General features: G+C 34.2%; 40 protein-coding genes and 1 pseudogene. 11 read left to right on the forward strand and 30 right to left on the reverse strand.

The window, feature by feature from the left end:
• Positions 1-42 precede the first annotated feature (42 nt).
• The 8 genes from SVZ03_02380 to SVZ03_02415 all read right to left on the reverse strand — a co-directional run bounded on the left by SVZ03_02380 (position 43) and on the right by SVZ03_02415 (position 8,355).
• Positions 43-807, reverse strand: a complete 765-nt coding sequence (locus SVZ03_02380; GenBank protein ID MDY6933055.1) for a tetratricopeptide repeat protein — start codon at positions 805-807, stop codon at positions 43-45.
• Positions 804-2,567, reverse strand: coding sequence for a BatD family protein (locus SVZ03_02385; GenBank protein ID MDY6933056.1), 1,764 nt, complete (start codon positions 2,565-2,567; stop codon positions 804-806). The genes SVZ03_02380 and SVZ03_02385 overlap by 4 nt, the downstream gene beginning before the upstream one ends.
• Before the next feature lie 209 nt (positions 2,568-2,776).
• A complete protein-coding gene (locus tag SVZ03_02390) occupies positions 2,777-3,589 on the reverse strand; it encodes a tetratricopeptide repeat protein (protein MDY6933057.1) in 813 nt (270 codons plus the stop codon).
• Entirely contained in the window at positions 3,564-4,568 is a 1,005-nt protein-coding gene (locus SVZ03_02395; protein MDY6933058.1) for a VWA domain-containing protein, read from the reverse strand. The genes SVZ03_02390 and SVZ03_02395 overlap by 26 nt, the downstream gene beginning before the upstream one ends.
• Positions 4,565-5,560 carry a VWA domain-containing protein gene (locus SVZ03_02400; GenBank protein ID MDY6933059.1) on the reverse strand — a complete coding sequence of 332 codons (996 nt, stop codon included), beginning with the start codon at positions 5,558-5,560 and terminating at the stop codon, positions 4,565-4,567. The genes SVZ03_02395 and SVZ03_02400 overlap by 4 nt, the downstream gene beginning before the upstream one ends.
• Positions 5,557-6,501: a hypothetical protein gene (locus tag SVZ03_02405; GenBank protein ID MDY6933060.1), complete on the reverse strand. Its 945-nt coding sequence runs from the start codon at positions 6,499-6,501 to the stop codon at positions 5,557-5,559. The genes SVZ03_02400 and SVZ03_02405 overlap by 4 nt, the downstream gene beginning before the upstream one ends.
• On the reverse strand, positions 6,498-7,373 hold the full coding sequence (locus SVZ03_02410) for a DUF58 domain-containing protein (GenBank protein ID MDY6933061.1): 876 nt from the start codon (positions 7,371-7,373) through the stop codon (positions 6,498-6,500). The genes SVZ03_02405 and SVZ03_02410 overlap by 4 nt, the downstream gene beginning before the upstream one ends.
• Position 7,374: 1 nt before the next feature.
• A complete protein-coding gene (locus SVZ03_02415) occupies positions 7,375-8,355 on the reverse strand; it encodes a MoxR family ATPase (protein MDY6933062.1) in 981 nt (326 codons plus the stop codon).
• 699 nt (positions 8,356-9,054) lie between these two features.
• On the opposite strand from SVZ03_02415, the gene SVZ03_02420 reads away from it, so the two are divergent.
• Both SVZ03_02420 and SVZ03_02425 read left to right on the forward strand, forming a co-directional pair.
• Complete coding sequence (locus SVZ03_02420) at positions 9,055-10,050, forward strand: radical SAM protein (protein MDY6933063.1); 996 nt, start codon at positions 9,055-9,057, stop codon at positions 10,048-10,050.
• A 156-nt stretch (positions 10,051-10,206) separates the two neighbouring features.
• A complete protein-coding gene (locus SVZ03_02425; GenBank protein MDY6933064.1) occupies positions 10,207-11,319 on the forward strand; it encodes a glycosyltransferase family 4 protein in 1,113 nt (370 codons plus the stop codon).
• A gap of 975 nt (positions 11,320-12,294) precedes the next feature.
• Here the strand turns inward: SVZ03_02425 and SVZ03_02430 are convergent.
• Together SVZ03_02430 and SVZ03_02435 are read right to left on the reverse strand one after the other, a co-directional pair.
• Positions 12,295-12,474 (reverse strand): hypothetical protein, encoded by a 180-nt coding sequence (locus SVZ03_02430; protein MDY6933065.1) that lies wholly within the window; start codon positions 12,472-12,474, stop codon positions 12,295-12,297.
• 51 nt (positions 12,475-12,525) lie between these two features.
• Positions 12,526-12,711, reverse strand: coding sequence for a hypothetical protein (locus SVZ03_02435; protein ID MDY6933066.1), 186 nt, complete (start codon positions 12,709-12,711; stop codon positions 12,526-12,528).
• A gap of 582 nt (positions 12,712-13,293) precedes the next feature.
• On the opposite strand from SVZ03_02435, the gene SVZ03_02440 reads away from it, so the two are divergent.
• Positions 13,294-15,363 carry a hypothetical protein gene (locus SVZ03_02440; protein ID MDY6933067.1) on the forward strand — a complete coding sequence of 690 codons (2,070 nt, stop codon included), beginning with the start codon at positions 13,294-13,296 and terminating at the stop codon, positions 15,361-15,363.
• Between the two features lie 185 nt (positions 15,364-15,548).
• On the opposite strand, the gene SVZ03_02445 is transcribed toward SVZ03_02440, so the two are convergent.
• The 12 genes from SVZ03_02445 to SVZ03_02500 form a co-directional block, all read right to left on the reverse strand.
• Entirely contained in the window at positions 15,549-16,760 is a 1,212-nt protein-coding gene (locus tag SVZ03_02445; protein ID MDY6933068.1) for a glycosyltransferase family 4 protein, read from the reverse strand.
• A 279-nt stretch (positions 16,761-17,039) separates the two neighbouring features.
• Complete coding sequence (locus tag SVZ03_02450; protein MDY6933069.1) at positions 17,040-18,299, reverse strand: polysaccharide pyruvyl transferase family protein; 1,260 nt, start codon at positions 18,297-18,299, stop codon at positions 17,040-17,042.
• A 143-nt stretch (positions 18,300-18,442) separates the two neighbouring features.
• Entirely contained in the window at positions 18,443-19,564 is a 1,122-nt protein-coding gene (locus SVZ03_02455; GenBank protein MDY6933070.1) for a glycosyltransferase, read from the reverse strand.
• A gap of 536 nt (positions 19,565-20,100) precedes the next feature.
• Positions 20,101-20,889, reverse strand: a complete 789-nt coding sequence (locus SVZ03_02460; protein MDY6933071.1) for a hypothetical protein — start codon at positions 20,887-20,889, stop codon at positions 20,101-20,103.
• Between the two features lie 442 nt (positions 20,890-21,331).
• Positions 21,332-22,408 carry an O-antigen ligase family protein gene (locus tag SVZ03_02465; GenBank protein MDY6933072.1) on the reverse strand — a complete coding sequence of 359 codons (1,077 nt, stop codon included), beginning with the start codon at positions 22,406-22,408 and terminating at the stop codon, positions 21,332-21,334.
• Between the two features lie 532 nt (positions 22,409-22,940).
• A complete protein-coding gene (locus tag SVZ03_02470; GenBank protein ID MDY6933073.1) occupies positions 22,941-24,335 on the reverse strand; it encodes a VCBS repeat-containing protein in 1,395 nt (464 codons plus the stop codon).
• Positions 24,336-24,411: 76 nt separating this feature from the next.
• A complete protein-coding gene (locus SVZ03_02475) occupies positions 24,412-25,896 on the reverse strand; it encodes a polysaccharide biosynthesis C-terminal domain-containing protein (GenBank protein MDY6933074.1) in 1,485 nt (494 codons plus the stop codon).
• A 7-nt stretch (positions 25,897-25,903) separates the two neighbouring features.
• Complete coding sequence (locus tag SVZ03_02480) at positions 25,904-27,289, reverse strand: phenylacetate--CoA ligase family protein (GenBank protein MDY6933075.1); 1,386 nt, start codon at positions 27,287-27,289, stop codon at positions 25,904-25,906.
• Between the two features lie 4 nt (positions 27,290-27,293).
• A complete protein-coding gene (locus tag SVZ03_02485) occupies positions 27,294-28,025 on the reverse strand; it encodes a hypothetical protein (protein ID MDY6933076.1) in 732 nt (243 codons plus the stop codon).
• A 31-nt stretch (positions 28,026-28,056) separates the two neighbouring features.
• Positions 28,057-30,006 (reverse strand): alginate lyase family protein, encoded by a 1,950-nt coding sequence (locus SVZ03_02490; GenBank protein ID MDY6933077.1) that lies wholly within the window; start codon positions 30,004-30,006, stop codon positions 28,057-28,059.
• A 401-nt stretch (positions 30,007-30,407) separates the two neighbouring features.
• Positions 30,408-30,542, reverse strand: coding sequence for a hypothetical protein (locus tag SVZ03_02495; protein ID MDY6933078.1), 135 nt, complete (start codon positions 30,540-30,542; stop codon positions 30,408-30,410).
• Positions 30,526-30,828, reverse strand: a complete 303-nt coding sequence (locus tag SVZ03_02500) for a DUF1670 domain-containing protein (protein ID MDY6933079.1) — start codon at positions 30,826-30,828, stop codon at positions 30,526-30,528. The genes SVZ03_02495 and SVZ03_02500 overlap by 17 nt, the downstream gene beginning before the upstream one ends.
• Before the next feature lie 413 nt (positions 30,829-31,241).
• On the opposite strand from SVZ03_02500, the gene SVZ03_02505 reads away from it, so the two are divergent.
• The 6 genes and pseudogenes from SVZ03_02505 to SVZ03_02530 all read left to right on the forward strand — a co-directional run bounded on the left by SVZ03_02505 (position 31,242) and on the right by SVZ03_02530 (position 38,535).
• Positions 31,242-32,588, forward strand: a complete 1,347-nt coding sequence (locus SVZ03_02505) for a hypothetical protein (GenBank protein MDY6933080.1) — start codon at positions 31,242-31,244, stop codon at positions 32,586-32,588.
• A 104-nt stretch (positions 32,589-32,692) separates the two neighbouring features.
• Positions 32,693-34,660: an Ig-like domain-containing protein gene (locus SVZ03_02510; GenBank protein ID MDY6933081.1), complete on the forward strand. Its 1,968-nt coding sequence runs from the start codon at positions 32,693-32,695 to the stop codon at positions 34,658-34,660.
• Between the two features lie 209 nt (positions 34,661-34,869).
• Positions 34,870-36,156: a hypothetical protein gene (locus SVZ03_02515; GenBank protein MDY6933082.1), complete on the forward strand. Its 1,287-nt coding sequence runs from the start codon at positions 34,870-34,872 to the stop codon at positions 36,154-36,156.
• 171 nt (positions 36,157-36,327) lie between these two features.
• Positions 36,328-36,624: a hypothetical protein gene (locus SVZ03_02520; protein MDY6933083.1), complete on the forward strand. Its 297-nt coding sequence runs from the start codon at positions 36,328-36,330 to the stop codon at positions 36,622-36,624.
• Between the two features lie 10 nt (positions 36,625-36,634).
• Positions 36,635-37,435, forward strand: a pseudogene (locus SVZ03_02525) (CapA family protein).
• 65 nt (positions 37,436-37,500) lie between these two features.
• Positions 37,501-38,535 carry an aminotransferase class I/II-fold pyridoxal phosphate-dependent enzyme gene (locus tag SVZ03_02530; protein ID MDY6933084.1) on the forward strand — a complete coding sequence of 345 codons (1,035 nt, stop codon included), beginning with the start codon at positions 37,501-37,503 and terminating at the stop codon, positions 38,533-38,535.
• Positions 38,536-38,559: 24 nt separating this feature from the next.
• On the opposite strand, the gene SVZ03_02535 is transcribed toward SVZ03_02530, so the two are convergent.
• Positions 38,560-40,062, reverse strand: coding sequence for a class I adenylate-forming enzyme family protein (locus SVZ03_02535; protein MDY6933085.1), 1,503 nt, complete (start codon positions 40,060-40,062; stop codon positions 38,560-38,562).
• A gap of 434 nt (positions 40,063-40,496) precedes the next feature.
• On the opposite strand from SVZ03_02535, the gene SVZ03_02540 reads away from it, so the two are divergent.
• Together SVZ03_02540 and eda are read left to right on the forward strand one after the other, a co-directional pair.
• Positions 40,497-40,871 carry a VOC family protein gene (locus SVZ03_02540; protein ID MDY6933086.1) on the forward strand — a complete coding sequence of 125 codons (375 nt, stop codon included), beginning with the start codon at positions 40,497-40,499 and terminating at the stop codon, positions 40,869-40,871.
• Positions 40,868-41,500, forward strand: a complete 633-nt coding sequence (gene eda / locus SVZ03_02545; protein ID MDY6933087.1) for a bifunctional 4-hydroxy-2-oxoglutarate aldolase/2-dehydro-3-deoxy-phosphogluconate aldolase — start codon at positions 40,868-40,870, stop codon at positions 41,498-41,500. The genes SVZ03_02540 and eda overlap by 4 nt, the downstream gene beginning before the upstream one ends.
• 64 nt (positions 41,501-41,564) lie before the next feature.
• On the opposite strand, the gene SVZ03_02550 is transcribed toward eda, so the two are convergent.
• From SVZ03_02550 to SVZ03_02580, 7 genes are all read right to left on the reverse strand, one after another.
• Positions 41,565-42,056: a hypothetical protein gene (locus SVZ03_02550; protein MDY6933088.1), complete on the reverse strand. Its 492-nt coding sequence runs from the start codon at positions 42,054-42,056 to the stop codon at positions 41,565-41,567.
• A 62-nt stretch (positions 42,057-42,118) separates the two neighbouring features.
• Entirely contained in the window at positions 42,119-42,631 is a 513-nt protein-coding gene (locus SVZ03_02555) for a hypothetical protein (protein ID MDY6933089.1), read from the reverse strand.
• Between the two features lie 3 nt (positions 42,632-42,634).
• On the reverse strand, positions 42,635-42,817 hold the full coding sequence (locus tag SVZ03_02560) for a hypothetical protein (GenBank protein MDY6933090.1): 183 nt from the start codon (positions 42,815-42,817) through the stop codon (positions 42,635-42,637).
• A gap of 223 nt (positions 42,818-43,040) precedes the next feature.
• Positions 43,041-44,240 carry a UDP-N-acetyl-D-mannosamine dehydrogenase gene (wecC, locus tag SVZ03_02565; protein ID MDY6933091.1) on the reverse strand — a complete coding sequence of 400 codons (1,200 nt, stop codon included), beginning with the start codon at positions 44,238-44,240 and terminating at the stop codon, positions 43,041-43,043.
• Positions 44,241-44,409: 169 nt separating this feature from the next.
• Positions 44,410-45,537 carry a UDP-N-acetylglucosamine 2-epimerase (non-hydrolyzing) gene (gene wecB / locus SVZ03_02570; protein MDY6933092.1) on the reverse strand — a complete coding sequence of 376 codons (1,128 nt, stop codon included), beginning with the start codon at positions 45,535-45,537 and terminating at the stop codon, positions 44,410-44,412.
• A 64-nt stretch (positions 45,538-45,601) separates the two neighbouring features.
• On the reverse strand, positions 45,602-46,897 hold the full coding sequence (locus SVZ03_02575) for a TldD/PmbA family protein (GenBank protein MDY6933093.1): 1,296 nt from the start codon (positions 46,895-46,897) through the stop codon (positions 45,602-45,604).
• Between the two features lie 3 nt (positions 46,898-46,900).
• On the reverse strand, positions 46,901-48,280 hold the full coding sequence (locus SVZ03_02580) for a TldD/PmbA family protein (GenBank protein MDY6933094.1): 1,380 nt from the start codon (positions 48,278-48,280) through the stop codon (positions 46,901-46,903).
• Between the last annotated feature and the right edge of the window lie 197 nt (positions 48,281-48,477).

Below are 48,477 nucleotides of genomic sequence, written 5' to 3' on the forward strand. Positions count from 1 at the left end.
TGATCAAGAAAAGAATACAGGATTAAACGATTATGTTATCAGCTAATTAAATCTGATTGATTCAACAAATTCTGTCTGAATCCATCCCCTTTTGTTATCCTGAAGACAGACAAGTTTCCATCCATCCTCATCCCTCTCAATATTAACGATCGTCCCAGAGTGAAGTTTAAAGAGAATCGTATCCCCAGCGTCAGGGCCTGATAACACATTAACCTCTTCACCAATAACAACAGCACGATTATCCGTCTGAATAACATAATACTTACATGCGAAGGAGGTTCCTGAAATAATCCAGGTGACAAGGGATATTATCATGAGATAGTAGATCCATTCTTGTTTATAAAACAAACGAAATATCAATATTGACCAGAATGCAATATTTATTATTACGAATATCCAGAATATCTCCTTAAGGGTTACAGAACGTAACCAGAAGAATGTGGAACTGAAAAAACCCACCCTCTTTTCAATCATATCCCTTGCCTGTTGACGGACATATCTGAGATTATAATCAAGATCTGCATCCCTTGGCATAAGGAGTCGAGCCCTTTCATAATTGAGAATAGCATAGCCTAACTGATTCATACGAAAATAGGCATTACCCAGATTATAATAGAGATGACCATTGGTATGTTTTAAATTTATGGCCTTAGAATATCTTTCAACTGCATCACTATAGTTGCCTTCTTTATATAACTGATTAGCATTAATGATTAGGTCTTCAATCTCGCCATTCCTCTCACCTGCTAAGGTCAGAGATAACGCAACAATGAATATATGAACAATTATAAATAATAATCTTCTCACCTGCTCTCCTTCTCAATTCTATGAATAAGACTGTTTATTTCATTCGCTAGGTCGCAGGCATTATCACCCTGACCTGTATAAATCTTAGTTTCAAGATTAAATAGGATATCTTCCATCTGCTTTGCTGTCTCCCCAGAACAGCCCATGTACAATAGAATTCGGGAAGCGTCCTGATAAGTAAGCAAACCGAGTTCCAACCCAAAGCGGTGGTTCATATAATCCCTTAAGGCATCTGAAATAGAATTAGCGCTAACATGCTTCTCCCTGCATGTTTTGATTATTATGTCAGCTGCCTTAGCGGCTCTGGATTGGGCTAATCTTTGGGGTGTCCTCTTGCTATTCTTTAACCCTATGATTAGAGCAACATAAATAAGTGCAGGAAAAATCAATAAGAGAAACAAATGCCATTCTATGTTTGTATAGCTAAATGTGGATGATAGGTCCTTTATTGAACTGTGTATAGGAAAGATATCCCTACCCAACTCCTCAATCACCTCTTTTCTCTTCGCTTGAGTATAATCTGGCGACTCCCCCTTCCCTCCTTGAATAACCTGGCCAGGCAACACATTTAATAAATGGAAAGATGTTGTTATTCGCCTGTAAGTGTCACTCGTGGTATCGAAAAAGCTTAATGAAAAAGGAGGAATTTTATATTCTCCCTCTTCTTCAGGCACAACAGCCCACTTCATTATCTTGGTGCCCTCAATACCTTGCTTTCCAGGCTTAGTCGTTAAAATTGGTTGATCTGCATATATCTTAGCCTCATCTATTTCAGGGTTATGCAAATCAGGGATACGATTTACATTCCCCCACCCACTCAGCGTAACAGTAAGAGTAGCTGATTCCCCTGCTTTAATCTTGGAAGGCTCTAATGTTGATTTTATTCTAAAGCTGCCAACTAGACCGCTAAAATCAACGGGTTTTTCTTTTACTGGTAGGGGAAAGATATTTAACTTTACAGACTCGCTTGACGTTTCAATCACACGGCTCTCAGAAAATGGGGAAAACGGATCACTTGAAAAGAAGTCATCGAAAATACTGCCAGGTCTTTTTGATCTCCGCCTTAGTTGGATCATCTCCATACTCATCTTTGCAGGATCAATCACATAACTCCCAGCCTTAACAGGAATTATAGAATACTTAACCTCTAAAACCTTATAACTCTTAGAATTATATTTTGCATTATACTCAACTGGTTTCCCGATCTGCTTAAAGGATATGTTTTCCACATCCGGAAGGGATAAAGAGACATTGGATACATTGACAAGATGATATAATTTTAATGTATATATCAACTGTTCTTCAATGTACCCCTTGTTTGACGAAACACTGGCAACAAGAAATACAGGTCGATTAGTCTCGCCCTTCTGATTAAGGTTTTTTTTTACGGTTAGTTTTTTAACATTACTACGATAAGTATTGCCCTTCACCTTTGTTATAGCTGGGCCGATCTCGAATGCGCCAACTCTCTTAGGTTGAATAAAATAAGTATAATCTATGCTTGAGCTGAAACTGCCATTGATGATCTCCATTCGGGTGGAGGTCCCGCCTTTCCTAACAATAAAGTTGTCCAGTCCATGAATTTTTGGGGTCTCTGCATCTCTAGTTCCTGAAACACTAACAACCACTCGTATGGAATCGCTTGGATTGGCTTCATATTGTTCAATCTTTAATTCTATTGAGATATCCGCAAATAGAATGCAAGGAACTAGAATCAATAATGCATGAATAATAACGAAAGCGTATCTCATCTTTACCATAATGCCTACATATAAAAATTCTATCTAATAATCAGGTCTTGAACTATAATCCATTGGATGAATTTTATCCTATTGGTGGAGTTAAAACCTCGTCATTATGTGAGGATCTCAGCATGATTTTTATGTAGCATAATTAAGAACAAAAGAATAATATCAATATCATTCTATAATTTTGCACATCAAAATAATATAAGCAGATAAGGCTCAATTTACCAGGATTTTCCTGATCTCACACCATTTTTCTTATCCTTTGGAACCTGAAATTCTAAAATCTTTGTCCGATCTTCATTTATATTATCGAGCAGAGCCTCGGCCTTCTTTCTGTCAAGCAATGCCGCAGCCTCAGGTTCAGTCAATTCATCCTGCTCGTCTTTTTTCATTGGATCAGCAGAGCTTAATTTGCCAGAAAGATCCTGTTTGTCTCCCTTCTCATCACCTTTATCCCTCCCCTGGTCGTTGCCCTTCTTCTCCTCTGGTTTATCACGTCCCTTATCTTCCCCCTTCTCCTGATCCTGATCCGATCCCTTTTTGTCTCCATCCTTCTGCTCATTATCCTCCTGCCCATCCTTATTCTGATCCCTATTTTTTTCTGCTTCTGAGAGTTTGCGCAACGAAAGTTCTAAGTTATATTTTGCTTCATTGCTATTAGGATTGTAGACAATAGCCATCTTATAAAACTCAATGGCTGAGGCGAAATCTCCCTGAACAAAGGCCGTGTTTCCGAGATTATAGGATGCTTTATAGCGCATATCATTATCCTGGGCCCTTCTCAAAACGCTGCTAAATGCCGAAAATGCCCCCTTATAATCTGAATTTTGAAAGGCTGCACAGCCTCTATTATAACGATAGCGGATATCCCTTGGATTGTCCATATCTGCTTTTTGGTAGGCCTTCTCCGCCTCTGAAAAACGTCTCTGCCTATAGAGTTCATCTGCATCCTCGGCTGTAAGAATAGAGGGATAAATGAGGGCAAAGAAGATAATTAACGATAATATTTTACAATTTTGGTATACGTCTAACATCTATAAAAGCCTCCATGAGCAAAAGGGCAAAGGCTGCAAATAGAAAAATGGGGAACCGCTCTTCATAGACCTTTATCTTCCCGCTCTTAAGTGTAACTGCATCGGTCTTATATTTTATACCATCAAAATAAAGGATGTCCAGATCAAGATCACCCGCAACAGCTCGAACATAATCTCCGCCCGTTGTTGTAGCAATCCTTTTCAAGCTCTCCTCGTCAAGCTTAGAGAGAATAAGCTTACCCTTCTTGTCCTTTTGAAATCCACCAGCGCCATCGCTTGATGGTATTGGGCCTCCTGAGGTATCGCCAATGCCAAAAACGAATATCTTCACCCCCTTGGCTTTAGCCTTTTCAGCCGCCCCTAATCCCTTACCCTCGTTGTCCTCGCCATCTGTTATGAGGAGTATCACCCTGTCGGTTTTGGCATTAATGTCAAATGAGGATATTGCCTCATCAATTGCTGCGCCTATATCAGTACCTGGAACTGGGATCAGACCGGGTTTAAGATCTGATAGAAACATCTGACAAGCCCCATAATCCAGCGTAAGCGGACACTGAATAAAGGCGGAACCGGAAAATGCCACAAGACCGATTCTATCACCCTGAACAACATTTATAAAATCCAATATCTCTCTCTTCGCTCGCTCAAGCCTACTTGGCTTGACATCCTCCACAAGCATACTAGGAGAGACATCCACCACTATCATTATGTCAACACCCTTCTGATTGACCTCCTGATAGTGACTTCCCCACCTAGGCCCAGACATAGCAACAATCATTAATCCCAGAGCAATAATGAGCAATAAATTCTTGAAAAAGTTTCTCCCCTTCCTCTCTTCACCGGTTAGATTAACTAATAGGTTGCTCTCAGCAAAGTGAGCAAGTGAATTCCTCTTCTTCCGTGACTCATATATCAAAGCAAGAAGTGCTAAGGGAAGAAGCGTGAGAAGACTAAGCGCCCATAAATGATCAAACTTCATGGTATCACCCTCAGGAAGGTTGCCTTTAGAAAGATCTCCAGCCCTATTATAATCAAGGCAGGGATTAAGAAATAGAGATAAAGTTCCTGAAAATGAAAAAACTCCTTAACGTCAATCTCTGTTTTTTCGGCCTTGTCTATTATGTCATATATCCCTGAGAGTTCTTCACTATCAGCCGCCCTGAAGTATTGTCCCCCACCTATACTGGCCACCTTTTGTAATGTCTTCTCATCCAGGTCTACACTCTGATTGACAAAACGGGTCCCCAAAAATGTTTCAACTTTAAATGGCGCCGGCCCCTTACCACCAACCCCTATTGAATAAATCTTTACTCCAAAGGCCCTCAGGGCATCAGCAGCCTGTTCAGGGCTAATCTCGCCGGCATTGTTTCTGCCATCTGTAAGAAGAATCAATATCTTTGACTTCGCCTTTAAATCCTTAAGTCTTTTGCCTCCAATGGCAATAGCTGAACCTAAAGCAGTGCTATCTCCTGCCATTCCAATCTCCATCCCTTCTACAAGATTCAGCAAGAGTCCCTTATCCATGGTCAAGGGAGACTGTGTAAAGGCCTCCTGCCCAAACACAACAAGACCTATTCTATCATGCTCCCTCTTTTTAATAAAATCGGTTACTACCTTTTTAACAGCAACAAGTCTTGTGACTCGCTCATCATTCAGTTTAAAATCATAAGCTCGCATGGAACCGGATGTATCCAGACACAACATGATGTCAACACCAGATGATCTAATATCCTTTGATACATTGTATAATTGGGGCCTGGCAAGTGCAAATACTAAAAGCACAAGACTTATCGTTCTCATGATAAGGGGCAATCTGCCAATAATATGACTATATTCTCCGGTAAGCTTAATAAGTCTCTTGGTAAGAGAATAGCTTAATGTAGAATTACCCTTCCAATATTTTAATACAGACCATAATGCTACGATGAGAAGAAGAAGTAGAAAGAGAGGGTAAGCGAGGGTAAACATCATTTTGCTAATCCTGCATTTTCATTATCATGCTGTGCTACAGAGGGTGTTGGACTTGTATCTCGTATATAGGCTAAGGCTGTTTTTATATCTTCATCCTTTCTGTCTTGAGTAGGGATTACATCAGCAAATTTCACAAGGTCAGCCTCACGTAATAGTGGAATTATTTGCTTATCCCTATCCCTCTTTACCCGACGAGCTATCTCCTCTGTCGTAAATTCTACAGCTGGAAATCCCCGCAATCCTTCAAGGTAATAACGAAGAATTTCAGAGAACCTGAAATAGAACTCCTTGTAGTGACCCTTTTCAAATAGTTTCTCAGCCTGTAATTTTCTAATCTCATCTCTAGCAATAACATCAGGCGTTCTCTGATCAATGATCTCATCAATCCCCCGCTGCCTCATTCTCCTCCATAGTATTATTCCAATAGCAGCAATAAGAACAATAGTGATACCGATAATCCATGGAAGATACTTCAACCATAGAGGAGTTATCGGCATAATACCAATTAGTGATTTTAACTGTGCATCAGCGGGTCGTTCTCCCAAATTAGATAATACCTCAAGCGATACAGGATCACCGGTAATAATATTCTTTTCGCCCTCCTTGTCCTCAAAGGTGAGACTAAAGGGTCCAATTTCAAAGGACTCAGCGCGGTCAATCAATATCTTTAGCGCTACCCCCCCCTCTATCATATTGCGATCAATAATAGTATATTCATCCAATTCATCAATCTCTGATTCGCTTATCAGTTTGCTCTCCGGTGGAAGGGTGTATTTAATTGTAAGGATAACAGTATCACCTACGCGGGCAGATTTTCGATCTAATGATGCTGAAAGACTGGCTGGGGGAGTGTTATCGGTTGCAATATCCTCAGCCGTTAAAAAAAGAAGAGGGAGAGAGTTCATTACTAAGTATACAATTACTAACAAACGAATCATCATTGACGTCTACCCTTCCTCTCAAAAAGACGCATCAAAGGCTCAACCACCAAACCATTGGTAGTTAATTCAACCATATCCACGCCTAAATTGTTTAACAAATCCTTTAATTTTCTTTTTTCTTCGGTTATATAATTTGACCACCTTTTTCTTACATATCTATTAGAGCTATTTATGATAACATTCTCACCAGTCTCAGGATCGCGCATGCTTATTAGGCCAACATCAGGAAGAACCTCTTCAGAGGGATCAATTATGTGAATTACAGTGAGATCATGCCTCTTTGCAGTTAGGCGTAGTGTTTTTTCAAATCCCTCATCTATGCAATCAGAGATCAAAAAAACAATCGCATGCCTTCTGCAAATCTTATTCAAGTAGGTCAGTGCTGTATCCAGATTTGTAGTTAAATCCTCAGGTTTATAGGTGAATATCTCCTTAATAAGTCTCCATACATGTGATGCGCCCTTCTTTGGTGGTATATATTTCTCCACCTTTGAACTGAACAAAAGAGCGCCAACCTTATCATTGGTCCTTATGGCAAGAAAGGCTAACATGCCCGCCACCTCTGCCAGCAATTCCCTCTTCAGCCTTCCCCTAGTACCGAAAAAGTGAGAACCGGAGATATCCAAAAGAAGTATTACGGTTAATTCCCTCTCTTCATGAAAAACCTTCACAAAGGGATGGCCAAATCGAGCCGACACATTCCAATCAATTGTACGGATATCATCTCCTGGTGTATATTCTCTAACCTCTGCAAACTCTATTCCTCGCCCTTTAAAAGCACTTACATATTGACCTGCAAATAGATCACTAGCCAACCTCCTAGTTTTAAAGTGAAGGCCTTGTATCTTTTTAAGAATCTCCTCTGATAGCATATTATGGAACCTCAATGTGTTCAAGGAACATTGAAATTAAATCATCAGAACTTTTCCCCTCGGCTTCGGCTTCATAACTTAGAATTATTCTATGACGTAGAATATCAGCCGCCATTGATTTCACATCCTGAGGAGTCACATAACCGCGTCCGTTCATAAATGCATGGGCCCTAGCCGCCACCCCAAGCCATATGGAAGCCCTTGGAGATGCTCCATAGCTTATCATGGATGTAAGCTTCAGCCCAACCTCCTCTGGCTGACGCGTTGCTCTTGATATGCGTACGATGTAATCCACAATCTTCTCTTCCATATGAATTAACTCTACTGTTTCCCTCATCAATGAAAGTTCAGTTGTATCAACAACCCCATTGATCTCCTCTGTGGATACCTTATAAGCCCTCTGCATAATATCCTTCTCCTCCTCATAAGAGGGATAATCTACTTTTATTTTCATCATAAAACGATCTATCTGCGCCTCAGGAAGGGGATATGTACCTTCCTGCTCAATCGGATTCTGTGTGGCCATCACCAGGAAAGGCCTATTCAGAGAAAAGGTCTCCTCCCCAATGGTTACCTGACACTCCTGCATGCTCTCCAGAAGTGCGCTTTGAACCTTAGCTGGCGCTCTATTTATCTCATCTGCTAGAATAATATTGTGAAATATTGGCCCCTTCCTTATTTCAAATGTACCTGTGTCAGGACGATATATTTGTGTGCCCAAGATGTCAGCAGGAAGCAAATCTGGAGTGAATTGTATTCTCTGAAATGAGGTCTTAATAGAAGCTGCAAGAGATCTAACAGCTGTTGTCTTAGCAAGACCAGGAAGTCCCTCAAGTAAAAGATGACCATCACACAACAAACCAATCAACATCCTTTCCATCAAATACCTCTGCCCAACAACAGCCTTCTCTATCTCAGCCATTATTTTGCGAAGAACCATGCCTTCTTTTTCAACTCTTTTTGTGATCTCTTGAATATCCATAAATTTAAAACCACCCTTCTATAATTTAAGTAGAATTTCCTAATCATTATGTTCTAATTAAAACTTACGTATCCATCTAAATACTACCATTCTACTATCATTCTGCTCATTATTGGTTGAGTATAAAAAAAGGAAAATTATAATAATACTAACTGATTGACTGTCAAGAAAATTTTATGTAGATGAATGGGAGGTTGAACTGAGAAGAATGCGCTGAAATCTCCAGCATTCGAATGCGATGATATAGCTGAGAGATGTAAATATTCCGAAAACCGTTGGCATAATTCAACCTAAATATTCTTAATTTTTCACAGTTGAAGTGACACATATCAAAGCTTTTCTTATTTCAATGATATTAATTGTTGAATTTATTTATATATAGTATAATTTTGGTTCGTCATAGTATCCTTCATGAGGATAATTTTATCAAATTATATTCCTAAGTCATATAAAAATCTAAAGGGACAATATTTACAACAAAATTATCCAAAGGAAACAGAATATTAACCTATTTATTAGTGCAAATAGAGAGAAAATTATTCAATCATAATTAAATATTGTATTTGGGAAGGAAAAATTTGGATGGCTATCTCCTGAATAGCTATTTTTAGAAAATCTTATTACACCTGAAACTTGAATTCAGTCATAACTTATTATTGATTATAAAAATATTATCTGAATTATAAAAGATTTACAATCATGGAAGCTTGTTTAATTGTTACATACCGTTGTAATGCTAAATGCTACATGTGCCACACATGGATGCATCCTAGTAATAGGGAGGAAGAATTTTCTCCAGCCTTGGTGGATAAAATTCCGAGTGGTCTAAAATTTATAAATATTACAGGAGGTGAGCCATTTCTTAGGAACGATCTTGATGAGATAGTACAAATTGCACTGAATAAAACCAAGCGGTTGGTCATCAGCACCAACGGCTATTATACAGAAAAGATTGTCAATTTAGCTAAAAAATATGGTAACAGAATAGGACTTCGGATATCCATTGAAGGACTGCCTGCAGCTAATGATGAATTGCGGGGAATAAAAAACGGATTTGATCATGGTCTTAGAACACTGGTAACACTTCATGATATGGGTGTCAAGGACATAGGTTTTGGGTTAACAGTATCGGACAGGAATGCCAAGGATATGATTGAATTATATCGACTAGCTAATGCCATTGGTATAGAATTCGCTACTGCTGTGATGCATAATTCCTACTATTTCCATAAATTAGATAATTATTTTGAAAATCCTGAAATGATAACCACTGAGTTAGAAAAAATTGCCATTAAACAATTGCAAACCAACAAACCCAAGAACTGGTTTAGGGCTTTTTTTAATATGGGGCTTGCTAATAAAGTAAATGGAGGTAAGCGACCATTGCCTTGCAATGTAGGAACTGATGTTTTTTTCCTTGATCCTTTTGGCAACATCATGCCATGTAATGGATCTGAAGAACCGATGATAATGGGCAATCTATTTAATCAAACTTTTTATGACATTTGGATAAGCCAAAAAGCAGAAGAGATTAGAAAGCAGGTAAAATCCTGTTCTAATGAGTGCTGGATGATTGGTTCAGCATCTCCCGCAATGAAAAAAAGTATATTAATACCAATTCAATGGGTACTAAAAAATAAGTTGAGGTTATTATTAAATAAAAATAATAATATTTTACTTGACCCTGTAATATGAAATATCAAACTTTTATCAACTAACGTTACAACTCAACTACTCTATCATATCGATAAATTTGATGATATTTTCTCATCTCTATTTCTTTATTTTATAATATTGTCGACAGAATGATGCCTAAACAGTAAAAATAAGAATATATCCAAGGGATCAATTTTGAAGATATTCGTGATTGGCACAAGAGGTATTCCCAACATCCCTGGCGGAGTAGAAAAGCACTGTCAGGAGTTATACCCCCGTATTGCAAACAAAGGACATGAAGTTAATCTTTGTGCACGAAAGTCATACATCAAAAATAAAATTGATCAATGGCAAGGTGTAAAGATTCATGTTTGTTATGCTCCACGAAAGAAGAGCTTAGAGGCTATTACACATACATTTATCGCCTTACTTAAGGCTCGTTGGCATTCACCTGATATTTTACACATCCATGCGATTGGACCATCCCTTCTTACACCAATAGCCAGATTATTAAGGTTAAAGGTTGTATGCACAAATCATGGCCCTGATTACAAACGGCAGAAATGGGGTAGGCTGGCTAAAACTATTCTACGATTGGGCGAAAAAATGGGAGGGCTATTCGCAAATGAGGTTATTGTTATTTCTACAATAATTGAAGATATCATCTATAAAAGGTGCAATCGAAAATCAAATCTGATATATAATGGTGTCAATTTACCTAACAAAAGCACAAATACTGATTTCTTAACTCAAATAGGTATTGAGCCCAATAGATATATAATGAATGTTACTCGATTCGTTCCTGAAAAAGGTCTTCATGACCTGATTAAAGCCTATATGATGATGAAAACTGATTATAAATTGGTGATTGTAGGTGATGCTGATCACGAAACCGATTATAGTAGACATTTACGTATGCTTGCTTCCAATGACAAACGAATAATACTAACAGGGTATCTCACTGGCAACCCTTTATCTCAAATATACTCATATGCAAGTCTGTTCATTCTTCCATCGTACCATGAAGGTCTTCCAATTGTTTTGCTTGAAGCTTTAAGCTACGATATACCTGTTCTAATTTCTGATATTGGAGCGAACTTGGCGGTTGAATTGCCATCTGAACGATATTTTCGATGCGGGGATGTTGAGGATTTGAAAAGCAAAATGCAAATTTTTCTTAAGCAAGAGTTGAGAGTTGAGGAGCAGCAAAACAATCGTAAACTGTTAGAAACTAAATACAGTTGGGATAAGATAGCTGAGCAAACAATTGAAATTTACATGAATGTTATTAACAATAATAAAATGTAACATTTATATGACAAAACAGGTAGGACGGAGTTCTGATACGATAGAGTCTTACAGGGATGCTCTGACTCTTTTTCGTAGATATATCCTGAATGAACTCAATATATCAATTGCTAGGTTTAAATTTACTTAATGTACTCGTGACTGCATCTTCGGATTCTTTAAATATTTGCAAATTCATGGAAACAAACCCGGTACACGCAACCAGCGTTTGACTGCTATCAAATCCTATTTATGATTTGCTGCAGACAAAAATGTGACCCTGCAATCTATTCGGTCATTCTTGCTACGATTGCATTTCTCTTCTGTTACTGTATGAGGAGGAGTAACTACACAACTCCATCCATCTGCATCTAAATGATCATTGAACTCAAATCCTCTAAAACCTGCTTCATACATTACATATAATATTGCATTCAGGAAATTTGTTGTTCAAATAATTTCGCAGTACTTCATATTTTGCCGGCATACTTGATTCATGCACTACTATCTTATCACTGTGTATACAGATTTTCCATATCGTCTTGGAATCTTCAAGTCCTACAAATACTTCTTGACCTTTGATTATGTATTCTCAAATTTCTTTCATGAGGCTACCTCCATCTTTGTTTTTTGATTTTATTTTTTTGAAGAAGATAGCCTTGTTCTTCATTTAAATCAATATAAAATTATAGATTATTTTTATTGCATAGTAAACCCTACGTTAACGTGCCGCCACTTATGGTTGATCTGTTTGTTGTCAGATGATATCACATGATGTGTATTAAATGTTAACGGTTAAAAATCCATAATTCATATCCCACTGTGTCAGCATAAGCGCTAAAATAAAGCTTTCCGTTATAGACTGTTAAATATTCAGGATAGCTGCCAATGCTTCTGCTGTTAATATCAACTTCAACAGCTCCGTTAGTCTCATCATATGACCATAGTTCGAATCCATTTCTTCCTCCATCAGCGCAGAAATATAGTTTGCCATTATTAAGAAACTAAATCGGATGGATCACTGTCTGCGGTATTGTTAATGCTGATTACATAGTATCTCTTTTCTATCTTAATATCTATAGAATGTGATTTTGTATTATCCTGTACTGAAGTTGCTGTGACTGTCACATCTGCAATATTGGCAGATAACCCATCCATATCTACTGAGGCATTCAAGCCTGACTGTTCTATTGAGCCTTTGTCGCTGTCTACTGTACTACTAACCGACTATGTTATACTGGGATCATTAACATTTGTTACTGTAGCTGTAAATGGAAAGGTTTTGCCTGTAATAACATTAACATCGAACTGATCAATGGTTATTGTAATTTCTTCAGTATTTACAGGTGGTGAAATGACACTGATTCCACCACTATCATCTTTATTGCAGAAACAACCGTTAACATTCAGCAAAAGAGCTATAATGAATATTGTAGATAAGAATGAATAACTTTTTTCATAAAGTTTCCTCCCGTTTTATTATATTGCGATTACAGAGCAGTTCAACTCTGACATCGCTTTATAGTCAATATTTAGAACAATTAAATAAATAAAGGGAAATTTATTAAGGCATTGACAGCACAATATTACTTTTTGTTGTTTCTAATAACGATGAGTTATTATTGCACGTTAGCTTACTTGTTTGGCCAAATTTTTGCAAGATACTTAAAATGACACTGTGTATGTCAATAAACTAATAGAAATTTAATGTGTTTTTTGAGATTGAAAAACTACAAAAATTGTATTTTTGAATTGACAAACTTATTTTTTTATAGTAAATTTAACGATTTGCCTTATTGGTATTATAAACAAATGGATTAGGATAATCTATATTTATTACTAAATATCACCACAAAATTATAATATTAATAAAGCAAATTGGCCATAATTATTATTAAATGGCAATGTTTTGGGGGATGCCCAAATTTGAAATACATACAAAGTCATAATTATTCAAATCATAATCCCCCCAAATAAAATAATAAAGGGAGATCTATGATGAAACAATTCATAAAAAATTTTGCTAGGGATTGTATTAATAAATTAAATGCGAAAAAAATTTACTCACATATTCTTTTCATAAATATTATTATTTCAATTCTTGGATGTATTTCGATTACCTGTAATAATATAGGTGACGATTATGGCGTAGATAGTGGGGCATTAATAATAAACATATCTACTTCCCAAAGCAAAAGTAATACGGATATAGCCAGCTATGCCATATCTGGAATAGGGCCTAATGGAGCAGAGTTCAATGAAATTATTTTTGATACTACCCTTTCAATTAATGATTTGGCTTTAGGAAATTGGGAAATCGTTGTAGATGCCAAAAATACAGATAATATTGTAGTTGGTAATGCTTCTGAGGACATTGTTGTTTTAAATGATGTTACTACCACAGTAGATATTACAGTAATGATGCTGTATGGTAATGGCACTATTTATTTTATTGATCCAGAAGGTAATGATAATAATGATGGTCTCTCTGAAGAAAATGCTTGGGCAACTATAACAAAAGTAAACGCTATGAGTTTTGAACCTGGTGATACGATTTTGTTTAAAAGAGGAAAGACTTGGAAGATTGAGAGTTATGGAGATAGATTAGAACCACAGAGTGGTAGTATTGATCAGCCTATATCATATGGTGCTTATGGCTCAGGAGCAAAACCAATAATAACTGCTGTAGGTGCATATTGGTCTATGAATAATGAAGATAGCTGGTCATATCAAGGGAATAGCATATGGACCATGACTTTAACAAAAGATCCTATACGAATATTTCTTTCCAATACTGAATTTATTGAAGCAGAAACCATAGATGAAGTAAATGCTACAAACAGGTGGTTTTGGGAAAACAATACTCTATCGGTTTATTCCTTAGACAATCCAGCATCTACTCTTGAGGGCTCGTATGCTGATAATTATGCCATACTCCTAAAGTTGAAAAATAATGTGAATATCTACAATTTAGATCTAAGAGGTGGTTATGATGCTATTAGAATTATTGGCTCAACAAATATACATATTGATAATTGTAATGTTGGGTTGAATTCTACTGTAAATGGAATAAGTATACATGGATTCGATCCTAATATAGAATCATCATATTGTGTGATTTCAAATTGTACAATTGAGTCTGGATTTGAAAATGCTAGCTATAATTATGGTCCAGCAACAATAGCTGACGGAATTTCAATTTTTCATAATACACATCATTGCAGCATATATAATAATACTGTATCAAATTGGAATCATTCAGGAATAGGCATAGAAAATCTTAATACGGTCTCACCAATTGGAGTGTGCAACTATCATGAGGTTTACGATAATATAATTACTGCACCTAATACAAACTATTGTAGAGGAATTGGGATAGAAAATGCCAGTACCCAAGATGGTGCTTGTTCATTTAATAAAATTTATAGAAACCTTATAAAAGATACTTCAGTAAGCAATCAGATAGGGCATGGAGATAATAATGAATTTTATTATAATGTAATTGATACAGTTTCATTTACACCTTATAGCATTAGGGTTGAGAAAAAATCACTCCCGACAGGGATAGCTATTTTTAAAAATGGCAAAAATAATACAATATACAACAATATTATATACAATACTGATTATATTGGAATAAGTGTAACTGGAGATCCGAGAGGAGAAATTGAAGGCTGCCTTATTGAAAATAATATTATAATGAATTTTTGTATGAGTAGCTATGCTGATATAAATTGTGGGTTAATGATACAAGATGATGAAACTGGATCAGTATTAAGTAATATCTATAGAAACAATTGTGTATATAAAAATGGAGCAGATAAACCTATCCGATATGCACATCCAGAGATGTCTAATCCTTATAGTCCTTCTTATTATAAAAACCATAGTGCGTATGATTTTAATTTACTTACAGAGGATGAAATTGTTAATATAGATTGCGATATTATGGAAAACAACTTTAGTGTGGATCCTCTTTTTATTTATCCGGAAAATGGAAATTTCCATTTACAAGCTGATTCCCATTGCCTTGATGTTGGAATAAAAGATATCATTGATATGTAATAAATAATACATTTTTTGATGGCGTTCAAAATAATAGTTGTTTTCATAAATATCAATATTTATTACAGCCTCAACAGGTGATTATAGACTTTTATTGAAATAATATTTCAATGAAATTAGATTTTGCAGTAACGCTATCAATTGATATTCAAACAACTATACTTTTCTGTTCAATTATTCATTAATCACAATACACTCTTATAAATCTCCATTAACTTAAGATAATGTGTATCGGCATTGAGTTTCAGTTCAATAAAGGTTCTGGCATTTTTCCCCATTTCATCAATTTTAACAGGATTATTTACTAAACATGCTATTTTTGTACTTAATTCGTCAGGATTATTATGTTCAAAAGTTAATCCAGTCTCATGATCTTTAACCAATTCAGGTATGCCTCCAATTCTTGAAGCTATAACTGGTTTCCCATTAGCGAATGCCTCTAAGATGGAATATGGAAAGTTTTCATACCACTGTGAGGGTACTACAATAAACATGGCATTAGATATTATATTTTGCAACTCTTGGCCTGTTTTAAAACCCAAAAACTCAATATTAGCAATATTTTCACTATTATACTCTTCAAATAGCTCTCCATCGCCTACAACTTTTAGCTGTATATAAGGATTCTTTTTTGCTGCAGTCACTAATAAATTTATTCCTTTAATATGATTTAAACGACCAATATAGAGATAGTAACTAAGATTATTATAGTTCGGTTTAATTGAATTAATATTTATAAAATTATTAAGAGTAATAATCTTTTTACCCATACCATACTCAATGAATTTATGTCGTAGGAAGTTACTTGGGGAGATAAACTTATCAACATGTCTATATATATTAATAAACCGATGGGTATAATTCTCTAACATCGCAACAGAACTCGCGGCTAATGAATTTTTCTTGCATCGTTTTAAAGGCGCCATAAAAAATTTTCGTCTTTTACATGATTCACAGATATCCCCCCTCTCTGTAAGAAAAGAAGTATTTGGACAAATTATTGTGAAATCATGTAGAGTCCACACTATAGGTATCTTTCTTTTTTTTATCTCACCAAGGATAGAGGGAGTAATGTGATGTAAAATATTGTGGATATGAACAATATCAGGCTTTTCGTCATCTAAAATCTTTCCTATACACTCTTTCGCCTCAAAAGAATAAATGGTTCTTGTAATTACATTAGTGGCATTTTTTATACTTTTTTCTTTCAATGCTTCAACAAAATCAATATATGAAGGCCAATATTTAGAATAAGGGCTATCAAAATTTAATGGGTGATTCATAGAAAATGGAATCACAATGTGTTCATGCTGCTCCAACAACTTTGTTGTAGCAAACATATGAGTGCAATCCCCACCCCGATTATAATAGAAAGAATTTACCTGTAGTATCTTCATATATATACTCATTCTAAATAATGTTTATAAATTAATCGAGAGTTCCCCCTTTTCCATGCTGCGATTTTTTGACATTCTCTATTGAAAGTTAAATAATATTGTTTTTATAGTATCGCATCAAATGACTGTTAACGCATCTGAGGTAAATTGACATCCCAAATAAGTATTGGAAATCGCAGGTATTACATATGTCAATATTGCTTCATCAAACGCTGAAATGTAATATTCTGTATCTTGAATATTTGACAATCTCCATGGAAAAAACTAGTGAAATAGGTATTAAATTGTATCTTTTAATATCTCAAATTTAGATTTTAATTCACTTATTTTCTTTTTTAATTTTTGTTGAATATCATTTCTATTTATATATGTATAATCTATAATATTCTTTAAACTCTCAAAATTAACTTCATGAATATCGACTGTATTTTTATCTAATCCTAATAATTTCATATACTCGAATAATTTAAATTGATAATTAATTGAACATGTAGGTACATATGCGCTTGTGGCTAGAATACAAGCATGCATTCTTGTAACTAAAAGAAAATCCATTATTTTAAATAGCCCCATAATTTCAGAAGGTCTATAGAGATTCTCAACAATAGCGACATCTCCCTTATTCCTGATTAATTGATAAATGTCGTGTGTTGCTTTTATATCATCTTCTCGGCATCCATGGATTTTCACATTAGTAGGAACATAAATAACATAATAGCCTAATTCTTCTATCAGATAATCAGTTATTTGTGAAACAGCATCTTTATATCCTTCGTATCCTGTTGAATGGAGTGGAGCTTTAAAATAGCTCCATTCCATTACAGAAATTCCAACAATAGCTCTATTTTCATAATTTATGTTCTCCATTTCTAAGATTTGATTTATTCTTTTTTGATCAATTGCTTTCTGTAGAATAGCTACATCAGGCATAAAACTAAAATTATCAAATTTTATCCCTAAATTCTTGACAATACTTACCGATTTATAGTCTCTCAAAAAAATATAATTACATCGCTTAATAATATAAGCAGACAATTTTTTAGTGATATTATAATGAAATGGACCAATAGTTTGTGGAAATAAAATTATTCTTTTTTTGTAATTTGTTATTACCCACATTGTATAAAGACAAAAAGGCAATACTAGTACAAAGTTATCATTAATTCTTTCTGCACCAATACTTATACAAATATCAGCTTTCTTTATTTTTTCTATAGCAACTAATTTTGAATGATTGTATGTATAAAATTTTTCTGGGATTGGTAATTGTAAAGTTCTAATCATTAAATGAATGATCATCCATAAGAATGACTTTACCACCCAAAATAATTGTTTTATTCTATGTTGGGAGAAGGGAAATGAAAACAGTTCTTCATAACTATTATAACCGGAAAAAGTTTTAACAGATTCTACATTTTGAGCTAGTAATTCTATTTTTGCATTTGGATATTTTTGTTTAATTAAATTAATACTATTTTCAATTAGTGACGCACTTCCAATATTAGCATCTGAATAGGCTTCAAATATTAGGATTTTCATTATATTAAATTATCCATATCTTAATTCATCGCTTGTGACATTATCAATTAGGTTGTATTGAATATGTATTGGATTTCTTGATATTGAAGTTTTCTAAATCTGTGTTCACTAATAATATCTGAATAATCTTAGTAAAAAAACTTTTAGCACTGATCAAATAACTTCTCATATTGTGGAATTATTATTTCTGTTCGGAAATCTTCTGCTCTTAGTTCCCCTTTTTTAGAAATCTTATTCCGTAAATTTCCATCTTTCAATAAGGCTAGCATCGCCTCTGCTAATGCTTTTTCATCATTCATCTGTACTAAAAAGCCATTTTCTCCATTTATAATTATTTCTTTTGGTCCCGTTGGACAATCTGTAGCAATTACTGGGGTACCACAAGCCATTGCTTCCAAAATAACCATAGGAAGGCCCTCCCAATCAGAGGATAAAACAAAGATGTCTGCTTTCGAAAGCCAGGCAAAGGGATTATCCTTAAAGCCCAGAAATCTTACAAATTTTTTTACATTTAACTCATCAACTAAATTTTGTAAATCATTCAACAATTCACCTTGACCTAATATAATCAAGTAAACCTCTTTTTGTTGAAGTACTAAACTAAATGCTCTTATCAATCTATCAAAACGTTTTTGTTGTGTTAATCTTCCTAAAGAAATTATTATCTGTCCTTTTTTATAATTTAATAAATCATCTGCAATACTATCTAAAGCTTGTTCTTTAATTAGCTTTACAGGTATTGGATTGTTGATTACTGTTATATTCGCCGGTTTTAGTTTTAAATCAACAATCAAATTCTCTTTCATATGTTGAGATATCGCTACAATTTTATCAGCCTTTCTATAGGAAAATTTCATTAATAATTTTTTAAGGTGCCGTGCTCTTGTTGTTGGTAAAAACGCACTATGGCTGCCGTGTTCACAGACTATAATTTTGGGCCTATCATTTATAAATAAACAAGAAAGTACCGCGATGATACTCGAATAGTAGTACATCCCTATTATTGAAGCAGGTTTTATATCTTTAATCACTTTTCGTAATCTAAAAATAAGATTAAAGAAATCCCATCTACTCATTTTATCAATATCTATAATATTTATATCTGGAGGTAGTTCATTTAAAAATTTCCCTTGTTTAATAAAAAGGACCAAGCTAATTTCATATTTTTCATTACTTAGATTATTAAACAGGGTTAGTAATACCCTTTCAGCCCCCCCTCCAGCAAGAGAAGGAATTACAAATAAAAGCTTTGTTTTCATACTCATATCAGTTATATCCCTAAAACAATCTTAGTATAGAGTAAATATAATTAAAGTATAAATCAAAAATCTTATTTAAGATAATATATAGAAAAATATTAAATAAAAATGTAGTTGTAGATTATACTTCTTTTATTATTTGCATATTAGATATAAATGAAGACTAACCACTTGATATTGAAGTGTAATATTACTCTCCATAATTACTGTAATATGTCACCAATAAGTGTAGTATATATCCATAATTTTTGAAAATAGATAATCGCCAATAAAGCAACACCCAATCCCTTGTGAAATCATTGTCAAATTCGTTGTAACTACTCTACTATACTGGTTACATATAATGCTAATGAGTCAAACCTTTTAACAATTAAATAAAAGAGATTAAATGTAATTGAAATAATTCATGAAATCTTATAAAAAAATCAAATTTATTTGCTATTTGGGTACTGAATATTGCTGAGTAGTCTTCATAAATAATTTTAGTTTGGTAAACCCTTGTGGCGACTCCCCCACCGAGGCTTAATTATTATTGTTAAATTTCAACTATAAATATCATTATAAATATTGATGTAAGCTTCCCTGCAAAAATAATATTTCCCAAATTCTGCAATTAAATTTCTATTAAACAATGTGATTAGAAATTTCTTTATCTCTCTCTCAAATTCAGACCTATCATCAAAGTTTTCCACACAAACTCCTAATTTCATATTTGTGACAATATCCTCTAAATCACCTATCCCAGTCGAGACAAACACAGGAACACCACATAAAATATATTCTGAAAATTTTGTAGGTGAAGATACTTTATTTAATAATATTTTATCTCTTAATAGAACACCAAGATCAAAACATTGCACATACCTGCCTAAATCTTCATATTCTATACTCATAATAATAGAATTGGCATTCTTGCCATATAATTCATGTGCTTTCTCAATATCTTTTGTCAGTATTAATAAAACAGCATCGTTTCTAAATGATTGTACAATTTCGAATAACTCAAAAGCCTTGTCCACACGTTGCCAGGAATGCATTGAACCAGAATAGCCTATGACAAATTTATCAGATAAACCCAATTTATCTCTTACGCATTCCCGTATATTACTATCATAGGAAAAAATGTCAGACCGGCCAATGCTGGGGATAATGTAGGTTTTGTCAATATCTCCATATCTATGAAAAATATTCTTCTTTAATGCATTTGATACCATAAGACATATATCTGACTCAAGAACACACTTTTTCTGCACTCTCTCAATATGTGATATCGCATTAGATGTCATTGATGGATATAAAAATTTATATTCACTTACACTGTCAGCTCTCATATCAAATATTAATTTACATCGATAAGATATTTTTTTTACATATGTACAAAACAAAGTAGACCATATTCCTCGGGAATGAAGAATAATATTATACCCTAATAAATTCAATAAAAGGAATACAAATCCGATTGAAAGTGAATAGTATAAACTTAGCACCTTTCCTGAAATTTTCATTTGATTTAATGCTAAAAAGCAAAAATTGAAAATTTTTTTTTCTTTCATATATTTCTGTTTGTTTTTTATTAAACGATATTTTTGTGCAAAAGTCTTAATACTAATAAAATTTATAAAAATCAAATTGTGATCAATTCCTTTTAAAAAATCAAGATAAGATAGAACTTGAGAATCAATAATACCTTCCGTGATATCGCCATTATATATAAATATCTTAATGTTTTTTTTCATGATTAGTTAAATATGAATAAAACTTTGAATATTATATTTAGCATAATTTACTATTTTGTGTTTTATATAATGAACTATATATAAAAGCTAAAATAATTATATATAAATAGTTTAATGATGCAGTACCAATAGGATTGATTGTGAATAGAAAAGGTATTGCATAACAAATTGATATACTAATAATAAATATATTTTTATCCACAGATAGTTTCATATATTTATAAATGGTGATATAAATTGCGACAATTATTATACAAAAAGGAATTAAGGTAATTAAACCCATTTCAGATAAAACTTGCAGAAGGGTATTATGTGCCCACTTAGGGTGACTGTACCCATCATATGACTTATTATACTTTGTGAAATATGAATATATTTGGAAGTTATTTAAACCAATTCCCATAAAATAATGGTCTTTAATTATTGCAATCGCACAATAGTAGGCGCTAAATCTTGTAGCAATAGTATCAAATCTTGATACTCTATCTCTGAATAATTCGACATCAGAAATCATGGGATATATTTGAAATGCAATAATTACAATAAATAAAACTGTTATCAATGTTATATAGCGACTTTTTCTATAGTATAACAGCGGTATTAGCAAGGACATTATAAATACTATTATTATAGTTCTATTCATAGAACATAAAATACCACAAAAGATTAATATTAGAGCAACAAATTCAAATGAGTATAATCTCGTTTTTTTTATATGCTTTATTGCTAAAATTATTAAAATACAAAGAGATAAAAATAAACCATATTCTTCTGATGTTGGGAATGGCCCATTGGCCCTAACAAAAAAATCAGTTCCTCTTAATCCGACAACGTTAGGGAATAAATCATAATAGGTGAAATATTCAATTATTCCCATTGTTGAAATTACTATTCCAATAATCCAGAAAATAATCAACATCCTTGTTATATCATAATCCTTATTAAAAAAATGGACACTTATATAAAATAACATAAATGTCAATATATAAGCATCCAAAAAAGATTGAATCGCCCGGATCGGATCATCTGAACGTATAAAGGAAATAAAGGCTGGAATAAGGAAAAATAATATCATCAAGAATATATTTTTGTTTACTTCAAATCGTTTTTCCATAAAATTTTTTATAATTATTATGAGAAATAAAGTTAATATTACGACTCTATTAAATGTTATATCAGGTAATTGCCCTAGATTGATCTGAATATTATTTAAAATGGGAAATGAAATTAACCATATGAAAAAAAGTTTATAACTGTTAATGACAGCAATATACATAAGAGGGAATAGAAGAACAATACCAATTCCTAAATATTGATTAATTAGCATTCCTACTGTTATAATGATTGAAATAACTAATGTTATTATGAATTTACTCATGTTTTTTATTAAAAGCCATCTCTATAATATACAAATGCTAAGTTGAGCTTTATCAATAGGCACCCTCCCCTTTGATTCCCAACTTCCTTAGCACAGTTATGTTAGTTTTCATTACATAATAGGATTGTTACGACATGTCACGTTTCATAAATTCAATTCCAATAAATACGTATATTTGCCTCTTATCAGCTTTAATAGAATTCATATTACAGAATTTATTATTTTGCAACAACCAAACATTAGTATTTTGAGATGTTTATATTAAACCCTATTTTCCATTGCATATTATATTATTAAAATATACGAAAAAAATATTACTGCCGCATGCGGCCACTGCAATATCTAATTTACCATCACCATCAATATCTCCTAATCCAACAGCATGATTCCATTTTAGATACTGATCTGATTTATCAATAATATGAACTTTCCAGTTTTTGTTAAATGTTTTACCATCATTTTCAAACCATACTAATTGGTTTTTACTTTCATCAGCTACTATTATATCCAAATCTTTATCACCATCAAGATCACCTGCATCTATTTCCCTTAAATTTTCACAACTTCTATAATTATGATTATTTATTTTATATTTTCTCCATTCTCCTTTTACGTTATGAGGTAAAGGATTTCTTATTATATAGATATCCCCTTGATGATTACCAGTTATAATATCCATATTTCCATCCTTATCAATATCCTCAATTTCAAATATACTCACACCATGTCCAACAGGAAAGTTAGCAATGATTCTATCATTCCAATTATTCTGAACAGTTGGATCATTTGAATAGCTATATAGATGTAATTTCCCACCATTTTTTGAATCATCTTCTGAAGCAATTATATTTTGACGTCCATCTTTATTAAGATCAGCAACTCTTGCATTAAAACATCTTATACAATTTAAATCTATCCATGTCATTGACCATTTGTTTGAATCTTTATTATTCTTTAACCATCCCAGACTATTATCAGTTTTTGTTGAAAATACAACATCCTGGTTGTTATCTCCATCAATATCACCAACTTCAACATGATAAGTTCTATGAGAATCATTCTGATAAATAACATGCTTTTTCCATTCTGATACTTTTGTTATGTTTTCTGGAGCCTCAAACCATACAATATCATAGCTTTTATAATCTCCAGCTACTATCAGGTCTTTCCTATTGTCTTCATTCATATCTGTTATTGCAGTATAATGTGCAGCGCCTAAAAAACCTCCAACAATCTTTACCCTGAACATATTCTTAAAAAACTTAATTATTGGTTTTAATGGAATTCCACCAGATACGGATTGGTCTATAACATAGCGTGTCCAGTTTTTGGGACTACGTGGATTTTCACTATATTTGTAAATCAGAAGTGAATCTGATCTATATGAATTAGCGATGAGTTCCAGTTGACCGTCATTGTCCAGGTCATATGGAACAATATTATGAGCGCCATCAGTATAAAGAACATCAGAATCAATAATTACTCCCTCCCATTCCTCCTTTTGAAAAACTGAAGGAGGCATATTTTCACAGGGAGTATTATAACCATATTTCTCTTTTAAGTTATTGATTACTTTATAAGATTTATAGTATGCCCATATTGAATAAATGAATAATATTAAAATTGTTAATGAGATTATAATACTAATCTTTTTCTTATTCATACTTAATATATACTTCCCAATAGGTTGTATAATTAAAAATTGGAAATTGGGGAATTAATATCCATATCAATAGCTATTATGTATCGCTTCCTAATCGTAAGAAAAACTTATAAAAAATATTCTTAACATTTTCCTTTTCTTCAGGCTGAATTTCTTTAAATAAAAAAAGAAATAAGCCATAGGTTATAATTCCAAGTAGAACACTAATAATTATGTTTAAAGTATTTCTAGGTAAATATATATTACTTAGATAATAAATGCATACTCCCATTATTGCTGATATCAATGAAATTCTTACTAAAGATCTAAAAGGAAATTTCCATACAAAAATTCTACGTGATCTTATTACTATTACAAATAATAAAAAAACATAAGAAATTAGGGTAGTTAATGCAGCAGCTACATATCCAAACTTTGGTATAAATAATATATTAAGAAATAAATTAAACGCTCCTGATATCCCAATGGCAAATGTTATATAACCTGTTTTTTTATGAAACAAAAAGCCAGCATGAAAGATATTTTGAAGACCCAAAAAAAAAATTCCTAATGTTATAAAAGGAATAATCTTATACCCTTCGAGATATTCTTTTCCTACCATAATACTAAAAAGGGGTTTAGCAAGAACGATAAAACCAAACACAGCTGGAATGCAAATCATTAAATAATAACGAGTAATTTGTTCTCGAAATTCCTTGCTCTTTTCTTCTCCTTCATTTTCCCAAATACGATTCGATATAGGTGAAGAGGCTACCATAAATAACGAAATAATGAGCATTATACTTCTATTGGTAATATTATAGCTTGTGGCATATATTCCGACCTCATGAGCCCCTCGAATAAATTCTAAGACATATCTATCTGACAGGCTTAATATCCAGGCAGCCATATTCCCTAAAACTAAAGGGGAACTATACCTTGCCATTTTTTTTATTAATGATAAATCAATTTGAGCTGTAGTTGTGTAAAATTTTTTTATTGATATATTCCATTGTAATGGTAATACTATTACAATGGAAAGGATCATCCCATAGAATAAACCCTCAATATTTGTTTTAAATATAAATATAAACAATAACCCAAGGCTCAAACTCATTATACTTCGCCAGACAGAAAATCCACTAAACCAAATAATTTTTCTTTGTGCGCTTAAGATAGATAAGAAAACATTATAAATGCTACAGACAGCAAAAAAACCTGCACCTGCTAATAAAAGGAAATATAGTTGTAAAGGGATATAGGTCTTAATAAAGAGTATGAAAATAACAAAAATGACAGTTAGTGAGAATGTAGAAATAATTGCAGACCAAAAAATATTCCAAAGAAATTGATTTACTTTATTTTCTCTTTCAAAGGCAGGATAGAATCTAATAGTTGACATTGATATCCAACCCGTTACTGTAATAAATATTGATATAGTAGTTATTGCTAAACTATAATAACCATATTCTTTAGGAGGGAATAATCTTGTTATTATAGGGATGCTAATAAATCCAACAATTCCAGGAACAATTCGAGCAGGTATATATTTTATTGCGTCATTAATAAAATCTTTTATCATTATTTAACTAAATTGAAATATCCCCAAATTTAATAGGTAATTTTTGAATAATATATTTATATTTCCCACCTTTAGTTCTATGGATAGTATCAGTATATTCCAATTTTACTTCAATATTCCTAAGCTCTTTCTTTAAATTATTAATAATACTCATAGCATTATCCTGTGTAAATGATGGCGAAGGTATTATATATAAAATCGCTTTCCCTTTTGTATCTTGATAAAACTGAAATTGTTTAACATTCTTCATAATTGAAGAATATGGAATTATAATAATAGGTATTAGATCACCAGTATTTGTAACTAAATACTCATTTTCTCGTCCTTCAATCGATTGCAATAAAGGATAGTTTCTTCCACATGGACACTTCTCATTACACCAAGAAGCAATATCTCCTACTTGGTATCTTATTAGCGGCATGGCATAATTGTTAAATCCTGTGCCAACAATTTTTCCCAGAGTGCCCTCAAGTTTAATGGGTAAACCATCAGAATCAATTATTTCTGTAATTCCGTATTCAGGAAATATATGATATTGACTATTTATTTCGCATTCAGTCCCAATAATTACTCTTTCCGTCTGGCCATAAAAAGAAAAGAGTCGACATTGAAGTGCATCCTCAATCCTTTTTTTCTGCCAGGGATAGAGCATTTCTGAACCACATATAACCAATTTTATTGAAGGGAATATTGGTATCTCCTTTCTCAAAACATAATTAGCTAGAATAATTAAATTTGAAGGAATACTTTTAAAAACCTTAGGTTGGAACTCCCGTATCAAATTTACATAAATATGCAGATTATCTTCGTTCATGGAATTAGCAGATATATGCATTACTCGTTTTAACGGATCATATTCACATAACTTATTATTTAATTTTAGGTGTGTTAAATCGAGACGCTTTTCATTAAAACGATATCCAGCTATATTCCAAATTGTCCATATAAAACTTTCCTCTTTATGTATAGTCTTGCTTTTTTGCCAATAGAGAGTTAATGGACTAACAGTTGTCCCACTTGTTTTTTCTAGATATAAATCACTTTTATCCACATTAACGGCTAACAAATCATTAAAATTATCTCGAATTATCTCTTTTGTTAGAATTGGCAATTCATTGATATCTTGTTTTGATCTTATATCTTCTGGTTTTAAATATCTTTCATCAAATACTCTTCTATAATATGGTACATGTTCATAGGAGTATTTCAATAACCTTTTCAATTCTTGTATTTGATATTCTTCTAACTGTTCTCTGCTCCACCATTGAGATTTCTGAAGGAAATAATAAGTATCCCAGAATACTTTACTATATCGATATCCTATTGGAATACAGCTGTATATATATTTTAGACCCTGTTTTATTGGGTAAGGTATTTTTACATAATTCTGCATTCACCTATGTCTCTTTTAAAATTGTAGAAAAAACATTCCAAAAATTTGAATCATTTATAAATATTTTCTTCTTCCTCTTCATATCCTCTTTTAATGATTCCACTATGTATATTTTAAGGCAAAATACCTTTATATATTTGACATGCTGATAATGTTTCCTGCCAGTTAAATTAGCAGTTCTGTTAGAGGCAATATTATCGGTTGATGTAACTGAAAATGCTTTTGTAGCAATTTTATTTTTTGATAAATAGTATGTTCTATATTGTCCACATTGATATGCAAGACGTTGTCCTCGATACTGTGAAGGCACATATGCTCCAGAATAGTATGCAATCGTAGGAGGTATGTACATTTTTTTTATTCCAAGCCATGGAATGCTAATATCTGATAATTCTACCCAAAGATAACACATATTTGCGCCACTGTCTTTGTCTTTAACTAAAAATAAGATATGTCCCTTTCTTAATCTTTCTAATGCCTGCTCTTTTGTATGCCAAATATCTTTGTATTCCTCATCAATATCTTTTTCTGAAGCAATAATAAAATTCAGACTATTATTATTAGTTTGATTTGGAACAATATAATATTCACCCATGATTGTTTCTCTATAAATAAAAAAATCTGGTTTAAGCCTATAATAAATTCTTTTTGCAGTTGCACTAAATCCGTTATAATTATAATAATTTTTCATTTTTTTCACATACTCAACCAATATATCTTTATTATTTAATTTCATCCTTTTCGACTTTTGCACTTCTATACCTATTTCACATTATTTTTCTGATGTAAGTATGAAAGGAATGTGTTTTCTCTATTATTTGTAGATTGACAGCCAAATATTCAGCTTTTATCTTTAAACCATATTCAGGGGAATAGTCATATTCCTTTTTTTCAAATTTATGTTCTTTGGTTTCAATTGAAATAATTTTCTCATTATTTATTTTGGTATATATGTAATTTTTGTCATAAAACAAATCAGGTGATAAATGAAATAATAATGTTGCAGTAATAGATTTTTTAGAGAGAATACTATCTTTTATCAAACAATCACCTGATTGCTTATATAATATAATTGTCCTGTTATGTACAACATCTGAATATTTTATTTCTCCGGTAAAGATTGATCTATCACTCATCTCTTCGAATTGAATGTTATTAATCGTTACTCCATCTGCTAGATAGAATAAATCTCTTTCTAATAATTCACCTTGTTCATAACCATCAAATTTTATTGTATTGTGATATTCTGTAGAGCGAAATTTATTTCTCTCCTTAGGGAAAGGGGTATACACATAAGTACCTGGATCCACAATAACATCACGTCCATTGATTACTAATTCAAAACTTAACTTATCATTATGAGCATGTCCACCAATACCATTCTGACCATTTGCGCCACATGATATAAAACAATAATCATTATTATGCCGAATAATATACCAACCTGAATTGTGAAAGGCCTTTGTTATGAGAGGTGTATTCGTAAATGCAATGCTATCATATAATTCCTTACCTGTCATGCCAAAAACCCAGAATGCTTCCTCATCAAATTCAACAAAATCAGATAGTTTATATTCTAAATCCCTATAAAAAATCGAAGCCAAGGTTAGCAAATATTTATGCTCCAATACAGGTCTTCTGCAAAATATGAGAAACCTCCCGCTATCATTATCACCAATTTGAGGAATTGTACCATTGGGTTTTAGGCAGTACAAGGAAAATTCAAACATTTTCTTTAGTCTAACCTGATATTCAGCAGGGGATTCGATGCCTGCTCGTACAGCAAGCAGCTCTGAATAGAAATACAATTCTAACACAAGACGATGGTAAGTGGTGGATGCCTCGAAATTGCATCCATCCGGATAAACCTGTTTTTCTATCTCTTTACATAATTCACCTATTGCGAATTCTTGCCACAATTTACTTTCTTTAAAAAACGGACAATAAACAGTAATAAAAAATAATCCAACTATATCTGATAAGTAATGATTACCTGTAAATTCTGAATAATATTCCAAATGATTGCGGATAAATTTTCCATGTTCATATATACTGAGATAAAACTTATTCAGGAAATCTTTCTCGAGTATTCCTTTACTAATAAAATACTCCATCGATACTAGCCAATTTACCGCTCGTATGGCTATATCCATGGTGCATCGCCAGTTAACTCCAAAGCCAATCGGATTATGTTTTATCCAGTCTGTAATCTGATTTTTAAACTCATCCACATATTTTCTATCTTTGGTCAAGACATATGCCTGACCCAGTGTATTCAAATGTTGGAAACGCGACAACTCCCATGGAACCTTCACATCAACTCCCATTTTATGACCAAATCGAATGTTTCGGAAAAATATCTTAGGACTCCAAGAATAGTTGCTCTTAAAATCGATATGCCAGTTGATTGGTTTATAATCCTCACCTTCAAGGCTTAACTTTACAGGACCACTCCCTAAAAGATCAAATATATGTTCGCAGATCAAATCTGCTTCAGCAATTTTTGTTTTCACCCTATCTGGAAACGATTTTCGATAATTCTCAGAAACCTCATTTAGGTCGTCCCCTCCATATATCAAATACCGCTTCTGAATGGGCAGTATTTCTAACTTTGGTCTAGAATACAAAAAAAGATAATAGAAATACTCCCATCTATAAAAGATAATACGAAATATCTTCCTAGGCGCATTTATAAATAATTTATCCAGAATATTCATTTCTTTATTTCAAATATAGTATTTAACTCCTTGCTGTTTTCCTTTCCAATATTTATTTATTACCATTACGCCATTTGACATGAACAAAATAACGTCTGGCACCACTAAAATTTTAATGCTTAATATTGTTTTTTTTCTTATTATTTTGCTTCATCCTATGCTCTAATAAATCACTGTCAAATGGTATTTCAGTAAACTTATTTTCCATTTCTTTGATAATATCTTAATATTCTTTTACTAAGAATTTACTCATTTTAATACGTATGATATATTTATCAACTACTTGAAGTGAAAGATTGCTATTCGGAAAGCCGAATATCGATCCACAAACCGTTTCTGACAAATAATTCTTTTGTGGGTGAGCGACCTTCTCATATCATGCACAGTTCCTCGGCGTGGAATTATTTTGCCCGTCTCTTTTCATAACACAGTAGCGATTTGGAGACATTTGGCAAAGACATCTTTAATATTGCTTTAACGTCTACTTCTGCCTGCACACACTTCTGTTCTTTTGCTTCATTAAAAAGCCTCCACATAACCTTCTTCCTTAAAATCACTGAGCTTGATCCCTTTTTTAAAATCTGCGATGTCATCATCTGATACAATTGTCAATGCTACTGAAACCATTTTTGTATCCGATATCTTTTTACCACAAAAGGGCTTTCCGTCTTGACTTACTCCATACCTGAGCATCTGACCGATCTTTAAATAAACCTTTGCAGAATAATGCTCCTCTACAAGTTTTTCAACATCCTCGCAGAACCTTTCTAACGCCAAATTACCAAGCGCAAAACCATATTCATATTTTACAAACTGAAACAAATCGGAGGCGCCAGATGACGCATTTTAATCAAAATGTTTACGTCATTTGAAGTAATTTATATTTATAAATAAAAACAGTATAACGACTGGACGGTCAACTATTATTGTATTATATTGTAAATATATATTGCAATTTGTATGTGAATTGATAATATTAGCGCAATATCAACATGCCCAACAATCGTATTAAATCAATCTTCAATATGGGGATAGTTTGACCAGGCAATAAAAAATAATTATATTTAGAATAGTTGAAGATCTAATTAGTAAATATTGCAATTTAGGTTAAATTTAACTGAAACCTTCACAAGTAACAATAGCATGAAGGATTACATCCATTCTTAATTATGTCAAAATTGAGCAGAATCTTTAATTTTATAAATGAATAAAATGACAAATAGGGATGATAAAAAATGCTAAACCTTTTATGGCATCTATCGATTGCTGTAATGAAGGTCCATATCAACCAATGGTTCCCTCGTAAATGGCAGTTAAAAAAAGCTGAGAAAAGAGTGATTCAATCAATTCATTGTGCTTATGAGATGGTGCCATATTATCGCAAGAAATATGATGAAGCGGGTGTAGATATAAATTCTATATCCTCTTTGGAAGACCTTAAAAGAATTCCCTTTATCACAAAGGAGGAGATTCTTGAGCAATATCCGGAAGGTATTGTTGCAATGGGGGTTGACTTAAAGAGGTGTCACTATTCTGCGACTACAGGGTCTACTGGAAGGTCATTGCCTTTCATTTTCAACACAAGCACCTATGCCTTTTACCTTGCAACCAGCCTGCGAGTATATACCATGATAGGATACAGACCCTGGCACAAGATTGCCTATATAAAATACACTGCTGTTGAAAGAATGAATTTTGGGCCATTCTTCAGGGCAGTACATATCCCATCCATATTACCTGTAAAGGATCAAATCAGGAGAATAAGAAAGGAGAGGCCAGACCTACTAGAAGGATATGCCTCAATTATTCTGGAGATCGCTCGAACAGCTACACATGAAGAACTGAAAGATATTCGTCCAAAATTTATATCAGTCAATTCAGAGATGTCCACACAGGAAGAACGTGATTTCATCTCACAAATATTTGGTTGTCCCGTTTATGATGAATATTCTACTGAAGAAACATGGATGATTGCATCTCAATGTCACAAAAAGAATTACCACATCTTTACTGATAATGTATGGGTAGAATTTTTAAATAGTAATGGGGACCAAGTAGCCCCAGGAGAGGCAGGCGAGATGGTTCTTACTACCTTGCAGAGTCCTGCAATGCCATTTATAAGATACAGGATTGGCGACATCGGACGCTCTAATATTGATGCATGTTCTTGTAGTATAGGATTCCCATTATTAAAAACCTTTGAGGGGCGAGCCGATGATTCATTCATATTGCCTAGCGGCAAGTCCATTACTGCACTCAAGCTCTTGAATGCATTTACTATGCACATTAATAAACACCTTCATTTAATAGAAGAGTTCAAGCTTATTCAACGAAAGAGGGATCATATTGTTATACAGCTTGTTATAGGCAAGGAATTTAATGAGGATAGGTTTCAGGAAATCGTGAATAAACTGCATGAAATCTTGGGCGAATCCGTTACTATTACTATTGAAATGGTTAATAGCATACCCACAAATGGAAGCATAAAGCGTAAAGCGATAGAGTCGCACGTGAACGACCGAACATCGCTAACTCAACGACAGGCGAGTGGAGAAGTCAAATATATCTCTACTCCTAAGTAGGGTGTATGCTATTTGTAAACTTGAGTATTGATCCCCAATTGAATCTTCTTTCAATTATAGGGATTGAGGATTCAAATATAAAACAATAATTATGGAGGAGTAAAATGAAAAATAGAGACTTAATATTTGCTGTAAAAATGATTGGAATGCTAATCCTTGGCACAGTGTTATCTCTCTTTGTTCATACTCACTCATGGGCCTGCGATATTGCAGTTGTTTCGGCTGCAGCGTCATCCAATGGGAGACCCCTTATATGGAAGAGCAGGGACAATTCTGCTTCACATGAGCAAGAAATTCAATATTTTGAGGCTGTAAATCCGGATGTTGGCGGCTACATTATGGTCTATGATCATGATGAGTGGGCAAATATTAATAATGGCACACCTATCAACCCTTCTGGCGGAGTAAATGAAGCGGGTTTTGCGATCACCTGCACATCTGTTTACGAAGATTTTTTGCCACACCATGAGTGGACAAATGTCAATACTGATTTGAATAGGCTAGCCTTGCAGGAATGTGTCAGCTTAGACGATTTTGAGGAATTGTTATCTCGATGGCACGAAACCCATCCCAATAAGGTCATCAGTGGCAACTTTGCGGTTATTGATGCCCATGGCGGAGCAGCATTGTATGAATGCTATACTGGATTATTCCCATTTTTTGATAATCACATCCGTTACAGAAAATATGATGCTAATTCGGCTAAGGATGATGATGGTAATTTTATTGGATTTGTTAATCGTACCAATTCAAATTCCTACATACCCTTTAATTATGGCGAAGAACGGAGATGGCGCGCCTATGATTTGATGAAGGATATGGTTGAGGGCGATAGATTGAACTATCGCAATGTTATGCTGGAAGTAGCCAAAGATGTCATCACAAGCAAGGGTGATGATTATGATCCTGGCCCTGAAGAGGACTATAGCACTACTTACTGTATCAGTCGCGCACAAACACGACTCGCTTTTGTAGTGGATGGCGTAACATCAGATGATGATCCACGACTTGTCACATTTTGGTGTAATCTAGGCGAGCCTTCAATTGGAGTCTATGTTCCGCTCTTCCCATATGCCAAGGATGTTTCATTTTATGTTTGGGCAGATGATTTTGATGACAACGAAGATCCCTTTGATATTGATGACTCTTGTCTCCTGAATAGAGCAATATCAGATCGGGAAATCTATGATCAGCTTATCTATGATAGCAACACAGGCGACTATTATAACGGCATGGATGATTTCAGGATAAATAAAATCGAATTAGCCGTTGTTCAGGAATGGACATTTCCTCTTGATGATTTTATTGTTGATAAAACCGAAGAATTTATGAATAATTTGAGAGATATTGAAAGTCGGATTACAGAGAATAACCTATTGGATTTCTCAGATTTTTGTGCTGAATATGCCTATGAAAACTACACTCATGCATCATCGGACTACTATGCATGGTCTTATAGTATGCCCTGGGATGATGTTCCTCCTACAATTTCCTCAACCAATCCAGATAGTGATGCTGAAGATGTGGCGGTTGACTTGGCTATTACTGTCATATTTAGTGAATCAATTAATCCTTCTACGATTGATAATTCAACGTTCTCCCTCAATGATGATTCAACCTCCATTGAAGGAGTGATAACCTTTATGGATTCAAAGAAAAAAATGATTTTCAAACCCAATTCAACTTTAGAGTATGACACAACCTATAGTGCAATAATAACTACTAAGGCTGAAGATTTGGCTGGAAACCCGCTTCAGGAAGATTATAGCTGGATATTTACAACAGTAAATGAATCAACATCACATGATGATTCGGGAGATGAAGAAATCTCACTAGGTAATGATTCCGATAATGATGACAACGGACAGGGTGATGATACAATCTCTCCATTATGGTTTCTGCCTTCTGATTCATCTTCAGATGGTTGCGGATCGCCAGCATTTGCATCCGTACATTATAGCAGCAACTCTACAGTATTTCCTGGTATAGTAACCAATATTTGGCTTATTCTCTTTCCTTATTCAATGATTCTATTTCATAGGATAATCAAAAGGAGGAGAAAGAGAGAGTAATTCCTTTTGGTAATATTATTTGAATAAATTGAAATTCTTGCTGAGATAAGACCTGTAATCAGCTATAAGAACACGCCTTGATCCCCTTTTGGCAGGGAGCAAGGCGTGTTTCTTCGCCAGCATTGAATAATATACAATCTCAGCATTTGGGAGTAATAAGAAAATATTCTACTACAGAAATAATAATTCCAGATAGAGATAAAAATGCAATGATAAAAAAATTAAACCATTTCGTACGTTTCAACCTGAATCAGAGACTCAACGCGGATAGAATAAATAAGTTACAGAATTATAAACTACAAAAAGTGATTCGCCATGCTTATGATTCAACTCAATTTTATCGTAAATGGATGGATGATGCTAAGGTAATGCCAGATGAGATAAGATGCATAGATGATTTACATAGGATTCCACCGATCTCCAAATCACAGATTCAGCAAAATGATACTTCCTTTATTTCAAATCTATATCATGCTGATAACTGTTTAACAAGAACCACATCTGGTTCATCCGGTAAGATGTTACGGGTGCTCTGGGATCAGGATTCATTTTGGTCTAGAGTAGCGCTATTCTACAGAACCTTTTCCATGATTGGATACAATCCATTTAAGAAGGTGGTTTACTTCTTGCCTGTTGCAGAGGATACTGGATTCACATTTGGGTTGTTCAGACAGATGGGTTTATCTCTAAGCAGACCAATGGATGAGGTAAGAGAATTGTTAATAAAATTAAAGCCTCATATCCTGTCCATATATCCATCCTATGCCATTGATCTTGGGAGACACATCTCTGATAGGGATATTGACTTGATGGGGATCGAGGCAATTTCTCTCAATTCTGAAATGATATTAGATCACGACGCAGCCCTAATCGAAAAGAAATATAAATGTCCGGTTTATCAAGAATACTCTTCCGTTGAAATAGGGATGATTGCCAGCATGTGTAAAGAAAAGGGGATGCACCTCTTTAATGATAATGTGGTAGTGGAAATACTTGATAGCAAAGGTGATCCAGCGGCACCCGGAGAGGTTGGGGAGGTAATCGTGACAGCTTTGAACTCCTTTGCAATGCCATTCATCCGTTACCGCTTAGGCGATTATACTCGTATGCTCGGAAAGCAATGTTCCTGTGGAAGTCCCTTCCCATTAATTGGTCATATTGAAGGGCGCAAGGATGATTCATTCAGGCTGAGTGATGGTCATCAAATTCCTGCCTGGAAGATTTATGAAATAGTAGAGCGACCACTGGAAAATTATGGTATGGATAAGTTAGTGCTCTGTGATTTTTATCTTGTACAAAAGGAATATGATTATGCTGAATTCTACTATGTAAAAGGGCCCGATTTTGATCAGAATTACTTAACCGAACTTCAGCAAAAAGGTCATGCAATATTTGGCCGGGGGTTTACATTGCGCATCACTGAGTTACCTACGATAGATCGAATAAAGACGACAAAGAGAAAGTATATTCATTGTGACTTGCCTAATGCGAGTTGAATCCTGAATATGGAATCGTCAGATCAAATACATTCTTCATAGAGAACTTTTTCTGTAGATTAAGAAATGGATGAGATTAGTTTACTGTCATAAAGGATTTCAGATCTTTGACTAATATTCTGGCCATTGGCATGCACTACTCCTCATCATTACTTGTTTAAACTGATTCCTATGAAAAAATATAGCGGATTTCATATTATTCATAGTCTCATCTTCGCACTTCTGTTGATCATCGGGTGTGCCTCTGATACTATTGACGATTCACCTGTGATGGATAATACAGGTCCAATTATTGAATCCGTAGATGATTCTGAAGAAGATGCTGACTCAACAGATGATACAAATCCAAATGTTGGCACTGATACAGATGATATTCAAGATATTGCTGAGCAAATATCAATGATCTTTGTAGGTGATATAATGTTAGATCGAAAAGTGAAAACCATGGTAGAGAGAGGGCGATGGTGATTATAGATTTTCCTTTTTAAGGATTGTGGATTATATACGCATGGCAGATATTTCCTTTGGCAACCTGGAAAGCATAATCTCTGACAAGGGAAGTAAAAATTACTTAAAGGGCGCTCCATGGTTCAGAGGACACCCTGATGCTATAGAAGGTTTGACATTTGCCGGTTTTGGTGTTCTCTCAGTTGCCAATAATCATGTTTATGATTATAATACCTATTATCCATTTTATGGATATGATTTAACTGCAATGGAGGATAGTTTTGAAAGATTGCATGATGCCGGGATATTCTATATTGGCGGAGGCTTTTCAGAAACGAAAGCGCATTCACCTGTTATATTTGATTTGAAGGGAACAAGCGTTGCTTATTTAGGGTATACCTGTATTGGTTCAAATCAATGGAGAGCTAAAGAGAATAAATCCGGAATCGCTTGGTTGGATAGTGATAGTCTAACAGAAGATATTCCAAAAGCCAAAAAACAGGCTGATTTAGTGATAGTTTCAATGCACTTTGGCACAGAGTATGCGCCTGTCCAAAATGATGAACAGGAAGAGCTAGCTCACCTTGCAATTGATAAAGGCGCTGCGATGGTGATAGGTCATCATCCTCATGTAACTCAACCTGTAGTAAAGTATAAAAATGGCTATATAGCATTCTCCCTTGGAAATTTTGTTTTTGACCAGAGCGAGGAGAATAATGAAGGAGTTACAAGGGGGATGTTATTAGAGGTTGTAGTGAAGGATGTTGAAATAATCGATGTAATTGAAAGGTATGTTAGAATAAATGAATATTATCAGCCAGTGCTGGAATAGAGAATTGAATCAAGAGGATATGATAATTTTAATATTCTACTAATGACAAGTCAAATTTAGGAATCATGGAAAGGGATAGATTAGAAAAGAGGTTGTGCTGTCTCATGTCCTTAAAACACTTTGTTTTGACCGGATATGCAAGAAATGGTTTATATCTATTGATAAAGGCCTTGGGATGGGATCACAATACTGAAATTATTACTCCTGCCTTTACATGTTCAATAATCCCCAAAACGATTGAGAAAGCAGGCGTTAGACCTATCCCTATTGATTCTGAGGAGGCAGGTCTGAATATTGATCCACAAAAGCTTGAGAAAGCAATCACAATGAACACTAAGGCTATTTATGTTATACACACCTATGGCACAGCAGCAAGAATAGATGAAATTTGTGCCATTGCTAATGAGCATAATTTAATTGTGATAGAGGATCTGGCTCATTCACTTTTTTCCTATTATAAGGGAAAACAATTGGGAACCTATGGAGATTTTGCATTATTAAGTTTCACAAAGAAGATTATCAATTTTGAAGGCGGTGCAATCGGGACAAACAATACTACTATATATGAGAATATGCTATCTATACAAAATAGTTATACAAAATATCGATTTTTTACTTTTAATGATATAGTAAACAATATCACAAGAATAATAGGTTCAATATGGGAATCTAAATTTTACTCTATAGCGCTAGTTTTAATGAAAATGATGGATATATCCGATAAAGTCTTTTACAATGGGCAATATGGATTGGATGTTGATTCAAGGAAATTCTTTATGCATGAAATAGCAAAAAGAATAACACTTATGCAACTTGATTCTCTATTCATTAGGAACAAAGATAGAAAAAAGAATAGCGACTATGTAGACTTTATTAGGAAGTTTTCGAAAGTGATGAAATTCCCTGACTTGAATCAGAACTCGAATGACACACTACCATTATATAATGTTGGAATTATAAAAAAAAATCCTTTGAATTCTTTTTTTTCTTTCAGAACCTGGTTCAATAATTATGAATTTGGGAGATACCCAAGAGCCGATTATTTATACTCAAACTTGAGAATATTTGCTAATATGTTCTATTATATCAAAAGAGGTTAACACCTTAAGAAATATTTTATGATACTATCTTAATAAATTTTTTTCAATCTTTCCTGACGGTTTCTTGGGAAGAGAATCCACAATATTCCAATGTTTGGGGTGCTTATGAATAGCTAACTTCTTATTAATGAATGCCTTCAGCGAATCCAGTTCAAATCTATCGCTATCCATGGGGACAATAAAGGCTTCTGGTACTTCATAGAGGAATTCATCAGGTCTACTCATAACAGCCACTTCATGCACTATTTGTGATTCAATTATCACTTCCTCTATTTCCTTTATGGAGATCCTTTCTCCGCCAACCTTTAGCATATCCTTTTTCCTTCCAGTAAGGAATATAAAACCTTCATCATCCATATAGCCAAGATCTCCAGTCACTAGTCCCCAGGATTTAAGGGCCTTATCAGTCTCCTCCTTATCCTTCCAATATCCCAGCATAATATTATCACCAGTTGCGCATATGTTCCCAACCTTGCCAGTAGAGAGCATCTTCCCATCTTTATCTCTAATGGTAACCTCAACATCTGGAATTGCAATACCAATTGATCCAAGTTTATCATTTAACCTCTCAGGTGGGAGGTAGGTGAGTCTTGCTGAGGCCTCTGTAGCGCCATACATTACAAACAGGGATGCCTTGCCAATGCTATCCTTTACACGTTTAGCGAGAGCAGGAGCCATTGCTCCACCTGCCTGGGTAACATAACGAAGTGAGGGGATCTCCTTCTTTGGAAATATTGACCTGTTCATTAGTATGGCAAAGGTAGATGGGACTCCAGCAAAGCCAGTTACTTCCGTCTTTATCATCTCTTCGACTACTGAATTGGGGAATGCGAAACGATTATTAATTACTATAGAACCTCCAGCTTGGAAGTGGGTATTGAGTAGCGTCTTACCATACACATAATAGAAAGGAAGCACTACCATCATCCTATCTGACTCACCTATGTTAAGATAAGAGACGATTGATGTTGTATTAGCGTATAGATTCCTATGCGATAGCATTACACCTTTAGGCTTGCCTGTGCTCCCAGATGTGTAGACTATAGCAGCGAGATCGTTGTCACCTATCGTTACATTAGGATTTGAATCAGGCATATCAAGGATACTCTTCCATTGAATAAACAGACCAGTGGGATTAGCGAATTCTATATCTGGGCCTATCACTACTGGAATATCTATTCCCTTCAGCCTTCGAGCGCTTGCCTTAGATAGTACACAGAAACGAGCGCCTGAGTCCAAAATAAAATAAGAGACCTCATCAATAGTTGATTTATCAGAGACTTCGATGCTAACACCACCCGCCTTTAGGATAGCGTAATAACTGATTACCGATTCAAGAGAATTCTCCATTACTATTAAAACAGGTTCTCCCTTTTCTAATCCCTTTTCAATCAATAGGTTCGCAAACCTATTTGTCATGATGTCAAGTTCTCTATAACTCGTAGCGTTGTTCCCTTGCAATAGAGCTTCCTTGTAGGGATATTTTTCTGAGGACTCTTCAAGAAAATGATGGACTAGATACGCCATTATTCGATTTCCTCCATAATAAAAAACGGTCATGCTGACCATATCATCTTTTTATCCGCTAACATTCATCTTACCTATAATAAAATAAATTAATTCATTTATCAAGATAAGTCAAGGTAAAACTCAGATCAATCAACTTTAATATTTTCATTTTTCCATAATCCATACCTATATAGATATTATGTAAATAGAATAATATTTTTGTTATATCTGTTATGATCATACAAAGGAATTTTATTTTATAACCATACTAATTGATTGGTCAAAACTTTTTGGAATGGATTTAATAATATTGATTGACATAATATATTGAATGTTCTACTTATAAGAAGCTGTAATGAAATAGCTCCTCAAAAGGAAATCGTTCATTCATTCAAATTAAAAGCGAAATCTCTTTTTGAAGAACAGTTAATATTCAAAAGAGAGAGGTAATAATGATAGTAATAGAGAGTATTAATCATGTGTGTCTAACAGTTGCTAATCTTGACAGATCAATACAATTTTATACAGATTTATTTGATTTTGAAGTAGTTGAAAAAATTGATAATTCACAAGAAGCCTTCATTAGGATAGGGGATATACTAATTGGATTATACGAAGATGAGGAGTTTACAGGACAGAGAAGCAACAAGAAATGTATTAGTTTTTATATTGATGAAGAGGATTTTGAAGATGCTCTGGAAGAATTAAAAGATAACGATATTCCAATAGTATATGGACCGGAGAATATTAGAAATGGTAAAACACTAATATTTATGGATCCGGATGGGAATCATATTGAATTATCTTATCCAAAGATATACTCATGAACATATTAGAGGTTTTTGGTGAAAATAAAATTATTCCAGTAGCTATTTTAAATAATGAAGATGAAGCAATTAAGACAGCAGAGGTTTTATTACAAAATTCAATAAAAATTATAGAAATTGCCCTTAGAACAGATAATGCCTTTAGATGCATTGAAAAGCTTAATCAACGTTTCCCAGAGTTGATTGTTGGCGCCGGAAGCGTTTTATCGAAGGATGCGTTAACGAGAGCAGTTGACGCAGGTGTAAAATTTGGAGTTGCTCCTTGTTTGGATTTGGATGTAATGGATCATGCCTCTAATATCAATATCGATTTTATCCCCGGAATTTCAACCCCATCTGAACTAAACCTGTCCCTAAAATTAGGAAGTAAACTTATTAAATTATTTCCCGCTTCCCCCCTTGGTGGAGTCAAATATATTAAAGCAATTATATCTCCATTTAAGATGATGGATTTCTCTCTTTTCCCAACTGGAGGTATAAATGAAAACAACATCTTAGATTTCATCCAAACAGATAGGGTAATTGCCTGCGGCTTGACATATATTGTGGATAGCAGTTTAATCTCCAAAGGGGATTATGATGAAGTGTATAAGAGAATAATCAAGTTAAAGGATACTCTATCAATTTAATGGATCACGAGCTAGGCCCTTGATCCATTTTTAATGCATTGATAAACCTATCTGATCATAAGGATTATGGATATAGCTGAATCCATCTTCCATGGAAATATCCTGAAGGTTCTTTTTTCGCTGAATCAGTATTGGGGGGATGACTCAGGTAGTGCCCACCAAGTTTACCGCGAATTTTTTCCATATCTGCATCAAACCAATCACCTTTGAAGATCCCACCAGGAATTTGAGGAACATCCCTATAATAACCCTTTAAGAATCCCTTAAACTCTCCATTCTTAGAAATGTATTTTCCATGAAAGCCCCCATTCTCATATTCGCCCTTTAAATATCCAGTTACCTTACCATAAATTGATTTCCAGGCTCCGTAAAAAATGGAATCCTCCTTCTCCCACATCCCTCTAAGAAAGCCATAAGCACAGATATCAGGACTTAGTTCGATTGCTTGAATAGAAACCGCATTCCCGCATCGGTCGATAGGAAAGATACCATGAAAATTTGATAATTTAGCAATTGGAATACGAATAGTAATCGGTTTTGTCCTGAAAATGAACAATGGTGCCTCAATTTCATCAGGATTACCTGGATCGATTTCGATATTATCATCCCCAGGATCAGTTATGTAAAATTGCTATCTTCATCTGATTGAATTGCTTTAGAAGTAGAATCTGCCAACCCCTCAAGTGTTTGAGGAAGATCTACATCATTATCAGGTTGATTTTCTATTGGTTTTATCACATGCAAGAGTTTCAATAAAACTCCATCGAAATGTGGTTTTGTCTTGGATACCCATTCAAGCGACTTATAGCATGCTAGTTCATCACATCTGGGTTTTATATAATCCTGCTTAGGCTCAAAAAGAATAGTCGCCCTTAAATTAATACATCCATCCGTTACATAAGCACCACCCTCCCAATCTATCCATCCATCGGAATTGCCGCTATAGCAGTTATCCAGCTCTAGGTTGTCATCTAATTCACTATAAATGTTTCCTCGTAACTTGCCCCATGTAATTCGCACTATATATCGTTTTATATCCGCTGGTTCTACTATATTGAAAAGTTCAGGCTCTTCCTCTATCATGATTTCAGCATCAGTCAGATCATCCGCAAAGGGTGTGTCATCCTGCATAATTTATAGCTCCTTCATCCCAAAAGCTGGCTCTTCATCTGTAGGTTGATAAAGATTGTTGTTGATCGCAGAATCGGATTCTTGTATGAGATGCATCGGTTGATCGGCTTCATTACAAGCAGAGGTTAATAATACTAACTTAAGGGAACCTCTATTAATTAAATTTCTAACAATACCCTTATTCACAAACCCTGTGGAATCAGGTGTTTGCACAGGCTGGCAACAAAATATTTTTAATTAATAGAGGTTCCCATAAAATTGTTTAAATGTTTTCATACTTCCTCCTTTATAATTAAAACCTTTTAATTATAGTTATTTTACATTTTTTTTCAAAAAATTTTTTGATATTATATTTTTATTTTTGGGAGGGTTGGCGGGAACTGAGGCAAGTTTTTACACACTCAATCGATCACTTCACAACCCCACAGAAATCCAAAACGACCTTATCAGGAACCAAGGTATAATTCCTGAACTCCCTATGTTTCACTAAAAATATAATAACATCCGCCCTTTCAAGGGCTTCTTCATAATCAACAAGTTCAAACCCATCTAGGGCATCAATATTTGGCTCTACAGTCAAAACATTATAATCTTCACTTATCAACTTCCTACATATCTTTAGCGCTGACGATTCTCTTAGGTCATCAATATCAGGCTTGTATGCAAGACCCATGCAAGCGACGACAACTCTAGTCTTATCAAACTTAGATAATTTCTCCACAATTTTTGCTAAAACCCATTCTGTTTTGTTAATATTGATTTCTCTTGCTGTTTTTATTATCTTTGAATCATCTTTGAAATCCGAAATAAGAAACCATGGGTCAACAGCTATGCAATGGCCCCCAACTCCACATCCTGGCTGCATTATATCTACCCTTGGATGCTTACTGGCTAGATCAATGAGTTCCCAGATATTTATATGGGCCTTATCAGCAATAATGGATAACTCATTAACAAATGCAATATTGACATCTCTGTAGGCATTTTCAACAAGCTTACACATCTCTGCGGTTTTAGCATTAGTTGTATGTAGGTCTCCTTTAACAAATATATTATAAAATGACATTGCTACTTTTGCTGATTTTTCATCCAGCCCACCGATAATCCTATCATTATGGGTGAGTTCATAAATCACTTGTCCAGGCAAAACCCTTTCAGGACAATAGGCAATATTTATATTATTCCTTAACTCTGGCATATTAGAAAAGATTATTTCTGACATCTTGCTCGTAGTCCCAATTGGACATGTCGACTCGATTATAACTAGATTCCCCTTCCTCAAATATGGAATAATCCTTTTTATCGCTGATTCAACATAAGAGATATCCGGTTCAAAATTATCATTCAGGGGCGTTGGCACAGCAATTAGAAATACATCTGCATTAATAGGTGTAGTGTCAGCTATTAAAAAGCCATTCCCTACAACATTATTGACCAAACCATCTAAATCAGGCTCAATAATATGAATCTTCCCCTGGTTTATTGTCTCAATAACATTTTCCTCAACATCAACACCATGGACGCATATCTTTTTACTTGCAATTAGTGCTGCGGTAGGCAATCCAATATATCCTAATCCCATTATTACTACTTTAATATCTTTTTTCATGTTATAAACACCAACAATTTATCATCCTACCCCGGGAAAGGACTTTACCCTTAGACAAAATTATAATATATAACTATCAATAATTTGAATAATGTGCATAAAGCTTCAATATCCTTCATTTGCAAAATTACTTTGAACCTCACTACAATTATCCCTATATCTACCAACCTCAATGCAAGAGATGTTGGGTTTTATTTATTATCTGCACAATTTTTTTACTACTTGTTCCATCACCATATGGATTTATCGCTTTAGCCATCGAATCATACGCTTTTTTATTATTCAATAACTTCAGGGATTCATTAACAATTTTTTGCTTCTCTGTACCAACGAGCAGGGCAGTGCCAGCATCTATCCCTTCAATCCTTTCTGTCACATCCCTCATTACTAAAACTGGCTTCCCTAACGATGGAGCTTCCTCCTGAATACCACCCGAGTCTGTAAGGACAAAATATGATTTATTCATCAACCATATTAAATGGGGATAATCTAACGGCTCAATAAGATGTATTTTTTCGATTCCACTTAGTATCCTATTTACCGGCTCCCTAACATTGGGATTCAAATGAACAGGATAAACGATCTCAACATTATTGTTTGTTTCCGCTATCTCTTTTAGAGAATAACATATCTCCTCAAAGGGTTTCCCAAAGCTCTCCCTTCTATGTCCAGTAACCAGGATTATTCTATTAGAAAAATCAATAAAATCGAAATGATTAACATAAAGTCCCTTGTCATGTTTTTTTATTATTTCTAGTCCCATAAATAACGCATCGATCACAGTATTGCCAACCACCCATACATTTTTATTTATTCCTTCATTGCTAAGGTTCTTTTTTGCCCTCTCAGTAGGAGCAAAATGGTATTCTGAAAGATGACTTGCCAAAATCCTGTTAACCTCTTCTGGAAATGGAGAATATATATTTCCACTCCTCAGTCCAGCCTCAATATGAGCAACCTTTATTCTATAATAAAAACCAGCTAAGGCCCCTGTTAAAACAGTTGTAGTGTCTCCCTGCACAAAAAGCAAATCTGGACTATAATCATCAAGCACTTTTTGAAGTCCTTTTAGTGAATTAACAGTAACGTCAATAAGGGATTGTCCCTGCTTCATTATATCAAGATCATAATCAGGTTTTATTTGAAAAAAATCCAGAACCTGATCAAGCATTCCCCTATGCTGCGCTGTAACACACACCCTATTTTCAAAATCATCATTATTTTTCTGGATTTCTTTAACTAAGGGAGTCAACTTAATGGCCTCAGGTCGTGTCCCAAAAATAAACAGGGTTTTCATATATCACCTTCCTTGTCAAATTCAATGGAATTAGTTTGAATTTACAAATAATGTACAACAACATCTATTTGCCTGATATAGTCAAACCGCTAAAGTGTATCCACGGAAAGATGGCGCCTCCAAAATCAACCCTCTCCTTTGAGATATTCTTGATGTTATTGAACATCTGTGCCAGATTGCCAGATATCATTGTTTCTTTCAGGGGATATTGAATTTCCCCAGATTCGATGAAATAACTGTTTTTTACAACACCGGAAAAATCACCATTTTCGCTTGGATTCCCTCCTGAAAATCGACAGAGAAGTATACCCTTTTGGATTGAGTTAATTATATCTTCAAGGGATTCATCACCAGGATCAATGATATAAGCGCCTCCATCATTTACAGCTTTTGCTCTACCAGTTTTTTTTGAACCATATAGAGATAATAAAAAGGTTTTTAAAATCCCCTTTTCAATAATTGTGCTGTTTTGTACCTCATATCCATCTCCAGTAATAAAATACCCGTTTGCAATCTCTTCAGAGATTGGCTTTGAATGAAGTGTTAATTTCGGATCTGCTATGGATTTATTCAATTTATCCTTATATATCGAATTCTCAGTAATAAGAGAATAATCGCTTAAGAAATTGCGGGTAATTGCTGAAATAAAATCTCCCAGGCAGTCAGGTGTTACTAGCACATCTCCTATGATTTTATCTGTAAATGATCTTGAATTTATCTGTTCACTGGATTGCTTTAAAAGCCTATCTATTGAGCCAAAATCCTTTATAGGTTTATCGAGTTTTCTTGCTGAAAAACCTGAATGATTAAAAGATGATGTTTTTTCCCCATCCTTTGATGTAAACATTGCAGAGAAGTGATTGATCCCCCTTCTGGAGATAAAGTCGATTCCATTCGAATTCTGTATATAACTCTTTGCTTTTGTAAAATCAAGTATCACCTGCTCCAGGATGGTTTTAGGATATTTTTCATTAGCATATTGCAGAAACTCCTTTAATTTGTCATACATATTATCAAGATCAGGATTCTTATCGCCAAGATCAAACTCTTTAGAAGTCTGCTTCTCAGCTATATCATTTGCGCTGTCTGCCTCAGAAACCTTGGCAATGGCTATAACCATATCAATAGCCTCATCTATAGATTCTTTATCTATTTTATTAAGAGAAATGGAGCCCTTTCTCTGATCAATGATTGCAACCATATGAAGATTTGTATCATAGGTTGTTCTTAAGAGATTTACATTATTACTTTCCACATTAAGTTCATTCTTTTCTCTATTCTGCAATATACAATGAGCCTTCTGAACCCCTAATTTTTGTAGAGAATCAATACAATATGTTACTATTTCCTTTTCTTCCATAAACTATTTCCCTCCAATATTTAGCCTGCATTTAATAGCTGGGCCGCCCATGCCAACAGGAATTGATTGTTTTTTCCCACACATCCCGCCACATTCCCAGGTCATATCATCGGATATCATGTTAACGGTTTTTAAAACATCAAAAGCTATCCCAGATATAGTGGTATTCCTTATGGCTCTTCCAACTTTTCCTTTCTTTATCTCATAACCAAGTACAATCCCAAACATAAATTCACTGGTTGAATCAGCCTGTCCATTCCCTGCCTTCATGAGATAATATCCATCCTCTATAGAAGATATCATATCCTCTAATTTGTTATCACCTGGCAATATCGCAGTATTCCTCATTCTAATAATAGGCTCGTCGGAAAATTGATAGGCTCTTGCATTGCCAGTTAGAGCAGCATTAAAATGGTTTGCACTCTCTTTATTATGCATAAAAGACTTTAATATACCATCTTGAATAATAACCGCGTTATCAGCCGCTGTGCCCTCATCATCAACATATATCGGAACAGGACAAAGAGCGCCAAGGGCAGTGTTTGCAAAATCTACAAGGGTAATCAATGGACTTGCCACTTCTTTATTCAGGTAATCACTTGCCACAGAACCACCCATCACAATATCAGCTTCAGTGGTATGACCTATGGCCTCATGAGAGAGTATTCCTGCAAGATTAGCATCAAGAATACATTCATTTATCCCAGCTCTGGGGTATATACCCCCCACCTTTTTCAGAAGATGTTCATACTGAGCATCGATTTTTTCAAAGAGCCCATCTGGGGAAGTGAAATTATCCTCAAACTGTCCAAAACCACCATATACATCAAAGAGTTCAATCGGTTCACCATCGCTTTGAACAGTAAGTAATATGTATATAAAACTTCTCGGTATCATTGAATATAAGGATGACATATCAGATGTAACGAGCGATTTTTCCATATCCAAACAATTCAAGACAACCGTCCTTGAGCTTAGCTTGGAATAACCTTTAGCTATATAATTATCAATCTCTTTTACAAAACTAATCAATTCCCTCTGATCTTTTCTCTTTTTTGTAGTGGAATAATCTTTCACTGCCTTAGCGCTGATCTCAGGTAATCCTTTCAAGTCTCTTTTCTCCCTAGATTTCAAAAAATGGGCATTATCAGTGGCTTTTGTAACGACTCTCTTTACTGCATCATCTGTAATGTTGGGATTGGATGCAAATCCCCAAGATCCATCGTTATAAACCCTTGCTGATACACCACTAATGGATGCTTTACTATTCTGTACAATATTTCCATCAATCATTGCAATTCTTAAACTTCGATTCTCCTGAACTCTTAGTTCAGTATATTTTGTAAATAGTTCTGAATAAGAACTGATATCCTTTGTAATCATATCATTACTCCCATGTTTAAATACTTTGACAAAAGTGAATCTTTCTAAAATAATCCCTCCGTAGGTTATTTTGGCGCAGTCAACAACCACCCCCACCAGAGGTGGGGGCTTGATGAGCCCCATAGGGGCTTTTTTTACTCAGCTAAAATAGTTTTCCTTGATTCTCTAATCTATCAAGTTTATCCTGATCTTTTATA

The sequence above is a fragment of the Spirochaetota bacterium genome, assembly GCA_034190085.1.
Lineage (GTDB): Bacteria > Spirochaetota > UBA4802 > UBA4802 > JAFGDQ01 > JAXHTS01.

Bases quoted from the DNA above. Each gene is read 5' to 3' on its own strand.
- SVZ03_02385 (MDY6933056.1), bottom strand. From the start codon at position 2,567: ATGGTAAAGATGAGATACGCTTTCGTTATTATTCATGCATTATTGATT.
- SVZ03_02390 (MDY6933057.1), bottom strand. From the start codon at position 3,589: ATGTTAGACGTATACCAAAATTGTAAAATATTATCGTTAATTATCTTC.
- SVZ03_02395 (MDY6933058.1), bottom strand. From the start codon at position 4,568: ATGAAGTTTGATCATTTATGGGCGCTTAGTCTTCTCACGCTTCTTCCC.
- SVZ03_02400 (MDY6933059.1), bottom strand. From the start codon at position 5,560: ATGATGTTTACCCTCGCTTACCCTCTCTTTCTACTTCTTCTTCTCATC.
- SVZ03_02405 (MDY6933060.1), bottom strand. From the start codon at position 6,501: ATGATGATTCGTTTGTTAGTAATTGTATACTTAGTAATGAACTCTCTC.
- SVZ03_02410 (MDY6933061.1), bottom strand. From the start codon at position 7,373: ATGCTATCAGAGGAGATTCTTAAAAAGATACAAGGCCTTCACTTTAAA.
- SVZ03_02415 (MDY6933062.1), bottom strand. From the start codon at position 8,355: ATGGATATTCAAGAGATCACAAAAAGAGTTGAAAAAGAAGGCATGGTT.
- SVZ03_02420 (MDY6933063.1), top strand. From the start codon at position 9,055: ATGGAAGCTTGTTTAATTGTTACATACCGTTGTAATGCTAAATGCTAC.
- SVZ03_02440 (MDY6933067.1), top strand. From the start codon at position 13,294: ATGATGAAACAATTCATAAAAAATTTTGCTAGGGATTGTATTAATAAA.
- SVZ03_02445 (MDY6933068.1), bottom strand. From the start codon at position 16,760: ATGAAGATACTACAGGTAAATTCTTTCTATTATAATCGGGGTGGGGAT.
- SVZ03_02450 (MDY6933069.1), bottom strand. From the start codon at position 18,299: ATGAAAATCCTAATATTTGAAGCCTATTCAGATGCTAATATTGGAAGT.
- SVZ03_02455 (MDY6933070.1), bottom strand. From the start codon at position 19,564: ATGAGTATGAAAACAAAGCTTTTATTTGTAATTCCTTCTCTTGCTGGA.
- SVZ03_02460 (MDY6933071.1), bottom strand. From the start codon at position 20,889: ATGAGAGCTGACAGTGTAAGTGAATATAAATTTTTATATCCATCAATG.
- SVZ03_02465 (MDY6933072.1), bottom strand. From the start codon at position 22,408: ATGGAAAAACGATTTGAAGTAAACAAAAATATATTCTTGATGATATTA.
- SVZ03_02470 (MDY6933073.1), bottom strand. From the start codon at position 24,335: ATGAATAAGAAAAAGATTAGTATTATAATCTCATTAACAATTTTAATA.
- SVZ03_02475 (MDY6933074.1), bottom strand. From the start codon at position 25,896: ATGATAAAAGATTTTATTAATGACGCAATAAAATATATACCTGCTCGA.
- SVZ03_02480 (MDY6933075.1), bottom strand. From the start codon at position 27,289: ATGCAGAATTATGTAAAAATACCTTACCCAATAAAACAGGGTCTAAAA.
- SVZ03_02485 (MDY6933076.1), bottom strand. From the start codon at position 28,025: ATGAAATTAAATAATAAAGATATATTGGTTGAGTATGTGAAAAAAATG.
- SVZ03_02490 (MDY6933077.1), bottom strand. From the start codon at position 30,006: ATGAATATTCTGGATAAATTATTTATAAATGCGCCTAGGAAGATATTT.
- SVZ03_02495 (MDY6933078.1), bottom strand. From the start codon at position 30,542: ATGTGGAGGCTTTTTAATGAAGCAAAAGAACAGAAGTGTGTGCAGGCA.
- SVZ03_02505 (MDY6933080.1), top strand. From the start codon at position 31,242: ATGCTAAACCTTTTATGGCATCTATCGATTGCTGTAATGAAGGTCCAT.
- SVZ03_02510 (MDY6933081.1), top strand. From the start codon at position 32,693: ATGAAAAATAGAGACTTAATATTTGCTGTAAAAATGATTGGAATGCTA.
- SVZ03_02515 (MDY6933082.1), top strand. From the start codon at position 34,870: ATGATAAAAAAATTAAACCATTTCGTACGTTTCAACCTGAATCAGAGA.
- SVZ03_02520 (MDY6933083.1), top strand. From the start codon at position 36,328: ATGAAAAAATATAGCGGATTTCATATTATTCATAGTCTCATCTTCGCA.
- SVZ03_02530 (MDY6933084.1), top strand. From the start codon at position 37,501: ATGGAAAGGGATAGATTAGAAAAGAGGTTGTGCTGTCTCATGTCCTTA.
- SVZ03_02535 (MDY6933085.1), bottom strand. From the start codon at position 40,062: ATGGCGTATCTAGTCCATCATTTTCTTGAAGAGTCCTCAGAAAAATAT.
- SVZ03_02540 (MDY6933086.1), top strand. From the start codon at position 40,497: ATGATAGTAATAGAGAGTATTAATCATGTGTGTCTAACAGTTGCTAAT.
- eda (MDY6933087.1), top strand. From the start codon at position 40,868: ATGAACATATTAGAGGTTTTTGGTGAAAATAAAATTATTCCAGTAGCT.
- SVZ03_02555 (MDY6933089.1), bottom strand. From the start codon at position 42,631: ATGCAGGATGACACACCCTTTGCGGATGATCTGACTGATGCTGAAATC.
- wecC (MDY6933091.1), bottom strand. From the start codon at position 44,240: ATGAAAAAAGATATTAAAGTAGTAATAATGGGATTAGGATATATTGGA.
- wecB (MDY6933092.1), bottom strand. From the start codon at position 45,537: ATGAAAACCCTGTTTATTTTTGGGACACGACCTGAGGCCATTAAGTTG.
- SVZ03_02575 (MDY6933093.1), bottom strand. From the start codon at position 46,897: ATGGAAGAAAAGGAAATAGTAACATATTGTATTGATTCTCTACAAAAA.
- SVZ03_02580 (MDY6933094.1), bottom strand. From the start codon at position 48,280: ATGATTACAAAGGATATCAGTTCTTATTCAGAACTATTTACAAAATAT.